Here is a 56368-nt window from a genome sequence, read left to right on the forward strand (position 1 = left end):
GCCTGTGACCGAGATCGCCAAGGCGTTCCAGCTCGTTTCCATGCTGACGCAGCCGGCGATTCAGGGCGCGGCGGTCGGCGCTGCGGTGAAGTGACCACTTACGCGCGAAGCCATTACTGGACCGTCTGAAATTCGGCCCGAGGCGCGGTGATAGCGATTGACGCGAAGGCCCGCCGCGGGCAAGCTGACGGTTGACGATATTGCGATGCAATAAGACGCGCGGCCCCGGGTGAGACTGTGTCACCGGCGCTATGGGCTGCGAGGGCGGGCTTGGTTTTCGAGGGGGTTTCTTGGCGAACCGATTGAACACGAGCCTTTTGGCGAGGGGCGAGCGCCACGTGCTGCAGGCGCTGGCACCGCGACTCCCCGCCTGGACCACGCCGGATCATCTGACGGCGGCCGGGCTGGTCGGCGCGGCGATGACTGCGGCGGGCTTCGCGCTCACCCATTGGTCGGCCGGTTTCCTCATACTGGTGGTGGCCGGCCTGTTCCTGAACTGGTTCGGCGATTCGCTCGACGGCACTCTGGCCCGCTACCGCGGGATCGAGCGTCCGCGCTATGGCTTCCTGCTCGATCATTCGAGCGATCTGATCGCGCAGAGCCTGATCGTGGTCGGCCTTGGCGTCTCACCCTATTTCACGCTTCCGTCGGCGCTGTTCGTGCTCTCGCTCTATCTGCTGATGAGCTCCTACACCTATCTGCGCGTGGCGACGGCCGGCGTGCATCGCCTGTCCTATGGCGGCATGGGCGCGACGGAGTTTCGTATTCTGGTCGCGGCCTGGAGCATCTTCGCCTGCTGGCTCGGCCCGCAGGTGGTGGAGGCGCAGCTGTGGCGCTTCTCCGTCCTCGACGTGACCATCGGAACGATGTCGGCCATCGCTTTTGCGCTCTTCGTCCTGATGGTGCGTCAGGATCTGTCGCGAATGGACCGCGACGACGACCATGAATCGGCGACCATCCACCGCCTGCCGACGCGCCGCTCCGCGGCCGAGCCGGCTGCGGCCGAGCCCGCGCGCGAGCTTCCCAGCGCCTCGGCCGGCTAAAGGCGACGGAACAGGACGGCAGGCTCGGTTTTGACGGCGCATCAGATTTTCCAAGGCGACGACCTTTGCCGGGGTGACGACCTGCGGCGCGAGCGAGAGCTTGCGGCGGGGCTTGCTTTGGCGGACTCGCGCCCCAAATGCGTCGTGAGAGCGGCGCCTCCGGCGCCGGCGCAATGGAGCCTATCGACGTTTTGGCTATGACGAGCGACATGCGTGATATCGCCCTCGTCACCGGCGCGAGCGGTTTCATCGGAGGGGCCGTCGCCGCCCTGCTGCACGAGCAGGGCTTTCGCGTGCGCGCTTTCGTCCGGCCGACCAGCCCGCGCGCCAATCTCCGCCCGCAATATGAGATTTTCGAAGGCGATGTGACCGACCGCGAGAGCCTGCGCGCCGCGCTCACGGGCGTGCGCTATCTCTTCCATGTCGCCGCCGACTATCGCCTCTGGGCGCCCGATCCCCGCGTCGTCATGCGCACCAATCTCGACGGAACGCGCATCGTCATGGAGGAGGCTCTACGCGCCGGCGTCGAGCGAATCGTTCATACGAGCAGCGTCGCGACGCTCGCGCCCGACGCCTCCGGCCTCTGCGACGAGACGCGTCGGCTCGCGGTCTGCGACCGGCTCGGCGCTTATAAGCGCAGCAAGCTCCTATCTGAGCGGCTCGTCGAGGATATGGTGGAGCGGCTGCAGCTGCCGGCCATTATAGTAAATCCCTCCGCGCCGCTCGGCCCAGGCGACGTCCGCCCGACGCCGACCGGCCGCATCGTCCTCGAGGCGATGCGCGGCAATATGCCGGCCTATGTCGACACCGGCCTCGCCGTGGTGCATGTCGCCGATGTCGCCGTCGGCCATCTCGCCGCTCTGCGCCAGGGGCGAATCGGCGAGCGCTATATTCTCGGCGGCGAGAATGTGGAGCTCTCCGAGCTGCTCGCCGAGGTGGCGACTCTCATCGGCGGCCGTCCGCCGCGCATGCGTCTGCCGCGCTGGCCGCTGCTGCCGCTCGCTCACGCCAATGAGGCGTTGGCGCGCCTCACAGGCCGTGAGCCTTTCCTCAATGTCGAGAGCCTGCGCCTTTCGGCGACGACCATGTTCTTCGACGATTCGAAGGCGCGCCGCGAGCTCGGCTATCGTTCGCGTCCCTATCGCCATGCGCTCGCCGATGCGGTCGAATGGTTCGGCGCGCGCGCCGCCGAGACGCGCGAGGCGCCGTCCGGCGCCCGCCGCGCGCCGGGTGGAGCGCCCGGCGAATAGGCGCTTGCGCGCGGCCGCGCGACGGGGCAATTCTCCGCGCGTGGCAGTTTTCATGACGAGCGTCGGATGATCATCGATCGGCGTCCGCCCGCGCGCGGAGCGGGACGGCGCCTGCTGTTCCTCATGCGTCTCGCTGCATCGGCGGCGGCGCTCTTATTTCCCGAGGCGGCTTTCCCGCAGGCGGCTCCTGGCTTCAATCTCTGCGTGCAGCCGGGGTCGCCCCCCTGCGTCTTCATGCCCGGCCAGCCGGCGGAGGCCTGTGGGGCAGAGGTCCAGGCCTATATCGCCTCGGTGTTCCATTATCGCGAATGTCTCGCCAAGGAGAGCGAGCGCGTGATTCGGGAATCCAACGACATCATCGACCATTGGCGATGCCGCGAGCGGGGCGAGCGGTGCCGCAAATGACGCGGCCCGTGATCTATGACGTCACGCGACTCGTCACGCGCGCGCTCAATCCGACGCCCAATGGGATAGATCGGGTCGATTTCGCGCTGGCGCGGCATTTTCTCGCCGCCGGCGACAGCGTTGCGCTGGCCACTGCGGCGCTGGGGCCGCGGCTCGCCTCCGCGAAAGAGGCGCTGCAGACGCTCACCGACATAGAGACCTATTGGAACGAGTTTCTCGATCCGCGCGAGGACGCGGTGTTCGAGCGGCTCGTCGCGGCGCTCGGCGAAGCGCCTTCCGGCCAGCTCAGTGCGGCGCGGATTCGGCGGCGCGGATGGGGCGTCGTCCCGGAAAACTGGCGCGCCATGCGCCGCTGGGCCTTTCGCCTTGGCCGGCCCCCCTCCGAAGCGCCGAGGGACGCCATCTATGTGAACGCCAGCCAGTTCCCGGTCGACAAGAATTGGCATTTGCGCTGGCTCGAGTCCCGGCCGGACGTGAAGCCCGTGTTCTTCGTGCATGATCTGCTGCCGCTCGAGGCGCCGGAGCTTTTTCGCCCGGCGGAGCGCGACAAGCATCGCGTCGCCATGGGCAATATCTCGCGGCTTGCGGCGGGCGTCGTCGTCGGCTCGCAGGCGGTCGGGCGCCGCGTCGCCGATTTCGCACGCGGCCAGGGCAGGGCCGATCTGCCGATCTGCCTCGCCGGACTGCCGGTCGCTCCCGCCTTCGAGACGAAGGCGGCCGTCGATTCGCGCCTCGCTGATAAGACTTATTTCGTGCTCTGCGGGACGATCGAGCCGCGCAAGAATCACATGCTGCTGCTCAATGTCTGGCGCGAGCTCGCCGAGCGCGACGGGGAGGCGACGCCCAAGCTCGTCCTCGTCGGCAAGCGCGGCTGGCACAATGAGAATGTGCTCGACATGCTGGAGCGCTGCACGGCGCTGCGGCCGCATGTGATCGAGGTCTCCGGCCTGTCGACGCCGGCCTTGCGGGCGCTGCTCGCCGGCGCGAGGGCCGCGCTCGCGCCCTCTTTCGCGGAAGGATTCGGCCTGCCCATCGCCGAGGCCGCCGCTTGCGGCGCGCCGATCATCGCCTCTGACATAGAGACGTTTCGCGAGATCGCCGACGATACGCTCGATTATATCGATCCGCTCGACGGTCTCGGCTGGCGCGACGCCATTCTCGACTATAGCGCCCCCGATTCTCCGCGCCGCGCCGCGGCCTCGCGTCGAATCAAGGGATTCCCGCGCCGCGATGCGGCTTCTTTTTTCGAGACGATCGACGAATTCCTCCGCGCTTTGTGAGCGCCGCCGCTCCCGCGGCGCGGCGCGCCTTGCCGGAGCGGCGGCGGTTTCCTATTAAGGTCGAACAAAGGCCCACCAGCGAAAGAGAGGCGTCGATGACGGACCCTTCGAGCCCGCCGAAATGGAAGCGGGTCGTCGTCAAGCTCTCGGGCGAGGCGCTGATGGGCGACGCCCCGCACGGGCTGCATGCGCCGACATTGGAGCGCATCGCCAAGGATCTCGCCGCTTCCGCCGCGCTCGGCGCGCAGATCGCGGTCGTCGTCGGCGGCGGCAATTTCTTTCGCGGCATTCAAGGCGCCGACAAGGGGATAGAGCGCGCCCGCGCCGATTCGATCGGCATGCTGGCGACGGTGATGAACGGGCTCGCGCTCGAGCAGGCGATAGAGGCGCAGGGCCGCCAGGCGCGCGCGCTCTCGGCCGTGCCCATGCCCTCGCTCCTCGAATCCTATTCGCGGCGCGCGGCGCTGCATCATCTCGCCAAGGGCCGCGTCGTCATCGCCGCCGGCGGCACGGGCCTGCCTTTCTTCACCACCGACACCCCCGCCGTGGTGCGCGCCGCAGAGCTCTCGGCTGACGCCGTGCTGAAGGCGACTCAGGTCGATGGCGTCTATACCGCCGATCCCAAGCGCGACCCTTCGGCGCGGCGCTATGAGCAGCTGACCCATGACGAGGCCATCGCCAAAAACCTCGCCGTGATGGACACCGCCGCCTTCGCTCTTGCTCGCGAGAACAAGATTCCCATAATCGTCTTCTCCATCGCCGAGGCGGGCGCGATCCGCGCGGTGCTGGAAGGACGAGGGCGGGCCACCCATGTCGTTCCTTAGAGGACGACGCGCTCGGAATGCGGCCGGTGATTTCCGCCTCGGCGGATTATGTTCTATGAAACGCTCCGACCCCTGAGCCGGCGCGGCCCGCTCGTTCGAACCGACAGAACTTCACGAATAGGCAAAGTTTCCTATGGCTCAGACTTTCGATCTGCCCGAACTGAAACGCCGCATGCAGGGCGCGCTGGCGACCCTCAAGCACGAGCTCGGCGGGCTTCGCACCGGACGCGCTTCGGCGAGCCTGCTGGAGCCGATTCACGTCGAGGCCTATGGCCAGGCGACGCCGCTCAACCAGGTGGCGACGATCAGCGTGCCGGAATCGCGCATGCTGGCCGTGCAGGTGTGGGACAAGGGCCTCGTCGGCGCCGTCGACAAGGCGATTCGCGATTCGAATCTCGGCCTCTCGCCGACGATCGAGGGTCAGGTGCTGCGCATTCGCACGCCCGAGCTCAACGAGCAGCGCCGCAAGGAGCTGGTCAAGATCGCGCATAAATATGCCGAGGATGCGCGCGTCTCCGTCCGGCATGTGCGCCGCGACGGCCTCGACACATTGAAAAAGCTGCTGAAAGACCACGCTCTGCCCGAGGATGACGCCAAGCGTCACGAGGCCGAGGCGCAGAAGGCGACCGACGAGTCGGTGCGCGAGATCGACACCATTCTCGCGCAAAAAGAAAAAGAGATCATGCAAGTTTGATTTGTCTTTTCGATTTTCACGAGACGCCGGCCGGTCCGGCTCGAGCTCTCGAGTATGGCGCGGAACAAAAAAAATGGGAGACGGTGGAATATTGGAGCTGGGAGCGCCGGCCTTGGCGCCGAGATCCGCGCCGCGTCATGTCGCTTTGATCATGGACGGCAACGGTCGCTGGGCGGCCGCGCGAGGCCTGCCGCGATTCGAGGGTCACAGGCGTGGCGTCGACGCCCTGCGCAAGACAGTGCGCGCGGCGATCGAGCTCGGAGTGGATTATCTGACGGTCTATTCCTTTTCTGTGGAAAATTGGTCGCGTCCGCCCGAGGAGGTGCAGAGCCTGCTCGCGCTGCTGCATCGCTTCATCCGCAATGATCTCGCCGAGCTGCAGGGCAATAATGTCCGCGTGAAGGTCATCGGCGCGCGCGAGGATCTCGCGGCCGAGATCGCCGCGCTCTTGCGCGAGGCCGAGCAGACGACCGCCGCCAACACCGGCCTCACCCTCGTCGTCGCCTTCAATTATGGCGCGCGGCAGGAGATCGCCGCGGCGGCGCGCGCGCTCGCCGAGGAGGTCGCGGCCGGCCGGCTGCGCCCGCAGGACATAGACGCCGAGGCAATCGCCCGTCGCCTCGACACGGCGGACATGCCCGATCCAGACCTCATCATCCGCACCAGCGGCGAGCAGCGCCTGTCCAATTTCATGCTGTGGCAGGCCGCCTATGCGGAATTGCTGTTCGTGCCCGTCCATTGGCCGGACTTCAGCCGGGCGGATTTCGAGGCGGCGATCGACGAATATGCGCAGCGCGATCGGCGGTTCGGCGGCCTTGCGCCGGTCGATCGCAGAGCGAAGACCGCTTCATGAGCGAGCCTTCCGAGCCGCCCGCCGCCAAAGCCGGCGCGAAGGGCGGGCAATTCTCCGATCTCGGCCCCCGCATCGGCTCGGCGGCGGCGCTGATCGCGACCGCGGTTGTCGCGCTCTATGTTGGCGGCGACGCCTTCGCGCTGTTCTGGCTGCTCGCCGGCTTCGCCGTCTCCTGGGAGTGGCAGAGCATCGTCGGCGGCAAGATGGCGCTCGCGCGCTTCGCGCTCGGCGGCGCCTCGCTCGCCGGAGCGACGGCCTTCGCCGCCCATGGAGCCGGCCCGGCCGCGTTGGCCTCGCTCGTCTTCTTCTCGGCGATTCTCTCGATGCTGGCGGGGCCAGGGCGCAGGCTGTGGGCTCCGGCCGGGCTGCTCTACGCCGGCTCGCTGATCGTTTCCACCAATGTGCTGCGCCATTCTCCGGATTTCGGCGCCATCTCCATCGCCTGGCTGTTCGCCGTCGTCTGGGGCACCGATGTGATGGCCTATTTCGGCGGAAGGCTGATCGGCGGGCCGAAGCTGTGGCCGCGCGTCTCGCCCGGCAAGACCTGGTCGGGAACGCTGGTCGGCCTCGCCAGCGGCGCGCTCGCCGGAGTCGGCGTCGTCTATCTCAGCCGCTGGAGCGCGGCGGCGACCCTGCCGTTGTTTTTCGTCGGCATTGTCGCGGCGGCGCTGGCGCAGGCGGGGGATCTTTTCGAATCCTGGATCAAGCGCCGTTTCGGCGTGAAGGATTCGAGCCGGCTCATCCCCGGCCATGGCGGCGTGATGGATCGCGTCGACGGCTTCATCTTCGCCAGCGCCTTCGCGGCCATGCTCGGCGGTTTGCGCGGTCAGGAGTCCCTGGCCGCCGGCATTTTCATCTGGTAGGCGGCGTCACATGACGACAGGGACAGGATCGGAGCAGCTCGGGACACGGTCGCGCGGGCGGCCGCCGAAGCGAATCGCGCTGCTCGGCGCGACCGGGTCGATCGGGCGCTCCACCGTCGATCTGCTGATGCGCGACCCGGAAGGCTATTCCGTCGCGGCGATCGCCGGCGGGCGCGACCATGCCGCCCTGGCGCGGACCGCGCTGGCGTTGAAGGCCGAATTCGTCGCCATCCGCGACGAGGACGCCTATGCGGCGCTGAAAGAGGCGCTCTCCGGCACCAATATTCAGGTCGCCGCCGGACGCGAGGCCGTGATCGAGGCCGCGACGCGCGAGGCCGATCTCGTGGTCTCGGCCATCGTCGGCGCCGCCGGCGTCGAGCCGACCCATGCGGCGCTCACGCTCGGCCGCGTCGTCGCCCTCGCCAATAAGGAGTGCCTCGTTTGCGCCGGCGCGCCCTTCATGCGCACGGCGCATGACAAAAAGGCCAGGCTGCTGCCCATCGACAGCGAGCACAACGCCATTTTCCAGGCGCTCGGCGGCGAGGACGTCTCGCGAATCGAGAAAATGACCATCACCGCCTCCGGCGGCCCGTTCCGCACCTGGACCAGGGAAGCGATCGAGGCCGCGACGGTGGAGCAGGCGCTCAATCATCCCAATTGGGCGATGGGGCCGAAGAACACGATCGATTCGGCGAGCCTGATGAACAAAGGCCTCGAGCTGATCGAGGCGCATCATATTTTCGCCGTGCCGGCGGAAAAGCTCGACGTCATCGTGCATCCGCAATCCATCGTGCATGGGCTCGTCAGCTTTTCCGACGGCTCGGTCACGGCCGGGCTCGCCCGCCCGGACATGCGCGTGCCGATCGCTCATTGCCTCGCCTATCCCGAGCGAATCGAGACGCCTGCGCCGCGGCTCGATCTCGTCGCCCTCGGCGCGCTCACTTTCGAGAAGCCCGATCTCGGGCGTTTTCCGGCGCTCGGCCTCGCGCTCGACGCGCTGCGCGAGGGCGGGGGCCTGCCCACGGTGCTCAACGCCGCCAATGAGATAGCGGTCGAGGCTTTCCTTTCCGGCCGCATCGGCTTCGCTGGTATCGCCCGCGAGGTCGAGAAAGCGCTGGAGGCCGCGCTCAAGGACGGCACGGCGCGTGAGCCCTCCACCGTTGAGGACGCCCTCGATATTGACCATATTGTGAGAGAAAGATCGCGCGGCGCCTTGGCGATGAACCAGGCTTCGGGCATGTTAACGCTTCAGTAACCAAGAGGGCGAGGCCGCGTGGCGGACTCTTGGTGAGTAGCGTTTGCCAGGAGTATCGCTTTGCTGGACTTGCTCATGACGATCCTCATCTATGTCGTCCCCTTCGTCTTCGTGCTGACGATGGTGGTCTTCTTCCACGAGCTCGGCCATTTCCTCGTCGGCCGCTGGTGCGGGGTCAAGATCGACGCTTTCTCGATCGGCTTCGGGCCAGAGCTCTGGGCCTTCCACGATCGCTATGGCACGCGCTGGCGCGTGGCGGCGATTCCACTCGGCGGCTATGTGAAGTTCCACGGCGACGCCAATGGCGCCAGCGTGCCCGATCCCGAGCGCATCGAAGCCATGCCGGAGGAGGAGCGCAAAGTCACTTTCTTCGGCCAGCCGGTGTGGAAGCGCGCCGCGATCGTGGTCGCCGGGCCGCTCGCCAATTTCGTGCTGGCGATCGTCATCTTCACGCTTCTCTACGCCTCCTTCGGCCGCAATGTGCTGCTGCCCAAGGTCGCCGCCGTGCAGGCGGGCGGCGCCGCCGAGCAGGCCGGCTTCCAGAAGGGCGATCTCGTCCTCACCATAGACGGCGAGCCGATCGACAGTTTCGGCAAGATGCAGGAGATCGTCTCCGCCTCCACCGGCAAGCCGCTCAGCATCGTCGTCCGCCGCGCCGGCGAGGATGTGTCGCTGCAGGCGACCCCGCAATTGCGGGAGATCGAGACCGCGCTCGGCAAGACCAAGATCGGCATGATCGGCCTGCAGGCGAGCTCGGACCCCGCCGACCAGCGCGAGGAGCGCTTCGACATCGGCCAGTCCTTCGTCCTCGCGGTCAATGAGACCTGGACGATCATCGGGCGGACCGCCTCCTATCTCGGCGGCCTCGTCGTCGGCCGCGAGGCGACCGACCAATTGTCCGGCCCGATCGGCATTGCGCAGGTCTCCGGCCAAATGGCCAAGGCGATCGACAAAGTGGGCGTCGGCCCGCTGTTCAATCTCATCGCGATCCTGTCGATCTCGATCGGCCTGCTCAATCTTGCGCCGGTGCCGCTCCTCGACGGCGGACATCTGCTCTTTTATCTGATCGAGGCCGCGCGCGGCCGCGCGCTCGCGGAACGTACGCAAGAATACGCGTTCCGAGTCGGGCTCGCCATGGTGTGCACCTTGATGGTGTTCTCCACCTATAATGACCTCGCCAGGTTGCTGCGCCGCTTCACCGGCGCAGGGGTCGACTGACCAGCTTCGTGTCTCGTCCTTTTCTCCCCACTGAAATTCGGGGCGAATTGGTCGAGACCGGCGGTTATGACCGCTTTTCGCCATCATTCTGGGGAGGATCGCTCATGGGACTCGCGGCCTGCGCCGCGGGTTCCCGACGTTAACGCGACGCTGACCATAAAAAGTGGCTTCGCGGCAACGGGCCGGGCAAAACGGGGAAACTCGTGGCGTTCGGCATTTGCAGTAAACGGTAAACCTTGTAGAAGGTGAACATCGGATCGGACGGCGTGCGGTAGCGTGCGTGCGTTGTCCCAGTTCGTGAGCCGCGCCGCTTTCGGCGGGCGACGGCGCGACGAGGACTTAGGATTGACAATGCGGTCCATCGAGGCTTTTCGGAATCGTTCCTATCTCTTGGCAGCCGTGGTATCGGCGGTCCTCGGCTTCTCTCTTCCTTCCTTTGCTCAGGATATCGTCGTCGTCGGCAACGCCCGCGGCGATTCCGACGTGATCCGCTCCTATTTCTCCGGCACCAGCCCGGAGGAGGTCGAGAAAGGGCTCGAAGCGCTGCGCAACAGCGGCCGCTTCGCCAATGTGAGCGCCACCCACGAGAAGGGACGCGTGGTCATCCACGTGTCGGAGACCAATCTCATCAATCGCGTCGTCTTCGAGGGCAACAGCAAGGTCAAGACCGACACGCTGACCTCGGAAGTGCGCACGCGCGCGCATGGCTCCTTCAATCAGACCGTCGTGCAGCAGGACATTGCGCGCCTGCTCGAGATCTACAAGCGCTCGGGCCGCGCCGCCGCCAAGATCACCTATCGCACCGTGCAGCTGCCCAATGGCCGCATCGATGTGGTGTTCACGGTGGAGGAGGGCGACAAGACCGGCGTCAAGGACATCAAATTCGTCGGCAACACCGTCTACTCGACCGGGCGGCTCGTCGATCTGATGGAAACGACGGAGATGAACTTCCTGTCGTTCATCAAGACGAGCGACGTCTACGACCCCGACCGCATCGCCTCCGACCTCGAATTGGTGCGCCGCTTCTATCTGAAGAATGGTTACGCCGACTTCCATGTCGTCAGCTCCGACGCCGTGTTCGATCCGGCCCAGGGCGGCTATGTCATCACGGTCGTCGTCGAGGAGGGGCCGCAGTATCGCGTCTCCAATGTCGACGTCGAATCGCATCTGCCCGATATCGATCCGGCTTCTCTGCAGCCCTATCTGCGTCTCTCGCCCGGCGACGTCTATAATGGCGACGCGGTGGAGAAGACGGTCGAATCGCTGACGCGCGAGATCGCCAAGAAGGGCTACGCCTTCTCGCAGGCGCGCCCGCGCGGCGAGCGCAATCCCGCCGCTCAGACGGTGGCGATCCGCTTCGTCGTCGACGAGGGTCCGCGCGTCTATATCGAGCGCATCAATATTCGCGGCAACACGCGCACGCGCGATTACGTCATTCGCCGCGAGTTCGAGATCGGCGAGGGCGACGCGTATAATCGCGTACTGGTCGATCGCGCCGAACGCCGCCTCAACGGCCTCGGCTTCTTCAAGAAGGTCCGCGTCACCAATGAGCCTGGCTCGGCGGCCGATCGCGTGATCGTGAATGTGGACGTCGAGGATCAGGCGACCGGCAATTTCGGCGTGTCGGGCGGCTATTCGACGACGGAAGGCTTCATCGGCGAAGTCTCTGTGTCGGAGAGCAACTTCCTCGGCCGCGGCCAGGCGACGCGCCTCTCGGTGCAGGCCGGCCAGCGCGCGCGCGGCGTATCCTTCAGCTTCACCGAGCCCTACTTCCTCGATCAGCGCTTCTCGGCGGGCTTCGATCTCTTCGCAAAGAAGTCGGACGCTTATAACTACTCCTACTATTCGACCACCTCGATCGGCGGCACGTTGCGATTCGGCATTCCGATCACCGAGGAGATCAGCCTCTCGCCGCGCTATTCGATCTACACCACGACGATCTCCATCCCCAACGACAGCAACCGGCCCTACAACGACTGTCAGACGCCGCTGCCGGGATATACGCCTGGATATGGTTATATCTACGCGCCGACGCAGGCCGATCTCAACGTTCTCTACAATTGCCAATCCAATGGCGAGGCCTCGCTGGCCATCAAGGAATCGGTGGGAACGCGTCTGACCTCGCTCGTCGGCTACACGCTGTCATTTAATTCGCTGGATAACTTCCGTAATCCGAAGAACGGCATTCACTCGCAGCTCTCGCAGGATGTCGCCGGGCTCGGCGGGGACAGCCGCTATGTGCGCACGACCGGCGATTTGCGCTACTTTCACGAGATTCCTTTCGTGGACGATGTGGTCGGCATCGCGCGCGTGCAGGGCGGCAATATGTTCGCACTCGGCGACTATAAGATGCGGGTGATGGACAATTTCAATCTCGGCCCGACGTTGGTGCGCGGCTTCGCGCCCGGCGGCCTCGGCCCGCGCGACATTTCCAACTGGACCAGCTCGCGCGGCAACTCGCTCGGCGGCAGCAATTATATCGGCGGCTCGCTCGAGGTGCAGTTCCCGATCTGGGGGCTGCCGAAGGACATCGGCCTGCGCGGCGCGCTGTTCGCCGACGCCGGCACGCTGTGGGGCTACAAAGGCCAGACCAACTTCAGCGATTCTTTGTATGGCGTCGCCAACCTGCCCTGCGTCTATCCCTACACTGCCCCCACCTATGGCCAGGGCTCTTGCATCGTCGTCTCGGGTGACAAGGCGCAGATCCGCTCCTCGGTCGGCGCCTCGGCGCTGTGGCAATCGCCGCTCGGGCCGATCCGCTTCGACTATGCGGTGGTGCTGTCCAAGGCCTATGGCGACATCACGCAGCGCTTCCGCTTCTCGGGCGGCACCAATTTCTAAAAGCGACGCGCTGGCGCCGCCGCCACACAGCGACTAGAATTTGCGATCCCCGAGCGGCGAGACCCGCCGCTCGGGGATCGTTTTCGTCGAGGGCGCCGCAATGGCTTCGGGCCGGCCGGCGCTCTCCTTGCGTTTTTCGTCCCGGCCGCGGCCGGGCGCGACGGGGAGGAGCGTGGCATGGGCGCCGCTGGGTTTTTCCGCCTCGACCGGCCGCTGACGCCGGTGGAGGTCGCCGAGATCGCCGGCGCGCGCCTTCACGAGGCCGGATCGGGCGTGCAGGAAATCATCGTCGGCGTCGCGCCGCTCGATCTGGCGCGGCCGGGCGAGCTCGCCTTCTATGATCGCAGACGCTATGCGTCGGCGCTGCGTCTCTGCCGCGCCACCGCCTGCCTGTTGCGCGCGCGCGATCTCGACTCGCTGCCGAGCGGCGTCATTCCGCTGGTGACGTCCGAGCCGCACAAAGCCATGGCGAGAGTCATGGCGCGGCTGTTTCCAGATTCGCTGCGGCCGCAGTCGCTATTCTCGGCGAGCGGCGTCTCGCCCGGCGCGATCATCCACCCGACGGCGCGGCTGGAGCCGGGGGTCTCGGTCGACCCCGGCGCCGTCATCGGCCCGCGCGCGGAGATCGGCTCGGGCAGCGTGATCGGCCCGCTGGCGGTGATCGGACCAGATGTGCGCATTGGGCGCGACTGCTCCATCGGCGCCAATGTCAGCGTCATTTGCGCGCTCATCGGCGACCGCGTCATCCTTCATCCGGGGGCGCGGCTCGGCCAGGATGGCTTCGGCTTCGCGCTTTCGCCGGAGGGCCATGTGAAGGCGCCGCAGATCGGCCGCGTCATCGTGCAGGACGATGTGGAGATCGGCGCCAATACGACGATCGACCGCGGCGCGACGCGCGACACAATCATCGGGGAAGGGACGAAGATCGACAATCTGGTCCAGATCGGCCACAACGTGGTGATCGGCCGCGACTGCGTCATCGTCGCGCAATCGGGACTTGCCGGCTCCTGCGAGCTCGGCGACTTCGTCGCCCTGGGCGGCCAATCGGCGATCGGCGGCCATATCACCATCGGCGAGGGCGCGCAGATCGCCGCCAAATCCGGCGTGACCCGCGATGTGCCGGCCGGCGCGCGCTGGAGCGGCGCGCCGGCGCGTCCCGTGCGGCGCCATTTGCGTGGCGAGCTTCTGCTCGATCGTCAATCCCGCCGCGAGGCGAGGTAAACCGGCGCCAGACGCCGGAGGAATGAGAGACGGGCCGGCGGGAGAGAGACGCCCGGACCCGGAGGGGAGAAAAGAAAATGAGTGAAGAAACAACGGCCGACGCGCCGGAAACCCTCGGCGTCCATCAGATTTTGGAGCTGCTGCCGCACCGTTATCCTTTTCTGCTCGTCGATCGCATCATCGATATTCGCGGCGACGAGAGCGGCGTCGGACTGAAGAACGTCACTTTCAACGAGCCTCAGTTTCAGGGCCATTTCCCCGAGAATCCGGTGTTTCCGGGCGTGCTGATGGTGGAGGCCATGGCGCAGACGGCGGGCGCCATCGCTGCTCGCATGCAGCCGAAGGGCTCGACTCGCAAGGTCTTCTTCACGACGATCGACAAAGCGAAATTTCGCCGTCCGGTGACGCCCGGCGACCGTCTCGAGTTCCATGTCGTCAAAAAGGCCCGCAAGCGCAACATTTATTGGTACGCCTGCCGGGCGCTGGTGGATGGCGCGCTGGTCTGCGAGGCGGAGCTGAGCGTGATGATCGGCGCCTGAGCGCCGCCGCATCGCCCGGATGGGCCTCATGACATCGAGCGCGCGCATCCATCCTTCCGCTGTCGTCGAGGCCGGCGCGCGCCTCGGCGAGGGCGTCGTCATCGGGCCATTCTGCCATATCGGCGGCGAGGTCGAGCTCGGCGCCGGGGCGCGCCTCCTCTCGCATGTGGTTTTGGCGGGGCGCACGCGCATCGGACCGGATGCGGAAATCCATCCTTTCGCCGCGCTCGGCGCCGCCGCGCAGGATTTGAAATCCCGCGGCCTGCCGGGGGCGCTCGTCATCGGCCGCGGCTGCCTCGCGCGCGAGGGCGTCACCATCAACGCCGGAACGCCAGCGGGCGGCGGCGAGACGCGCATCGGCGACGATTGCGCCTTTCTCGCCTATTCCCATGTCGGCCATGATTGCGCGATCGGCGATGGCGTCGCGCTCTCCAATAATGTGCTGCTCGGCGGCCATGTCCGCATCGGCGATCATGCGGCGATCGGCGGCGCGACGGTCGTGCATCAGCGCGTGCGCATCGGCGCGCATAGTTTCGTCGCCGGCCTCTCGGGCCTCGAGGGCGATCTTATTCCCTTCGGCCTCGCGGGCGGCAATCGCGCGCATTTGTTCGGCCTCAATCTCGTCGGCCTGCGCCGGCGCGGCTTTTCCGACGCCCGCCTCGCTCTTCTGCGCCAGGCGTTTCGCCGTTTGTTCCCGCAGGAGACGGGCGCGGAGGTGCTGGCCGAGCGCGTCGAAACCGTCGCTCGGGATTTTGCCGGCGCCGAGGATGTCGAGTCGCTGATCGCCTTTCTGCGCGCCGAGCGGGAGCGGCCGCTCTGCGCGCCGCGCCCGGCGCGGGGCTAGGGCGGTGGCAAGGCCCGGCCATGTGTTTCTCATCGCCGGGGAAGCCTCCGGCGATCTCCTCGGCGCGCTGCTGATGCGCGCGCTGCGCGCCCAGCAGCCGGACATTCGCTTTTCCGGCGTCGGCGGCGAGGCGATGGCGCGCGAAGGGCTCGCGAGCCTGTTCCCGCTCGGCGATATCGCCGTCATGGGCCTGGTTCCTGTGCTGCGCCTCCTGCCCAGGCTGCTCGAGCGCATAGACCGAACGGCGCGGGCGGTCGTGGAGGCGCAGCCCGATTGCCTCGTCCTTATCGATGCGCCGGATTTCACGCATCGCGTCGCGCGGCGGGTGCGGCGCGCGCGGCCGGAACTGCCGATCCTCGATTATGTGAGCCCGACCGTCTGGGCCTGGCGGCCGGGACGGGCGCGGGCGATGCGCGCCTATATCGACGAGGTGCTGGCCGTGCTGCCCTTCGAGCCGGCGGCGCATCTGCGGCTCGGCGGCCCGGCCTGCGTCCATGTCGGTCATCCGCTGCTCGATTGTCTCGACGCGCTGACGCCATCCGCCGCCGAGCTGGCGGCGCGGGAGGAGGAGAGGCCGCTGCTGCTCGTCCTGCCGGGCTCGCGCCGCGCCGAGGTCGCGCGGCTCATGCCGGCTTTCGGCGAAACATTGGCGATGCTCGCCGCGCGTTGTGGGCCGCTGGACGTCGGCCTGCCCGTCGTGCCGCATGTCGCGGAAGAAATCGAAGCGCGCCTCGCCGGCTGGCCGCTGCGGCCGCGGCTCCTTTCGCAGGAGGAGAAGCCGGCGGCTTTCCGCCGGGCGCGCGCGGCGCTGGTCGCCTCGGGCGCGGCGACCTTGGAGCTGGCGCTCGCCGGCGTTCCCATGGTCGTCGCCTATAAGGTCGCGCCGATCGAATGGCCGCTGCGCGTGCTCATCAGCGTCGACAGCATCGTGCTGCCCAATCTGGTGCTCGGCGAGCGGCTCATTCCCGAATTTCTGCAGCAAGGCGCGGAGCCCATGGCGCTCGCGGCGGCGCTGGAGCCGCTTCTGCGCGGCGGCGCCGAGCGCGCGGCGCAATCGAGCGGTCTTGCACGCGTGCGCGAGCGTATGCTGGCGGATGGGCGCAGCCCGAGCGCGCGCGCCGCTGAGCGCGTGCTCGCATGGATGGACGGACGGGCGCACGGCTGAGCGGCGCAAATAAAATAGGGGAGGCCGCGCTTCCGGACGCGTGACCTCCCCGCAATATGTAAAACGTATCGACCAGCAACAACGCTCGAGCATTAGCTCCGCTCCGCCGCCGCTGCATCCCCCATTTGGGATAGATCGCGCAAAGTTCGCGAGTAGAGCCTCGTCGTAACCGTCTCGTCCTGCTCTTTCGGGAGCGAATAACGCCGTCTCGAGCTATTCCTGACGCTTGCCGCCGCTGTCGGCCAGCTCATTGGAAAAATACTCTCCCGTCGACGTGAACAAATGACAGGCGCTCTCGTCGAGACGGAAAGTGAAAGCGACGCAGGCGTCTTCTTCGCGGCAGGCGGCCTCGCAGGCCTCGGGACCTTCGACGGACGCCGTCTTATAGCCGGCGCCGGGGAAGGCCTTGGAGGGGTAGCGCTCCATGGCGAGCGCGCCGGAGGGCGCGCGCGGGACGCGGATATCCTCGCGCAAGCTGCTGGTCATGCGCGGATTGAGTGTGAAAGCGATGGCCGCGGATTTGAGGCGACAGATGCGATTCCAGCGATCGAAGGAATAGGCCCGGCAATCGGCGCGGCCGCGGCAGGCGGCGACGCAGGCGGGCTGATCGAGCTTGCGCAAAGTGGCGAGCGTCGGCCCCACGAGGTCGCGATTGTCGAAGCCGCGAAAGGCGGCGGGCCTTTGCAGGCCGATGACGGCGGACGGAAGCCGCTCGGGCTCCTCCTCCGGCGTGAGCGCTGCTGCTTCCGAGACTTCGGCTTGCGGCGCATTTTGCGGCAAAGCGGCGATCGGCTCTTTCGCCGGCGGCTCGGACGGCGCTCGTGCGACAGGCGCCGGGCTGCTCGGCGCTAGAGAACCATCCGAGCCGGCTGGATCGGATGGTTCTCTCGCATTCTTTCGTTGGAGCGAACTCTGATCGATCGAACGATTCCGTTCGATCGGAAAGCGCTCGACCGCGTCGATCTTGGCGCGCGCGAGCTCAGGATCGGCGGCGATCGCGCGCGCGATCAGATAGGACTTGTCCTCGCGCAGCAGCGCCGCGAGCGCCTCCTCGCGCGCCCGGCTCGCTGCGAGATCGCCGAGTGCCGTGCGGCCGCGCGCTTCCAGCTCGCTCGCGGATGCGTCCAGATACGCGAGCGCCGCGCGCAGCTCGGGCGGCGTCGCCGCCGATTGCCGCGCCCATTGCGCCGCGCCGATGATGGCGGCGAAAAGGACGAGCGCCGTGACGAGAAGGGCGCGCCCGCGGCGGCGTGGCGCCGGAGGCGCGGTGGCGAGAGCGGCCGCCGTCTCCGCCGCCCTTTGCGCGGCGCGTCGTTGAGCCTCGGCGAGGCGCTGCTCCAATTCCTGTATATGGCGGGCGCCTTCGTCGAGGCGCTGCTCCAGTTCCTGCGATCGCGCATCGGCTTCGGAGCTTTCGCTCGGCGGGCTGGGCGGCTCCAGCCGCCGCGCGCCGCGCTCTAGCCAGATCTCGAACAGTGTGGAGAGGTTCGGCTTGGGCGTGGAAATTCCGCGCCGCTCGCGATCGAGCCAGGCGTCGAAATCGCGGGCGAAAGCGGCGAGCACATTGTCGATCGTCGTCTGCTCACGCGCGGCGCGCTGCTCGTAATGCCGGCGCGCGTCGCGTAGCATCGTCGCGCATTCCTCGCGATATTGCGCCTCGACCTCGTCCCATGAACGTCGCGCGTCGGGGGCGCTCGCCTCGCGCCGCGCCAAATCGTTCACAGCCCCCATCGTCGTCTCCCGCTTCGTGCTCTCGGCCGCTGCGCGGTCGTTCGATCACGTTCGGTTTCTAATACGGATTTGCAGCGCTCGTCCAAATCATGCGCCGTCGTCGCGGCGGCGACGACGGAGTTCACGGCCGGTCCCTTGGGACACGGGGGATTTTGCCGCGCGCGGGGCGGGGGCGTTTCGCTCATGACGAATGATCCGATCATGGCGAATCGCGCAAGATGCGATTCTGCGATTCGCCGGGGCTGAAATCGATGATTGAAACGCAGCGACGAAAAGCACGCGCAGGGCGAAAAATGATTGCGTGAATCGAGAGGCGAACGTCGCCATTGGCGGCGACGAACATGTCAATTTCGAGTCGCGCGCTCGCTCCCGTGCAACTTACGGAAAAGCCGAGGCTGGCAGCTCGATGATCACGCGCGCAGGACGGCGCGGCCGGAGCGAATGGCGGAGACGATGCGAACGACGATCTCCGAGCCCGCGCGGCTGCGCGCATCGAATTCCGTCGCCGCCTCCGGCGTCAATATGTCGAGATAGGACTCGGCGACGCGCAGCTTCTCGCTCATCGTGGGATCGACATAGCCGAGCGCGAAAGAGAGCGCGGGCGTGCGCCCGGCGACGACGGTCGCATGATCGTCGGTGACGAGATGGCTCGCATAGAGGGAGCCGCCGATCTCGCAGCGGCCGGCGCTCGAGCTGTTGAAGACCGCGCCTTCCACGCGCAGATCGCCGCGCACCACCACCTCGGCGCCGCCGAGCGTGACCGTGCGCGCTCTGAGATTGCCGCGCGCCAGCACGAAGGCCGCCGAGCCGTCGAAGGAATTATCCATGAGATCGCCGTCGATCGTCATATCGCCATCGACGACGAGCCCCGCGATCTTGTCGCACCACATCCATTGATAGAGCTCTATGTCGCCGACATAGGCGAAATCGCCCGCGCAATAGGCGATGCGGAAAGTGGAGAGATCGAAGAGGCCGAGGCTGATCTCGCGATCGAAGCGCAGCTTCTGGCGCGCCTCCTCGAAAGAGAGCAATTCATAAGACCCCGTCTCGATCATTTCCGCCTCCTCGTTTGGTGAGGAGACAATGGCGGGAGCGGAGCCGGAAAGCTGTGCGTGAGCGCACAAGACGTTTCGGCCTTCGCATCCTGGACGCGAAGGCCGCGGAGTAGATGATATCAGCGCTTGGACATGGGCAGATAGTCGCGCTGCTTCTCGCCCGTGTAGAGCTGGCGCGGACGGCCGATCTTGGAGCCCGGATCCTCGATCATCTCTTTCCACTGCGCGATCCAGCCGACCGTGCGCGCCACCGCGAAGAGCACGGTGAACATTGTGGTCGGCAGGCCCATCGCCTTCAGCGTGATGCCGGAATAGAAGTCGATGTTCGGATAGAGCTTCTTCTCGATGAAATATTCGTCGTGCAGAGCGATGCGCTCCAGCTCGATCGCCACATCGAGCAGATCGTCCTTCACGCCGAGCTCGGCCAGCACCTCGCGCGTCGTGCGCTGCATGATCTTGGCGCGCGGATCGTAGTTCTTGTAGACGCGATGGCCGAAGCCCATCAGGCGGAACGGGTCGTTCTTGTCCTTCGCCTTGGCGATATAGATCGGAATGCGGTCCGGCGTGCCGATCTCGGCGAGCATCTTCAGCACCGCCTCGTTGGCGCCGCCATGCGCCGGACCCCACAGCGAGGCGATGCCGGCCGCGACGCAAGCGAAAGGATTGGCGCCGGACGAGCCGGCGAGACGCACGGTGGAGGTGGAGGCGTTCTGCTCGTGATCGGCATGCAGCATGAAGAAGCGGTCGAGCGCCCGCGACATCACCGGATTGACCTTATATTCCTCGCAAGGAACGGCGAAGCACATACGCAGGAAGTTCGACGTATAGTCGAGGTCGTTCTTCGGATAGACGAAAGGCTGGCCGATCGAATATTTATAGGCCATGGCCGCGAGCGTCGGCAGCTTCGCGATCATGCGCGTCGAGGCGACCATGCGCTCGACCGGATCGGCGATATTCGTCGAGTCGTGATAGAACGCCGAGAGCGCGCCCACCGACGCCACCATCACCGCCATCGGATGCGCGTCGCGGCGGAAGCCCTGGAAGAAGCGCGCCATCTGCTCATGCACCATTGTGTGGCGCGTGATGCGATAGTCGAAATCGGCCTTTTGCGTCGCCGTCGGCAGCTCGCCATAGAGCAGCAGATAGCAGGTCTCGAGAAAGTCTCCGTGCTCGGCGAGCTGGTCGATCGGATAGCCGCGATAGAGGAGAACGCCCTCATCGCCGTCGATATAAGTAATCTTCGACTCGCAGCTCGCCGTGGAGGTGAAGCCCGGGTCATAGGTGAACATGCCCGTATCGCCGTAGAGCTTACGAATATCGGCGACGCTGGGGCCGATCGTGCCCTCCATGATCGGCAGGCTCACGGTTTTCTCGCCGGTGTGAAAGGACGCTTCTTTTTTCGTCATGGCCCCACCTTCTCGCGTTATCCGTGTAATTTCGCGGCGCTTCGGCGAAGCGCCGCAGCATTTTTTACGCCACGCCCGAGCCGCGCTTTCCCCCGCGGCTCGACCTCGCCAGCGAAAACGTCCGAGCGCGGACGCTCCTGCGCCCATGGGCCGCCGCGCCCGCTCGATCAAACGTAAATCGCTTTAAATTCAAACCCTCCTGCGAATGGGCGGCGGAATTGCGTCGGTCGCCGCGCCGTTGCGGCGCATGCGCAGCGGGCGGGGAGAGGCAATGCGGCGCATATGGTCGAGCAGAGGAGCTCTTGTGCGTTGCACAAACTATAGCATCCCGCGCCTGCGGTTCAAGCGAGTTACGCCGCCTGGTCGCGCAGTCGGCCGAGGCTCTCCTCCTTGCCGAGGATGGCCAGCACGTCGAAAATGCCGGGCGAGGTGGTGCGCCCGGTGAGCGCGGCGCGAAGCGGCTGCGCCAGATCGCCGAGCTTGACGCCCTGCGCCGCGGCCGTCTCGCGCACGATATTCTCGGTCGCCGCGGCGCTCCACTCCTCCAGCGCGGCGAGCTTTTCCGTCAGCGCGGCGAGATGCGCCTTCGCCGCCGGCGACAGCAGCGCGGCGGCCTTGGCGTCCAGCGTCAGCGGCCGCTCGGCGAAGAGGAAGCCCGATCCGTCGACCAGCTCATTGAGCGTCTTGGCGCGCGCCTTGAGGCCGGGCATGGCCGCGGCGAGCTGCGTCTTGCGCTTGTCGTCGAGCTTGGCGGCGAGCGCCGCGCCGCCCTCGAGATAGGGCAGCGTTGCGATCAGCGCCTCGAGCAGCTCGGAATCCTCGCTGCTGCGCAGATAATGGCCGTTCATATTCTCGAGCTTCACGAAATCGAAGCGCGCCGGCGAGCGATGAATGCTCTCGAGATCGAAAGCCTCGATCATCTCCGGCGTCGTGAAGAACTCGCGGTCGCCCTGGCTCCAGCCGAGGCGCAGGAGATAGTTCCGCAGCGCCGTCGGCAGATAGCCCATGCCGCGATAGGCGTCGACGCCGAGCGCGCCATGGCGCTTCGACAGCTTGGCGCCGTCCGGCCCATGGATGAGCGGAATATGGGCGAGCTTGGGCGCCTCCCACCCCAGCGCCTCATAGATGTGCTTTTGCCGCGCGGCGTTGGTGAGGTGATCGTCGCCGCGGATGATCTGCGTGACGCCCATGTCGTGATCGTCGACGACGACGGCGAGCATATAGGTCGGCGCGCCATCCGAGCGCAGCAGCACGAAATCGTCGATATCCTTGTTCGGAAACACGACGCGGCCCTGCACGGCGTCCTCTATGACCGTCTCGCCGTCCTGCGGAGTCTTCAGCCGAATGACCGGCGCGACGCCCGCCGGCGCCTCGGACGGATCACGATCACGCCAGCGTCCGTCATAGCGCGGCGGACGACCCTCGGCGCGCGCCCTCTCGCGCATCTCCTCCAGCTCCTGCGCGCTGGCGTAGCAGCGATAGGCCTTGCCCTTGGCGAGCAGCTCCTCGGCGATCTCGCGATGGCGCGGCGCGCGCGCGAATTGATAGGTGACGTCGCCGTCCCAATCGAGGCCCAGCCAGCGCATGCCGTCGAGAATGGCGTCTATGGCGCCCTGGGTGGAGCGCTCGCGGTCGGTGTCTTCAATGCGCAGCAGGAAGCGCCCGCCGTGACGCTTGGCGTAGAGCCAATTGAACAGCGCCGTGCGCGCGCCGCCGATATGGAGGAAGCCGGTGGGAGAGGGGGCGAAGCGCGTGACGACCTGAGACATGAGCGCGGCTGACGATTCCTGAGAATTTAGAGTGGAGGCCCGTCTAGCACGGTGCGGGCCAGGGGGGAACTGCGGGGGGACGGAGGCTCCCTGGCCTCGGCGTCCGACTGATGGCGCAATGGGCTCGCAAGATGGCGATGTCGATTTTTATCTTCGGCTATATCAAATATTTGAGAGCGCCTTCACCTGTCGGCGACCTTCAATGCTCCTTGCAACTCTTCCGCCCGCGCCCCACATCTCGCGCCGCATGATCCGCGGCTGCGCCGAAGGCGCGGCGCCGCATGCTCCCGGCGGAATGCGCCTGGGAGAAAAGGCTTTGAACCGCGCATTCCGCTCAACCATGAGCAAATGAGATGTTTCCCCTCGATTATCCTCTGACGCCGTTCTGGCAGACGAGCCTTCTCGTCGCCGGAGCGGTCGGATTTCTGCTGCTTCTCGCGCTCGTCGGCGGCGCCGTTCGCTATATTCCGAACGATCGGCTCGGCGTTTTGGAGAAGCTGTGGAGCTTTCGCGGCTCGGTCAGCGAAGGCTTCATCGCGCTCAAAGGCGAGGCGGGCTTTCAGCCCGATGCGTTGCGCGGCGGCTTTCATTTCTTCGTGCCCTTCCAATATCGCGTGCATCGCGTGCCGCTGGTCTCCATTCCGCAGGGACAGATCGGCTATGTCTATGCGCGCGACGGCGCCGCGCTCGCGCCGGAGCAGACGCTTGCGTCGAATGAAAAAGCCTCCGATTTCGAGGATGTGCGCGGCTTTCTCGTGCAGGGCGGGCAGAAGGGGCCGCAGCGCAAGATTTTGCGCGAGGGCGTCTACGCCATCAATCTCGCGCAATTCGTCGTGCTGACGGCGGCGCGCAATTACGCGGTGGCGCTGTCGCCCAATGACAATGAGCTGTTCGCGCGCACGGCGGCGATCATCGGCGCGCGCCACGGCTTCGAGCCTATCGTCATCAAGGACGAGCAGGACGTGCTCGGCGTCGTCACCGTGCATGACGGTCCGGCGCTGCGCGAGGGCGAGATCATCGCGCCTTCCGTCGGCGGCGAGGCCTCCGATCCGTGCTTTCACAATAATTTCCAGAATCCTGAAGCCTTTTTGCGCGCCGGCGGCTTTCGCGGGCGTCAGCATCAGGTGCTCGTCGACGGCAGCTATTACGTCAATCGCCTGTTCGCGACGGTGGAACTGGTTTCGAAGACGATCGTCGACGTCGGCACGGTCGGCGTCGTCGTGTCCTATACGGGCGCGAGCGGCGTCGATATTTCGGGCGACGATTATCGCCATGGCGAATTGGTCGCGCCAGGCTGTCGTGGCGTGTGGAGCAAGCCGCTGCTGCCCGGCAAATACGCCTTCAACACTTACGCCGGAAAAGTCATCGCCGTGCCGACGACGAATTTCGTCCTGAAATGGACGGCCGAATCGACCGGCCCGCATCGTCTCGACGAAAATCTCTCGGAGATCGCGCTCATCACCAAGGACGCTTTCGAGCCTTTGATGCCGCTCTCCGTCGTCGTCCATATCGACTATATGAAAGCGCCGCTGGTGGTGCAGCGCTTCGGCGACGTCAAGCGGCTCGTCGAGCAGACGCTCGATCCGATGGTCTCGGCCTATTTCAAAAATATAGGCCAGACCAAGACGCTCATCCAATTGCTGCAGGAGCGCAGCGACATTCAGAGCCGCTCCAGCGAGGAGATGCGCGCCAAATTCGCCGCCTATAGTCTCGATCTGCAGGAGGTGCTGATCGGCACGCCGCGCGCCGACAAGGAGCGCGGATCGTCGGCGATCGAGTCGATATTGGCGCAGCTGCGCGAGCGGCAGATCGCGGTCGAGAAGGTGGAGACCTATCGGCTGCAGGAGGCCGCCGCGGCGCAGGAGCGCAGCCTGCGCGAGAAGCAGGCGCTCGCCGAGCAGCAGGCCAATATCACGGCGTCGTCGCTCGCCATTCAATTGCGCGAGAACGAAGGCAAGGCGCGCCTCGCGCAGACGCGGCAGGAGGCGGAGACGATCCAGGTGACGGCGAAAGCCAACGCCGAGCGCGCCCGCGTCGAAGGGCAGGGCGAGGCGGATCGCATTCGCGCCATCGGCTTTGCCGACGCCGAGAAGATCAAGGCCGTCGGCCTCGCCCAAGCGGAGGCGACGGAAAAGCAGGTCGCCGCCTATGGCGGGCCAGAGTATCAGCTCAACTCGACCGTGCTGCTGCGCTTCGCCGAGGCGATCGAGAATGGCAAGCTGCCGCTCGTTCCCGGCATTGTCGTCGGCGGCGGCGACGGCCGGGCCAATGGCGGCGGGCTCGTCGAAATGCTGCTCGCCATGCTGGTCGCCGAGAAGGGAGAGGCGCGAAAGGGGCTTCCCCCGGCGTAACATCGGGGAATGCGCTCGCGTATAGACCGTGAGCGGGCGGCGGCCGTGGCGTCGCCGCCCGTTTCTCCCGGGCCTTCGCGGACCCTGAACAACAGAGGATTTCACCCATGAAACTGCGCTTCGCCGCCGCGTTTTGTTCCGCCGCTTTGCTCGCGACGCCCGTTTTCGCCGCCGAGAAGCACGCCTTCACGCCGCAAGGCTTCGAGGCGGCGCAAACGGCCGGCAAGCCGATCCTCGTCGAGATTCACGCGCCCTGGTGTCCTACCTGCAAGGCGCAGCAGCCGATCCTCGAGAAGCTCGGCAAAGATCCCAAATTCGGAACGCTGCAGGTGTTCGAGGTCGATTTCGACAGCCAGAAGGACGCGCTGCGTGATTTCCACGCGACGACGCAGAGCACGCTCATCGTCTTCAAGGGGAAGAGCGAGACCGGCCGCTCGGTCGGCGACACCAGCGCCTCTTCGATTGGAGCGCTGCTCGACAAGGCGCTGTGATGACGGTCGATCTCGCCGGCGCCGGCCTCGCCTTTCTGGCGGGGCTGTTCTCCACGCTCTCGCCCTGCGTGCTGCCGCTGCTGCCGATCATTCTCGGCGCGGCGGCCTCCGAGCACAAGCTCGGGCCGGCGGCGCTGGCGCTCGGCGTCGCCTCCTCATTCGTCGCCATCGGCCTGTTTCTCGCGCTCATCGGCTTCGGGGCGGGGATAGACGGCGATAGTCTGCGCTTCGGCGCGGCGCTGCTGATGGTGGCGCTGGGCGTGCTGCTGGCGGCGCCGGCGCTGCAAGTCAGGATCGCCGCCGCCGGCGGGCCGGTCGCCGATTGGATCGAGCGGCGCTTCTCCGGCTTCTCGACCCATGGGCTGCGCGGCCAATTGGCGCTCGGCCTGCTGCTCGGCGCGGTGTGGAGTCCCTGCGCCGGGCCGACTCTGGGCGCCGCCTCGCTGCTCGCGGCTCAGGGCCAAAACCTCGGCCAGGTCGGGCTGGTGATGGCGTTCTTCGGGCTCGGCGCCGGCCTGCCTCTGGTCGCGCTCGGCGCCGTCTCGCGGGGGCTGGCCATGCGGCTGCGGCAGTCGCTGCTCGTTGGCGGCAAATGGGGCAAGGGCGCGCTCGGCGCGACGCTCGCCTCCATCGGCCTCATGATCGCCACCGGGCTCGACAAGCCGCTGGAGGCGGCCCTCGTCGCCGCCTCGCCGGAATGGCTGACCGAACTGACGACGCGTTTTTGATCGTCGCGGCGCTCGCGCGCTCGGTGGTTTCGGATATAGCATGAGCTCGACCTTGCTCGAGCTGCGATATCCGGGGCCTTTGGTGAGTTGGAGCGCGAAAGCCGTCGCCGGCGCGGCCGATCGGGCGAGGGGCGTCATACGCCCCGCCTTTTCGGCCGCTTTCGCGTCGCTCGCCGACGCCGCCCGCGCCGCGCTGGAAGAAGAAATCGCGCTGCGGCGGCCGTTTCTGTGGCTGCCGGTGGCGTCCGGCGCCGGCGTCCTTCTCTATTTCGTGGCCGATCGCGAGCCCTCGCTCGCCTTCTCTGCGGCGGGCCTCGCCATTCTGGCGGCGCTCGCCATCCTTCTGCGCGCGCATAGGGCGGGCGCTCTGCTTCTCCTGCTCGCCTGCCTCTCGGGCGGCTTCTTCGCCGCCGTCTGGCGCGCCGCGCGCGTCGATGCGCCAATCGTCTCACGCGCCGGGGTCGGCTTTCTCACCGGCTTCGTCGAGGAGCTGGACCCGCGCCCCAATGGCGCGCGCTTCATTCTGCGCCTCGCCAGCGCGGAAGGATTGCCCAATGACGTCGCGCCGTTTCGCGTGCGGCTGACCACGCGGGGCGAGGCGAAATTTTCGGCCGGCGATTTTATCGCGCTGAAGGCGCGCGTGCTGCCGCCGGCCCATGCCGCTCTGCCGGGCGGCTATGATTTCTCGCGCGACGCTTATTTCGCCGGGCTAGGGGGCGTCGGCAATGCGCTCGGCCGCATCGACGTCATGCCGCCGCCTGATCCCGCGTCAATGTCGCTGCGCTTCTTCGCGGCCGTCGATCGGCTGCGCAATGCGCTGGCGGCGCGGGTCTATCGCGCGCTCGGCGGCGACACCGGCGCCATCGCCGCCGCAATGGTGACGGGCAAGCGCGATTTTCTGAGCGAGGAGGCGAAAGAGCTGATCCGCCGCGCCGGCATATTCCACATCATCACAATATCCGGCGTGCAGATGACGCTCGTCGCCGGCATTTTCTTCGTCGGGCTGCGTCGGCTGCTGGCGCTCTCGCGCACGCTGGCGCTGAATTATCCCATAAAGAAATGGGCGGCCGGCGTCGCCATCGTCGGCGCCGTTCTCTACGACATAGGCACGGGCTCGCGCGTCGGCACGGAGCGCGCGCTCATCATGACGACGATTATGCTGATCGCCGTGCTCTTCGATCGGCCGTCGCTGTCCATGCGCAATCTGGCGCTGGCAGTTTTCTTCATCGTCGCCTTCCAGCCGGAGGCGCTGCTCGGAGCGAGCTTTCAGCTCTCCTTCGCCGCAGTGGCGGCGCTGGTCGCCGTCTATGAGGCGCGCGGCGCGCTCATCGAGCGTCGGCGCGAGCCGCCTGCTTTCGGCCGAACGCCCTCCCGTTTCGCGCGCTGGCGCGAGAATCTGGGCGAGCTATTGCTGCGCGGGCCGGCGGCGCCGATCTTCGCGACGCTCTGCGCCACATCGGCGACAGCCTCCTTCATGGCCGGTGATTTTCACGAATTGAGCCCCTATGTGCTGATCGGCAATCCGCTGACGCTCGCCATCATCGAATTCTTCGCCGTGCCAGGGGCGCTGCTAGGCGCCTTTCTCTATCCTTTTGGCCTTGACGGCCCGGTCTGGCGCTATGTCGGCTTCGGCATCGATCTCGTCACCGCCATAGCGCGGCTCATCGGCGCCGCGCCCGGCGCCAGCCTGCCGGTGAAGAGCTTCGCGCCTTTCGCGATTATTTTCCTGTCGCTCGCGGTTCTGTCGCTCGTGCTGTGGCGGACATGGCTGTTCCGGGCGATGGCTATTCCCTTCGCCATGCTCGGCCTGTTCGGCGCCGCCAGCGGAGAGGGTTTCGATCTCGCCGTGGCGCCCGGCGGCGACGCCGCGGCGCTGCGCCTACCCTCCGGTGAGCTGGCGCTGCTCGGCCGCGGAAAGCTCTCCTTCGTCGGAGAGCAATGGCTGCGCGCCGACGCCGACACAAGAGCGCCGGCCGACGCCCGTGGCGGCGTCTCCTGCGACGATCTCGGCTGCGTGGCCAAGGCGATCGATGGCCGCGCCGTCGCGCTGGTGACGGATCGCAAGGCGCTGATCGAAGATTGCGCCCGCGCGGCGATCGTCATCGCGCCCTTCTACGCGCCCGAAGGCTGCGGCGCGCCTATCCTTCTCGATCGCCGCAAGCTCGCTGAGACCGGCGCGGCGACCCTGCGCTTCGTTGGCGAGCGAGTAGAATGGCGAACTGCCCGCTCGCCGGGCGAGGACCGGCCTTGGTCGCGCGCGCCGAAACAGAAGGCGGCGAGCGCATCGCCTGCCGGCGCCGAGGCGCTCCTCGAGGAGGAGGAGCGGCTGAACTGAGTTAGACTCTCTCGAGCGTCTTGGCGCATTCGGCGATGAAGGGCACGGACTTCCAAGCGTCGTCCATTCTGCCGAGCGATTCGAAGATGATGTCGATCACGCGGGACAGCGACATTTCGCGAGGCGCATATTGGGGCTGCTTGAGCCAGGTGAAGCCGCCCTCGAACCCGAAGCGATGCGCGATTTCGGGATAGACGGGCCATACTTCCGAAATGGCGAGCCTATCGGGTTGCGTGCTGCGCAGCGACTCTGAGCGGGCGAATGCTTCTTCGTCGAGAAAGCGCCCCCTGAGAGCGTTCCGAGTGATGTCGACGAGAACGAAGCTGCGAGGGTGGTGGCAGATATAGAAGAAGTCGCGCTGCGTCTCCCAAAAGTCGAACGCGTCTTCCAGCCGAATGCCATACTTGCCGAATTCTGCGACGACGCGGCTCCGCTCGGACTTGTACAGGTCGAAATAGCCCAGTCTCTCATAGACGTCCTCGCGGAAGAGCGCCTGCGTCTCCTCCGCCGTCTTGCCGATCGCCTTCGCGCCGAGCGCGATCAGAGAGGTCTGTGTGTGCGGCGCGCCCTCGCTGAAAGGACCCCAGAAGCCGTCCAGCATGGCGACGTCTGGATGCAGGCCTCGGAAATTGATTTCGGGAATGATCACGCGCTCGGCGTTCGGATTGAGCACGCTCGCCAGGCGGAGCCCGTCGAGCGGCCAGCCGATATAGAGATCACACTCTTTGAGATATTTCTCGAACTCGGGCTTCTCGCCGGTCTCGAGCCATCGTTCCGCCTCGTTGAACCCAGCGGCCTTGATGGTCCAATCGGGGAACAGCGTCAGGACCACCTCGTAATAGGTGGACGTCGCGCAGTTCGAAACAACGATGACCTTCATCTCAGAACCCTATGTTCGTGCCGTATTTCTCTTCGTCGCAGATGATGCGTCCCGCATAGGACTGGTTCAGCACGCTGCTTTCTGTGGCCGGCTTCGGGGGCGGTGCGACGGGCTCCGGCGTCTGACCGAAATAGGCGGTCTTGAAGACGCGCATGACGTGGGAGACGCCGATTTCGGGCACGGTGCGCTTATTGCTGTCGTAATATTTCCCATCGTTGAAATGGCTGGAAATAATCTCGTAGGACGGGAAATAATAGGCGTTTTCGACAGAGCTCTCGACGCTGCCGCAGACGGCGCGCAGCACTGACTTGCTGTAGACGGTCGCCGACAGCACATGCTCGTCGGTGTAGGTCGCCGTGAGCGGCACGGGCGAGACCGTCAGAATGACGCGCGCGCCCGGATTGATCTTGCGCAGCCCGGCCAGGAACTCTTCGAGATCGGCCTTCACCTCCTCATAGGAATAGCGATGGAAGAGGGCGGCGGCGGCCTGCGGATCATCCGTCGTGACGCCGGGGTGGATGGGCAGAACGAACTGGCCGTCCGGCGTCGTCCAGCCCTCGATGAGTCCCAGCGTGAAGACGAACACGGTGCAATCGGCGAACACACGGCGCACCGCCTCGAGATGCGCGCGCCGCGCGGCGGCGACATCCTCGGGGCTCGCAAAGCCTTCCGTATAGGTCGTCGGACGAAAAGCGTCGACCAAGCGGCCGTCGGGACGCGGCAGGACGAGCGGCGGCAGGCTCAGCTGGCCGGTGGCCTCGAGCAGCAGCTGGCGCAGCTGGGCGACCGTGTAGATATTGCCATAGCGCGCCGAGAACACCGGCTGATCGGCGGGGCTCGCCTCGGTCTGCAGGAAGCGGACGCCCGGCATCGCCTCAATGTAGCGGGACACGTGCTGCGCGAAGCAGCTGCCCGCGGTCGCTATGCGGTCTTCCTCGCCGATGAGGAATTTTTTGTGCGGGATCGGGCTGACATCCTCGGGAGCGAGGTCGGCGACAGCCGTGCGCCAGAATTGGGAAGGCCCCTTCGTCGCATATGGATTGCCCATCGGATCACCTCATGAAAGTCGTGGCGACCCGGTCGTCTCTCGGCGCCGCAATGGCCGACGTTCGAAAGAGATGATAGCAAGGGCCGCCGCTGCGCATCGTCCCGACTTGTGCGGTGCGTTGGGCATATCGACACCGGAGGACGATGGCAAGCCCGCAATCGGGCTCGCCTTTTTTATCCGGATTGTCGCTGGTCGGCCGGGGGAAGGGTCAGTCGCGCGGCTCGCGCCCGCCCGACTGGCTGCGGCGCTCGCTCACCGGCCGCGCAGCGCGGCGCTCGAGGCTCGGCCGGCCTTGCTTGCTGGCGCGCTCCAACGCCGCGAGGCGGCGGCGGATCGGCTCGTCGAGATCGGGGGAGCGGGCGAGGGGGCGGAAGTCGCTCTTCGAATAAGGATAGCGGCTGGCCCCGTGGAAGATTTCGACTCCATGGGTCGTCATCACGGCGTCGCCGCGCCGCAGCGTCGGGTCGAGATAGATCGCCTCGATCGAGCTCTCATTGGTCTGGCCGGCGTGGCAGGAGCATTCCTTGTCCTTCTCGCCCTCGGCCTTGCCCTCGTTCTTGCGCTGCAGGGCGGCCATCAGCCGCGCATAGGTCGCGCCGCCGCGCGCCGCCACCGCGTCCTCCATCTTGTCGGTGCCGCCGCGCATCACATAGAGCGTCGTGCGCGCGCCGGGGCAGAGGCGCCCGCAGGCGCGCTGATGGCTCGCCGTGTCATTGGCGCTCGAATAGAGGCCGACGGGGAAGAAATAGCCGTCGCATTCGCGCACGCAGTAGGAGCGTCCGCCGGCCGCGGTCTCCGTATAGACGGAGCGCTCCGGCTCGCCGCCGCGGGAGGCTCTGGGCTGCTCGCCCCGGCGGTCTCGCGGGACATAGGCGCGGCGCTCCTGCTGGGCGACGCCATGGCGCCGGGCGTGGCCGTGGCGGCGATAGCTCTGATAGCCGCCCGCGCCGCCATAATCCGAATAGCCGCCGCCTCCGCCGCCGAACAATTGCTGGAAGAAATCCTGGGCCAATGCGGAAGAAGGCTCGAGCGTCGCGATCACCAGGCCCAAGACCAAGCCGCCGAGAGCGGCGAGGCGACGTCGGGAGCATCCCCGATCGCCGCTTTTACGCGAAGACATGACGCGGCACCCGTTTTGAGGCAACTCCCCCTTACATGGAGCGTGATCGCAAGAGACAAGCCGTCCGGTCCTCGGTATCTCGCCGTCTCTGCCTCAGGCGTCTTGCGCGGCGCGTCGCGACGCCGCGACCAGGGCCGCGATCAGCGCCTCGGTGCGGAAGGGTTTTTCGACGATCGGGCGCGTGGCGTGGGCCGAGGGCAGAGCCGAGCGGCCATAGCCGGTCGTGAAGACGAAAGGAACGCCCATTGCGGCGAGGCGGTCGGCGACCGGCTCGACGCTCTCGGCGCCGATGCACAGGTCCAGCAGAGCGACGTCGAATTGCGCGCTGGCGATGTTCCGCAATGCGACGGCGACGGTCTGGGCCGAGGCCACGACGCGGAAGCCATGCTCGGCGAGCGTCTCCTCGAGCGCGAGCGCGATCAGCGGCTCATCCTCGACGACGAGCACGCGTCGACCGAGCGCCGCCTCCGCGCTCCATTGTTCCATCTTCCCCATCTCGCCCCCACGCTCGCGAGGGTGAGGTCGATTCCGGCCTCCTGTCCAGAGCGGGAAAGCGCGGGCTGCTACCTCGCCCGCAGCGCGGCGAGCGCCCAGACCGCCAGCGCCAGCCAGCTTCCGATCGTCAGCGAGCCGCCGATGGGCGCCGCATAAGGAAACAGCCGATCGCCGGTGAAGCTGCGGGCGGCGAGGTCGCCGGAAAACAGCGCGACGCCCGCGATGAGGGCGAAGCTCGCGCCGCCGAGCCAGCGCGCGAGCGGCGGCTTTGCCGCCAGCAGCGCGCCGAGGCCGAGCGCCGCCGCCGCATGGATCATCAGGAAGCGGCTCGCCGTCTCGAGATTGGCGGCGTTGGAAATATGCGCGCTCGCGGCCGCGAGCGCGACGCCCGCCGCGCCCGAGAGCGCAGCGAGAAAGACGATGAGAAGGCTCGGGCGCTGCATGAACTTCGCGATCTAAATACAAGCAGAATAACGATAATTCTGCTCATGTTGATGTGATGGATCAGGTTCGGGCGCTCCGGGGAATCGCATCCGCGCGCGTCGGCGAAGGCCAGGATAGGCCTCGCTGGCGCATGGATCAATCGGATGGTTTTCGCGGGGATGAGAGCGAGCCTCGAGGGCTCGCGTTTCGGGGCGGGGAGAAAAGAGCGAAAGCCTCGCGCGGCGAGGCTCCCCTCAATAAGCGTTTTCGGTCTTCAGCAGCGCGATCGGCGTGAGCGCGAGAATGTACATATCCAGCAGGATCGACCAGTTCTCTATGTAATAGAGATCGCATTCGACGCGCTTCTGGATCTTCTCCGGCGTGTCGGTCTCGCCGCGCCAGCCATTGATCTGCGCCCAGCCGGTGAGGCCGGGCTTGACGCGGTGGCGGGCGAAATAGCCGTCGACCACCTCGTCATAGAGATGCTCGGCGGCGCGCGCATGCATGGCGTGGGGGCGGGGGCCGACCAGCGAAAGATTGCCCTGGAACACGACATTGAACAGCTGCGGCAGCTCGTCCAGCGAGGTTTTGCGGATGAAGCGGCCGACGCGGGTCACGCGCGGATCGCCCTTGGTGACGAGCTTGGCTGCGGCGGGATCGAGCTTGTCCGCATACATGGAGCGGAATTTATAGACCTCGATCTTCTCATTGTTGAAGCCGTAGCGCGTCTGACGGAACAGCACCGGGCCGCGCGAGTCGAGCTTGATCGCCAGCGCCACCGCCGCCATCACCGGCGCGAAGAGCAGAAGGCAGAACGCGCCGACGATTTTGTCGAAGGCGGATTTGATCAGCACGTCCCAATCGGCGATCGGCTTGTCGAAGACGTCGAGAACCGGAACATTGCCGATGTAGGAATAGGAGCGCGGGCGAAAGCGCAGCTTATTGGTATGCGCCGCGAGCCGAATGTCGATCGGCAGCACCCAGAGCTTGCGCAGCATTTGCAGAAGGCGCGTCTCGGCCGAGATGGGCAGGGTGAAGATCACGAGATCGAGCCGCGTGTGGCGCGCGAATTCGACGAGATCGTCGATCGTGCCGAGCTTGGGATAGCCGGCGACGACATCCGGCGAGCGATCGTCGCGGCGATCGTCGAACACGCCCAATATGCGCAGATCGCTGTCCTGCTGCGAGGCGGCGAGCGCGCGTAGCACGGGCTCGGCCGCCGGGCCGCCGCCCACGACGACGGTGCGACGGTCGAGCTTGCCCTGCTGCGTCAGCGAGCGCACCACGGCGGCGACGGCGAAGCGCTCCGCCGCCAGCACGCCGAGCCCGCCGGCGTACCAGCCGAGCAGCCAGACGCGCGACAGGGCGTTGTCGAGCTTCAGGAAGAAGATCGCCGCGAGCGCCGCGAGAAAGACCAGAGTCCAGCCGCCGGCCAGCTTGAGCCCATGGCCGATGGGCGTGCGAAAGGCGGCGGGCGTGTAGAGATCGAGCGCCTGCCACGCGACGACCGCGAGCAGCGCCATTCCTGGTATGACGATGAAATATTCGACGCCATAGCCATAGCCGGGCGCGACATGCAGCCGATGCACAGCGAAGCCGGCCGCCGTTATCAGCGCGAATTCGAGGATACGGACGAGGCCCGCCAGCACGACCGGCGAATAGGCGGGAATCGGCCGCGCATCGGCGGAGATTTCCGCCAGCCGCGAGGCGACGCGACTATCATCATTGGCCGGCGCGGCCGCTTTGATGTCGCGTAGGGCGAAAGCACACATGACGTTACTCCACTCATCAGGCTCGCTGCGGCAGAACGGCCTCCGCGGCGCGGCGATGTCCGGCGGCCTCCAGCGCATCGCGATATCCACGCAGCACGGCCTCGACCATTGCAGTCAAAGAGAAATTTTCTGCTACTCGTTCAGCGAGCTGGCCGGCGGCGCGGCGCCGCGCCTCCTCATCCATGCCGCTGGCGGCGATCATCGCGCGCGCGAGCGCCGCCGGATCGTCGCTTTCGACGAGACGATTCGCGTGCTCGCCGAAAATCTCTGGAATGCCGCCGACATTGGTGGCGATGAGCGGCATGCGCGCGGCGATGGCCTCGAGCACGATATACGGAAGTGACTCGGCCCGGCTCGGCACCACCAATATGCGCCCCAGTCGCAGCGCCTCGCGCGCCGGCATGGGCGGCGCGAAAGAGAGACGCTCGCTCATCCCGAGCCTTTCGGCGCAAGCGCGCAGAGCCGCTTCGTCCGGCCCGGAGCCGACGAGCGCGAGCCGCGGCGCTTCGCCGGTCGCGTCGCGAATGAGCGACAGCGCCTCGATCAGCGTGTCCACGCCTTTGAAGCGGCGCCATTCGCCGACATAGAGAAAATCGGCGGCGTCGGGGATCGGCGTGAGCGGCTCGAACTCCTCTGGCCGCAGCCCATTGGGCACGACGCGCGTCACAGAGCCGGAGAAGCCGATCGCTCTGGCGAAGCGCTCTTGCGCATAGGCGCTCTCGAAGGGGATGAAATCGGTCACGCGCTCCAGCGCTTTCTCCACCGAGAGATAGAGACGATTGACGAGCGCGTCCGGATCGTAATGGAGGCTGCCGCCATGCGGCGTGTAGACGCGAACATGCGGATGCGGCAGCGTCGGAAACATCGGCAGCAGCGCCGGCAGGCGCGCATAGAGCCCGCCCTTGGCGCCATGGCCGTGCACGACATCGGGCGAGAGCCGCTTCAGCGCCGTGGCGATGCGAAAGGCGACGATCGGATCGCTCCAGCTCGGCAGTCGGCGCATGCACAAGCGCGTGACGCCGAGCTCCAGCGAAGGCTCGAGCATTCGCAGCGTCGCCTCCGCGCGCTCGCCGCCGGTGGAGGAATCGGCGATGAGGCCGACAGCATGTCCGCGCGCCGCCTGGGCGCAGGCGAGATCGACGACATGACGAAAGAGTCCGCCGATCGGCGCGCGCATCACATGCACGATGCGCAGCCGTCCGGGGCTCTCGTCGTCGCTCGTCTGGCTCTGCCGATTCTCGCGCATCTTTCTTCTTAGAAAATCCGTTCGCGAACGGTGATCGTGTCTCCCGGCCGGACCGCCTGCAGCAAAGGCACGCGGCCGGTGACCGGAACGCCGCCGCCGTAGTCGCGCGTCAGATCGACCTCGCCTTGATAGCCGCGCGGGCTGAAGCCGCCGGCTATGGCGATCGCCTTCTGCACGGTGAGACCCTCGACGAACGGATATTGTCCAGCGCTCATCACTTCTCCGAGCACGAAGAAGGGACGATACGCCTCGACTTCCACCGAGACGCGAGGATCGCGGACGAATCCGTTGCGCAAACGTGCGGCGATTTCATGTTGCAGCGCCTGGGTCGTGAGGCCGGCCGCCGGAACGATGCCGATGAGCGGCATCGAAATATGGCCGGAGCCGTCGACCGTGTAGCTGTTGGAGATCGCGTCCTGGCCGAAGACGATCACGCGCAGCCGATCGCCGGCCGCGAGCGTGTAGGGCTCCTCGGTCGAGGAGGTCAAAAGCTCTGGAATATAGGCGCCCGGCAGGGCGCATCCCGACAATGTCGCGCACATCATCAGCCAGAACAGGAGAAAGCCATATCTCGGCATTTAGAATCTCGGGCTCGAGGAACAGCTTAAGAACGTGTCCCGGCGGAAATTTTTAACGGCTCATGGTTAACAAAGCCTGATCGTCGCGGGTCGCGGCGTCGCCTCTTCTATGGCGCCGTCTCGCCGCGGTTAACCCCGCGGAAACCATAATCTCGGTACAAGGTCCATGCGCCAAATGGAGTTCGCGAGATGAGTTTCGGCCACCCTCACGATGACGCGGGGAGCCCCCGGGGCGAGATGGGACGTGAGATGTCGCGCGAGATTTCGCATGGGGATGTCTCGACCGGCGAGATCGATCTCGGGCAGATCGCCGGCGCCTTGTCACGGCGTCGACGCATCGTCATCGGCGTGACGCTCGCCGCTTTTCTCGGCGCGCTGGCTTTCGTCAATATCGTCAAGCCGCGCTACACGGCCGAGGCGCGCGTGCTGCTCGAGAATCAAGAGAGCTATCTGACGCGCGCCGATAAGGAGCGCGCCGACCCCGCCGCAGCGCCCGACGCCGAGGCCGTGCAGAGCCAGATTCAAATGCTCACCTCGCGCGATCTCGCGCGGCGCGTGCTGAAATCGCTCGATCTGCAGGGCAATTCCGAATTCGATCCGATCGCCAATGGCCTCGGGCTCGGCACGAAGATCGGCGTGATGCTGGGGCTGACGCGCGATCCCTCCAAGCTCGCGCCGGAAGAGCGCATGCTGGACGCCTATTTCGACAAGCTGCTCGTGCTCTCGCCGACGAAAACGCGCGTGCTGCAGATCGAATTCTCCGCGCGCGATCCCGATCTCGCGGCGCGCGCCGCCAACGCCATCGCCTCCTTCTATATCGACATTCAGCGCGAGGCGAAGCGCGAGAACGCCCGCGACGCCGCGCAATCGCTGAGTCCGTTGGTCGCCGATCTGCGCGAGCGGCTCGCCAGGGCCGAGGCCAAGGTGGAGGCGTTCCGCTCGCGCTCCGGCCTCTTCGCCGGCACGAATAATATGACGATCGCCACGCAGCAGCTCGGCGATCTCGCCAATCAGCTCTCCATCTCGCGCACCGCGCAGGCCGACGCCGAGGCAAAAGCCCGGCTGGTGCGCGACATGCTGCGGCAAAATCGCGTCGGCGAGATTCCCGACGTCGCCAATAATGAGATGATCCGCCGAATCGGCGAGCAGCGCGTGTCGCTGCGCGCTCAGCTCGCGCTCGAATCGCGCACGCTGCTGCCCGGCCATCCGCGCATAAAGGAGCTGCAGGCGCAGCTCGCCGATCTCGAAGCCGATTGGCGCCGCGCCGCCGAGCGCACGGCGCGCACATTGGAGAATGAGGCGCATATCGCCTCCGCCCGCGTCGAAAATCTCGCGCGTGCGATGGATGAGCAGAAGCGCGTCGCCGGCGCCGCGGGCGCGGATGAGGTGCAGCTGCGCGAGCTCGAGCGCGCCGCGCGCGTGCTCAAGGATCAGCTCGAGGCGGATTCGGCCAAATATCAGGAGGCGCTGGCGCGCGACGGGCCGAAGGCCTCGCCAGCCGATGCCCGCGTCATTCAGCGCGCCGTCGCTCCGCCCATTCCGTCCTTCCCGAAGAAGGTTCCGATCACCGCCTTTGCGACGATCGCCGCTTTCGTTCTCTCCGCCGGATCGATCATCGCGATCGAGCTGCTGAGCGGCCGCGCGCGCGTGCGCGGCACGGCGCCGCTTCCGGCTCCGCGCCTCGAGGAACGCGAGGAAGAGGAGCTGGAGACGCCGCCGAAGGCTCGCATCGCCGCCGCCAATCGGCGCGAGCCGATCTTCGTGGAGCCTGAAGACGAAGAGGAGGAGGCGCCGCCTCCGCCGATGGCGAGCCTCGCCGCCGAGTCGCGGACGCGTCTGTCGCCGGCGCGCACGCCCAAGCTCGAGAGCAGATCGACGACGCGCGCCTATCGATCCAGCGTTGTCGGAAAGATCGATGCGGCGCGCATGGCGACGCTCTCGGTAAAGGTTCTGATGGTCGGCTGCGCCGACGCCGAGCATAGTTTCGACAGCGCGGTGACATTGTCGCGCGCGCTCGCGCGGCGTGGTCTCGCCATCATTGTCGCTGCCGATGCGCAGGAGCGCGGCGAGCTCTATGATCGCCTGATCCCCGATGTGGATCGCGCCCGGCCGCTCGGCCTCGCGGATCTCTCGAGCGGCGCCGCGACCTTCGCCGAGGCCATTCATCGCGACGCGGATTCGCGTCTGCATGTGATGCCGGGCGGCCGCGCCGCGGCGGAATATGATCAGGACGCCGAGCCTGTGTTGGAAGCGTTGGCGCAGACCTATGATTTCATCGTCTTCGCCACGCGCGATTATGATCGCGCCATGTTCCTCGCGCCATCCTTCGATATCGTTCTGGTGAGCGGCTCCGAGCGCGCGGCCGAGGCGGTCATAGACGAGCTGGCGCAGGCCGGCGTGCGTGACGCCTTCCTGCTCGAGGATGAGACGGCTCCCGCCGACGCTTCCGCCGCGTAAAATCAGCGCGCGAGGCGGCGCAGCTCGGTGAGCGTGGCGAGGAGACGCGGGTTCTGCTTCACCGCGCGCTTGGCGCGCGTGAGCGCGGAAAGCACGGGCGCCGCGAGCGCGCCGAGCGGCGTCGCCGGAACGAGCGTGTCGACGAGCGCGATCGTCTCGTCGCAGACAGCGTTCTTATAGCGCGCCTCGCCGACGCCGAGATCGAAGCGTGCGACGCCGCGCGCGAGCAGATCGCGCAGCAGCGAATGCAGCAGCAGATCGCCGGGCGAGGAGCGCGCGATCTCTTCCTCCGCCACAAAGGAGTTGAGCATCGCCGAAAAGCGTCCACGATGGATGAAGCCCGCATAGGTCGCGATGATGCGTCCATCCAGCGTCAGCGCATGGACATCGAGCGCGCCGCCACACAGGCCGAGCACGAAATCGCGCATGGCGCCGCTCGCAAAGGAGGGATCTTGCAAGCGTTCGGCCTTTTGCGCGAGCAGCGCCTCGAGAATTTCTCTCGCCCGCGCGCCCGTCGCGCAATGCTCGAAGACGAGCGCGCCCATCTTCTCGAGCCGCGCCTGCTTCTTGCGCAGCTTCTTGCGCGCGTCGGCGGAGAAGCGCGCATCGAGCTCGCTCGCCGTCGCGGGAAGGCTCGTTCCATAGGCGAAGCTCGGGCTCGCGCTCGAGCCGGGCAGGGCGAGCGGATTGGCGACGCCTTCGAAAGCCTGCGGCTGATTGCCGAGACGATAGAGATCGACGCCGCCCGCGCGCGCGGCGCGGCGCAGCAGCGTGCGAAGCGCGGCGGCGTCGAGACGCGCATCCGCGGCGAAGAGGCCGAGATTGAAATTGCTCTCCTTGCCACCGAGAAATTGCGCGATCCGCAAAGGGCCGAGACGCGACGTCGCCAGCGCGAGCAGCGCGAGAGGGCGTGCGCCCTCGCCATGACGCACGCCCTCGCTATGTCGCGCGACCACGATCATAGGCGTGAGGCCGCGCGTGCGTCCGAATGTCTCGAACCAATCGAGCGCGAAGCCGAAAGATTGATAGGCGCTCGCCGGCGCATTGGCGAACAGAACCTCCCAATCCGCGCGCGCCGCCTCGAAGGAGGAGAAGACGTCGAGCGAGATTTCATCCACGGAGGTCTCCGGTCGCGACAGCTCCATGAGGCTTTCTTCTCTGAAATTCTCTGTTCTTGCGTTAACCATATCGTCGCCGCATTGCTGATGTTTTCGCTTCTTCGCGACACTAGCAAGGAAAGGTCAACGAGACCTCGAGATGGTGCGGCAGAAAAAGAAATGCGCGGGGAGGCGCGGCGGCTGTGACGAAATGGCGTCGAATGGCCATAGAGGCGGGCATGGAGTTCTTCCGCGCGAGCGGCGCGCACCGCCTCGCCGAGCCCTACACGCGCGGGCTGGGCGCGATATTGATGTTCCATCGCGTGCGGCCACGGCTCGAGCAGGCTTTCGAGCCCAATCAGCCGCTGGAGATCACGCCGGAATTTTTGAACGCGCTGATCGCGCGGCTGCGTCAGCGCGGCGTCGAGATCGTCTCGCTGGAGACGGCGCTCGCGCGGCTGCGCGCCGGCGAGGCGGGAGCGCCCTTCGCCGTTCTCACCTTCGACGACGGCTATCGCGATTTCGTCGAGCATGCGCTGCCGGTGCTGGAGCGCCATAACGCGCCATTCACGCTCTATCTCACCGCGGGCTATGCCGACGCTTCCGCGCGGCTGTGGTGGGTTGAGCTGGAGGAGGCGATCCGACGCCTCGATCGTCTCGACGTCATCGCCGGCGGCAAGCGTATCTGTTGCGCGGCGGCGACGGCGGCGCAGAAGCGCCTCGCCTTCGCCGAGGTCTATGCGCAGCTGCGCGCCGGCGACGAGGCGGAGCTGCTGCGCGTCGTCACCGCTCTCTCCGCCGAGGCGCGGATCGAGCCTCACGCGCTCACGCGGCGTCTGTGCCTCGGATGGAACGAGCTGCGCGCGCTGTCCGCTCATGCGCTGGCGACGATCGGCGCGCATTCGGTGACGCATGCGCGATTGGCCAAGGTGGATTGCGCGGCCGCGATCTATGAGATGGCGGAGAGCCGGCTGCGGATAGAGTCCGAGCTGCAACGGCCGGTCCCGCATTTCTGCTATCCGGTCGGCGATCCGACCTCGGCGGCGCGACGAGAATTCGAGCTGGCGGCGCGGCTCGGCTTCGCCAGCGCTGTGACGACGCGTCCGGGCATGATTTTTCCGGAGCATCGCGAGCATCTCATGGCGTTGCCGCGGCTCTCGGTGAATGGGCGGCATCAGTCGCTCGCCGCGCTGGACATTCTCCTGTCCGGCGCGCCATTCGTTTTGATGAACGCAGGCCGCCGCGTGACGGCGGCCTGATCTGCGCTTACCTACGCTGTCCCTCGTCAGGCCAGGCCGAGACGCTGCGTGAAGCTGCGCCACAACTCGCCGAGCGATTTCTTCTCCGCGACGGAACGTGCGCGAGCGGCGACGGCGCCGGGCGTGATCGCGCCGGAATAATTGCAATCGCAGAAAATGTGATGCGCCTCGCGCATGGAGAGCTGGAAAAAGTCGATCGCATCGCCGAGCTTGTCGCCTTTCAAGCCGTCCTCGCGAAAGGCGGCGTCGCGAAAGGCGATCGACAAGGGCGACTCGTCCTGGCGAAGCTTCACGCGCTCCTTCACGGGCACATATTCCATCATCGAGAAGAGGCGGATGCGTCCGACATGCGCTTCGATGAGAGTGGCGAGCCGCTCCAAGCGCGCGCGACGCAGCGACGCCTGCTCACGCTTCGCCTCGACAGGCTCGACGCCTGCAAGTTTCGTTATTTCTTCGAGAGTTCTGTATTTCATCACGCCCTCCGTCGCCAATGGGGTCTTTCGCCCGACAAAACAAATCCCCGACTCGACTGAACACATTCGACGAAGATTGGTTCCTGCGGCTTTCCGCTGTCGGCGCCGATATGGCGACGCTCGCGTCGACGGGCGCGATCGTCGCTCTTGCCGGCTCGGACAGCGCGACTAGATGCTTCGCGGGGTTGCAGGACGGGCTGCAGGAACGGAGATCCTCATGTCCATGACCTTCCGAGAGGCGACAGCGCAAGAAAACGCCGCAGTCTATGGCGGCCTCGTCGATGCGGTGGGAGGCATCGCAACGATTGTCCTCGCCGTGTGTGGGCTCGCCGGAGTCAATCCGCCGCTCATGGCCGGCATAGCGACGATCGTGTTCGGCGTCGCTCTGCTCATTCAAGGCGGCGCGATGCTGTCGGAATATGCGCAGATCATTTTCCCAGCGGGCGCGAAGACTGCGAATTTCGAGCATTTCGGAGGCGGCAGCCTCTCGGCCGTCTTCCTCGTGGGAGCGGCGGGAATTGTGCTCGGCGTTCTCTCATTGCTCGGCATCAATTCCGGCGTGCTGACTCCGATCGCGACGATTGCTTTCGGCACGGCGCTCGTGCTCAGCAGCAACGCCGTGTGGCATCTCTACACGCTGCGTCATGCGCAGGCGAAGAGCGAGGCCGTGCAGTCGCAGAATGTCGGCGGTGAGTTTCTGGCGAGCGAGATGGCCTCTGGCTCGGCGGGCATTCAGGCGCTGGCCGGTTTGGCCGCGATCGTGCTGGGCGTTCTCGCGGTCGCGGGAAACACCAATGATCTCGTGCTCAATCTCGTGGCTCTGCTGGCGCTCGGCGCGACGGTCGTGCTCACCGGCAGCACGCTGAGCGCGACGGTGCTGAGCTTCATGCGTCCGTGGTCGTCGTCGCAGTCCTGATCCGGCCGCTCGTCTCTCGGAGCCGTGACGAAGCACGGCTCCGGGGGTCGTCGTGGGCATGACGAAGCGCGCTGCGTCAGCGCGTCGGTGGATCCTGCGACAGGCTGTCCGCCTGCGTGTCGAAGAGATGCAGAAAGGCGTTCTTGTCGGCGCGCAGCTTGCGCAAATGCACGAAAGCGAGCTGCGCCAGCCGGCGGTCGCCGAGCATTGTCAGCACGATGAGCGAGCGGCGCCGATCGAGAGGATCGCTCTTACGCTTGACGAGCTTGGCTTGCTCGAGACGCGAGACCAGCTCCGCGGCGCTGTGATCGCGGATCAGCAATTGCTCGGCGAGCTCGCCGACGCTGATATGCGCCCCCTCGCGAAACGTCTTGATGGCGAGCAGCGCCTGATAGCGCTGCATGGTGAGGCCGACATCCGCGGCCGCCTGCTCGCTGAAGGCGAGAAATTGCCGTAGCGCATAGCGGAAATCGGCGAGCGCGCGAAGCTCCTCCTCGGAGGGGCGGCCGTCGTCATCGGCTTCCTGAGGGCGGCTCTCGAGCGCCGTCGACATTTTTCTCATTCTCCTCGGATTCGCTGCCCGCGATCTTCGGCCAAGCGCCCATGATGGCCTTCGCCCCGCGCGGGGTCAAGGCGTTCCGCCCGGGACCGTCGCGGCCAGGCGGCGCAGCGGGCGCGCGCGCTTGCATTTATATCGCTATACGATCTATATTCATCGTGTCACGATGAGCAGCCGATGCGGCGGCGGCGCTCGGGGAAAAGCGCGCCCCTTTAAAGACGCGCGATCGGGAGAGAGACATGATCGTTCGATTTTTTGCCGCCGCGATTTTCGTCGGCATGGCGACGCAGGCGCAGGCGCATGGCGGCGTCAGCATCGACGAAGGCCAATGCAAGATGAAGATCGGACCCGATCAGATGAATTTCACTGGCTATCAGCCGCTGAAATCGCGCGAGCAATTCTGCGACGACATTCCCGATGTCGGCCCGACCATCATCGTGCTCGACGCTGTGCAGGATGAGCTGCGCGACATGAATTTGGAGATCCGCATTCTGCGCGACGTCGGTCAGGCGAGCGACGACGAGAACCTCGAGAAGAACACAGAGACCTATGTGCCGGCGAAGAAATATCGCACCGGCACGCTCAACTTCGAATACGACTTCAAGAACAAGGGAAAGTTCATCGGCCTGGTGAAGGCGAAGACCGACGACGGGACGAAAGAATATGTCTCGCGCTTTCCCTTCTCCGTCGGCGAGACCGAGAGCCGCAACATCACCATCGCGACATTTTTTGCGGCGCTGGGACTGGTCGGATTCGGACTCTGGTACAAAAACTCTTTCAAGGCGAAGCCGCCGCGAGCGTGATCGCGGCGGCTTCTTTCGTCATTGTGCGCGACGCCGCGATCCTGCGGCGCGCCGAAAGGGAGGCGGGCATGTCTATCGATCGACGGCGCGTTCTGTTTTTGACCGGAGGCGCTGCGCTGGCTGCGAGCGGCCTCTCTCGCGCGAGCGCGCATGAATATGAAAAAGGCGGCATCAAGGTCGAGCATCCTTGGCTGCGCGCGCCACGCGACGGCGAGAGCGACGCCAATCTGTTCATGGTCGTCTATAATCGCGGCGACGCCGCCGATCGTCTCATCGGGGTGAAATCTTCCGAGATCGGCGGCTTCGATCTGCATGTCGCTCCACAATTCGCGGTCGCGGCAGATGCGATCTTCTTTCCCAATGGTTCGAAGGTGACGCTCGCACCCGGCGGCTCCTTCGTCCATCTCTCGGGCATAAAGAAAATCAACCCCGTCGGCTGGGGCTTCGAGCTCACTCTGGTGTTCGAGAAGGCCGGTGATTTGCTCATCGACGCGGCGATCGACGCGCCGGACGCCGCGCATGCGCATGATGCGGAAGCAATGGAGAGATGGGAGAAGGCGCATGAGACGCCACAGGCCGGCGAAGCGCCGGCCGAGGACCATCGTTCGGGCCATGAGGAGCCCAAGGGCCGGGGTGAGGCGCAGCCGGGCGTCGGCGAGCCGCAGCCGGCGCAGCAGTAAGCCCTTTTCCCGACGCTGCTCGAAAAATTAACTTGCGCGCGACGCAATATGTCGCCATTCGATAGGTCAAGCTGCGACCCCTGACGCCTCTGCACGCAGCCAATTCGAAACAACGAGCGGCGGCGTACCAATGGAGAAGAAAATGGCTCTGCAGACCTCTGGGAAGGACATCGTCAAGTCTCTGGCGTGGTTCATCGGCGCGATCGCGCTGATCATCACCTTGGTTCATTTCGCCCCCATCATTTCCCACGGGGGCTGAGCGGGACACTCTCGCTGGCGCTACGCCGGTCGCGATCCGTCAGCGATCACGGCCGGCGTCCTCGCATTCGGCGGCCCACGCGCGCCGAATGCGCATTTGGATTAGCTCGATCGTGCCGCTATTGTCCGCGACCATCACAGGCGAGGTCGCGAGCATATGGTCGAAAGAACGTCGGGCGATGGCCGTATAGAGGCCTTTCTTCTGCACGAGATGAAGGCGGAGATCGACGAGCTCGCGCGCAGCGAGGTCGACGACGTCACCAAGTTCGTCTATGCACGCGCCCGCGAGTTTTATTGGACGGTGACGCGCCTGTTCGGCCTCGGCCGCCTGCATGACGGCGTATGGCGAAAGCCGAGCGACGATAAGGCGAGCGCGTGGCGCACAGCGCTCGTCGGTGATATTCCGCCGCCTGCGATGCAGGCGCGGCTGCTCGTCGATATGACGGCGACACATCGCACCATAGGCCGCACCGGCATTCAGCGTGTCGTTCGCGAGATCGCGCGCGCGATGGTCGAGAGCGGCGCCGGAATTCCCGTCTTCATGGAGGATGGGCGGCTCTTTTCCCATTTCACACATGACAATCTTCCAGACGAGGTGACGCCGGCCGCCGGCGATAAATTTCTGCTGCTCGACGCCGGCTGGCATCTCACGGCGGAATATTCGCGAATGATCGAAATTGTCGCGCAGGCCGGCGGCGAGACGATCGGCTGCCTCTACGATCTCATTCCGATCCTCTATCCCTCCGTGGTGACGAATTCCGCGCATCGGGCCTTTGTGGAATGGTTCGATCTCCTCATTCGCGAGAGTGACGCGATCGTCGGCATCTCCAAGGCGGTCATCGATGATTTCCAGGCCTATGCGCGGGAGCGTGGGCTGCCATGCAAGCGCGGCTTGCGGCTCGGCTGGTGGCCGCTCGGCGCGGATTTTCGCGCGCCCGGCGACGAGACGCCGTCACCGCACGCCGTCGAGGCGGCGGCGGGAGGACAGCCGCTTTTTCTCAGCGTCGGCACGCTGGAGCCGCGCAAAGGCCATGCGGTCGCGCTCGGCGCCTTCGATCGCTGGTGGGAGCAGGGCGCCGATGTCCGCTATGTCATCGTCGGCTCGAAAGGCTGGAATGTGCGCGCGCTCGAGCGGCGTATTCTGGAGCATCCTGAATTCGGCCGTCGCCTGTTCTGGCTGCGCGGCGCGAGCGACTCCGATCTGCGCTATCTCTACGAGCGCACGCATGCGCTCGTGTTTCCCTCCATCGCCGAAGGCTTCGGCCTGCCGCTCGTCGAGGCGGCGCATTTCGGCGCGCGCGCCATAGCGAGCGATATTCCCGTGTTTCGCGAGGTCGGCGGCGACTGGGCGTCCTATTTCGATCCGGGCGACAGCGACGCTCTGCTCGCCCGGTTGAAGGAGGCGCTCACCTCTCCGCCCGCTGCGCCTGCCTGCGACATATTGTCCTGGCGCCGCTCCGCGGAGGCGCTGGCGCGCATTCTGCGCGAGGGGGACTATCCCGCGCGGCTCGCGGAAAACGTCGCCGTGGAGGCGCGCTGAGGCCCTCAGAACGGGTGATATTGGAAGAGCCAGTTCTCCGATAGCACTTCGTTCTTATGCGTGAGGAAGAGCCGCATCTCGACGGGATCATGTCCATCGACGGTGAGATCGAATTGCGCGCGCCAATGTCCCGGCACGCCGTCGAACACAGCTTCCGTGTAGATGTAGGAGAAGCTTCCGCGCGAGGACCAGAGCACCGGCTCCGGCTTCACGCCGAAGGGTAGGCGCGCGAGCGGTCCGCCGAGAAACTCCACCATGAATTTGCGCACGCCTTTGGGGCGCGGCTTGCCGGGCTGGCCGCCATTGCCGAGCCGCGTCGCCACGCAGCGCGCGAGCGGCGTCGGATCGGGCTCGTCGGCGAGCCAATGCAGGCGATATGAGAAGTCGAAAGACGAGCCGGGAACGGCGGGCTTCGCAGGAACCCACATGGCGACGATATTGTCGTGGATCTCGTCGTCGGTCGGAATCTCGACGAGCTGAATCGTTCCCTTGCCCCAATCGCCTTTGGGCTCGATCCACACGCTCGGGCGGCGGTCATAGAAAACGCCGTCGAGATAATGATCGAAATTGCGGTCGCGCTGCAGCAGGCCGAAGCCTTTCGGATTTTCGTCGCCGAAGGCCGAAGCCATCACGCGATCGGGATTGTTGAGCGGGCGCCACAGACGCTCGCCGCGGCCGGTCCACATTGCGAGGCCGTCGGAATCATGCACCTCCGGCCGCCAGTCGACGGCGGTGGGCTTTTTGGTCTCGGAGAACCAATACATGGAGGTGAGCGGCGCTATGCCGAAACGCTCGAAGGAGCCGCGCAAATGCAGCGAGCAATCGACGTCCATCGTAACGCCCTTGCCGCGCTTCGCCAGGATGCGAAACGCGCCGACGATGGAGGGGCCTTCGAGCAGGAGATGCAGCGGCAGCCCGTCTTCTGTCTCCGTGCCGATATAGACATTGGTGAAATCGGGAAACTCCTCCGGCCGGCCGGAGACCCAAGTGTCGAGCGCGACGCCGCGCGCCGACAACCCGTATTGGCGCAATTCGCCGATGGCGCGGAAATAGGACGCGCCGAGAAAAGCGACCCAATCATTCTTGCGCCAGTCGAGCGGGCCGTCCTTGGGCTCTTGAATGCGAAAGCCCGCAAAGCCCGCGCCCGGCGGCAGACGACGGGCGATCGAATCCTCCGGCATGTCGAAATATTTGGGGTTGTAGAGCACCTCGCGCGCTTCGCCGCCTTCCACCGCATAGAAGCGCACGGCCTTTTTGAAGAACATGCCGAGGTGGAAGAATTCGACCGGGAAGCGGCCGGCGCCCGTGGTGAGCGCGTAATTCGTGTCGTAGCTGATCTTGCCCCAGGCCTCGTAGTCGATCTTGGAGGTGATCTCCGGATCGGGCTGGCTCGGCGGCCGGAAGGGCTCCGCTACGCGGCGGCGCGCGGTCTCCTTCAGACGCTCGAAGGAGAAGGGTTCCGCCGGCCCGAGATCGAGACGGCCGGGAATGGGCTGGGCTTCGGCCTCGTCGGCGCCCAATGCGCCGAGCGCGCCTGTAGCCGCCGCAGCCTTGAGAAAGGAGCGGCGATCGGTGTCGTCGATCATGCGGGGAACCTCGCTGGGCGGGGAAGCGCTTGTCGTCGGCCTAGGGTCGAAAAATCAGCGGATAGGCTCGTGGCGGACGGCGGTGCGCATGAAGAAATACAGGCCGACCAAGCCGGCCAGCGCGAAGACGATCTCGAAAATGCGGCTGACGGCCGGATCGAGCTGAAACAGGCCGCCGAGCGCCCAGCCGGCCGCCCAGGAGGTCGCGACCAGCTCCGTGCCGACCAGGATCGCGACTGCGACCAGCGTCGACAAATGCACCAGGTTCAACGGTTTCTTGCTCATCGGGCGAGGGACTCCGGGCTCATCGTCCAGCGGAACCTGCTATACGATCGGCCCGCCCGGCGCAAGTCGGCGCTCGAGCGGCGGCCGAACGCCCCTTGCGATGCGCCGTGCGCCGCTGGTATCCTGTAAATGGGGGCGACGCAGGCGCTTTTTTTGTTTTTTTCGCGCGCTGAAGCAAAGTCGCTGTTATTTCAGGGGCGGTACTATGGGCGGAGTCGTCGAGCGCGTCGTCATTCGACATTTGTCGGGGTCGAAGGCCAATCAGATCGAGCAGCTTCCGATCGGCGATCTGAAAGAGATCACCATCGGCCGCGATCCGACATCGAAAATCGCTTTCGACCCCACCATAGACGGCGTCGTCAGCCGGCAGCACGCCGTCATCCGCATCGAGGGCGAAGGCGACGATCTGAAGTTCGAGCTGATCGACCTCAATTCCAGCAATGGCACTTTCCTCAACGGCCAGCGCATCTCGCAGAACGCGGAGCTGCTGCCCGAGGACAAGATCGAGCTCGGCGGCGCCAAGGGGCCGAAATTCACCTTCGATCTGCAGCCGCGGCCGGCCAGCTTCGCGGCGCGCACGCGCGTCATCGGCATAGATGATTCCGCCGCGACCCGGCTGATCGAGACGGCGCAGACGGCGGCCTCCACCGCCGTCGCCCAGATAAGCTCGACATCGACCCAGGCGCACCCGCACAAGGCCGGCGTCGGCCAGGAGACGGTGCAGCGGCTGATCGTCGAGGAGCGTCGCTCGGTGAGCCGCACCTGGGGCGCCGTGGCGGCGGGACTGCTCGCCTTCATCGCGCTCGGCGGCGGCGCCGTCTATTGGAAGCAGATCAAGGACGACGAGCGCCATCAGGCCGATCTCGCCGATGTGAAGGCCGACGCCAAGCACGCCGATCAGCGTAGCGCCGCGCTGCAGGGCGAGGTGAAGACCAATCTCATCGGCATGACGCCGCTCGACATCTACAACAAATATTCCAACGCCACCGCGCGCGTCGATCTGCGCTGGCGCCTCTTCGACACACAGACGGGCAAGCCGATCTTCCATCAGACCTTCCGGTTCGGAAAGGACACGCTGCCCGCCTATGTGCGCTTGCCCAATGGCAAGGTCGTGCGCTGGCTGACGCTCGAGGACGATCAGCGCTCCAATCTGCAGATCGCCGGCGCCGGGCGGGGCTCCGGCTTCGTCATCAGCGAGCAGGGCTATCTGCTCACCAATAAGCATGTCGCCGCCGGCTGGAAGGTGACCTACGATTCGCCGCGCCTCGGCTATGTGTTCGATCTCGGCGGCGGTCCGGGCGCCAAGAACGCGAAGCTGCGGAAGCCTATCGGGGTCATCGATCTCGAATCCGAGGATTACGCCGATCTCAACATGTGGGTGCCGGAAGCGGGAGGAGTCATTTTCCCGTCGAGCGTCGCCATTCCGATCGGCCGCAACAATATTCCGGACATGACGCGCAATGAGCAGCGCACTTTCGAGGGCCGCAATGAGCAGCTCGAGGTGCGTTTCCCCGGCGCGCGGCTCGGCGTCAACGCCGCGCTGGTGCGCGCTTCGGCGGATTCCGACGCGGCGCTCATCAAGATCGACTCGCCGCAGCTCCTCGAGAAGGTCGAGCTCGCCGACGACGATCAGGTGACGATCGGCGAGAAGGTCATCGTGCTCGGCTATCCCGGCATTTCGGTGGAGAATGTCCAGCGTCAGGTGACGGTGGAGAACGGCCTGACGCGCGTTCAGAACGAGGTCATTCCCGAGGCGACGGTGACGGATGGCATCGTCTCCAAGCTCTCCACCGGCTATAAGGAGAAGGATGGCGTCACGCTGACCAGCGCCGGCGAGCGCATTCAGCTCAGCGTGCTGGCCACGGGCTCCGGCAATAGCGGCGGGCCGGTGTTCAACGCCAATGGCAAGGTCATCGGCCTGTTCACCTACAGCCGCAGCCGCGGCGACGCGCGCGTGACGCTCGCCGTGCCGATCAAATTCGGGCGCGACCTGCTGCGCGCGCAGCGCAACTGATCGAAGGTCGAGAAAATGGCGACGGGGCGCGAGGCTCCATTGGGCGCTTTCCGCGTCGTCGGCGCGATGCGGACGGACGTCGGCCGCGTGCGCTCCTCGAATGAGGATAGCGTCGCCTTTGTCGCGCCCGCGGACGCGCCGGAGGCGAGACAGGGCTATCTCGCCATCGTCGCCGATGGAATGGGCGGACACGCCGCCGGCGAAGTGGCGAGCGCGCTCGCGACGGAAGTCGTGCGCCGCGTGTTCTACTCGCTCGACGTCGAGCCGCCGCGCGCGTTGAAGGCGGCTTTCGAGGCCGCCAATCGCGCCATCTTCGAGCAGAGCGCGCGCGAGCCCGAATGCAAGGGCATGGGCACGACCTGCACCGCCGTCGTCATTCGCGACGGAAGACTGTGGCTCGCCCATGTCGGCGACAGCCGCGCCTATATGCTGCGCGGCGGCGAGGTGACGCAGCTCTCCGACGATCAGACGCTCCACGCGCAATTGGTGCGCGAGGGCGTGATGACGCAGGAGGAGGCCGAGCGCAGCCCCGGCGGCAATGTCATTCTGCAGGCGGTGGGAACGCGCAAGGAGGTCGCGCCGACCATATGGTCCGAGGGTCTGCCGCTCGCGATCGGCGACGCGATCATTCTGTGCTCGGACGGCCTCTCCAATCTCGTTTCCGAGGCGGAGCTCGCCGCCGTCGTTCCCGATCGCGCGCCGCAGGACTCCTGCCATTTGCTGGTGGAGGCCGCCCTCGCGGCGGGCGGGCACGACAATATTTCCGTCGGCGTGTTTCAGATCGTCGCGCCGCCGCCGGGGGCGCGCGATCAGGCTGCGACGCAGAAGATTCCCGTCGTCGCGGACGGCGCGCCGCCGACGCGCGTCATCGTCGTTCGATAGAGGCACAGCGTCATGAGCGACCAGAGAATGATCGGCCATTACCGGATCGTCGAGCTGCTCGGAACCGGCGCGATGGGCAAGGTGCATGTCGCCTTCGACACTTTCATCGAGCGCGAGGTGGCGATCAAATCGCTGCGCCCCGAGCTGACGCAGGATCCCGAATTCGTCGGGCGCTTCAAGGCGGAGGCGCAGAGCCTCGCGCGCCTCAACCATCCCAATATCACCACGCTCTATTCGCTGCTGCCCGAGGGCAGCGAGCTCTATATGGTGATGGAGCTGGTGCGCGGCCGCGCGCTGGACGATGTGTTGCGCGAGCGCGGCGGACCGCTCGGCGTGAAGGAATGTCTCGCCATCATCGCGCAGGCCGCCGATGGCGTCGCCTATGCGCATCAGATGGGCGTGATCCATCGCGACATAAAGCCGTCCAATCTGATGATCGGCAATGACGGCCGCGTGAAGATCATGGATTTCGGCATCGCCCGCGTGCAGGGCAGCGTGCGCATGACGCGCGCCGGTACGGCGATCGGCACGCCGCTCTACATGGCTCCCGAGCAGCGTCGCGGCAGCGAGGGCGATGAGCGCAGCGATCTCTATGCGCTCGCCGTCGTTCTCTATGAGATTCTCTCCGGCGCGGCGCCCTTTGCGGGGCTCGACGAGGTGGAGCTGCTGCAAGCGCAGATCGGCAGAGATCCGCCGCCGCTGGTGCCGCGCATTCCTGGCGTGACGCCGGAGCTGGAAGCCGCGCTCATGAAGGCGCTCGCGAAACGGCCGGAGCAGCGCTATCCGTCGATCCGCGCCTTCAGCGACGCCATAGGCGCGACCGTCTTGCGCGTCGACGCCACATCCATTGTGCAGAGCCCGGCTCATCTTCTCGATAGGGCGACGCAGACGAGCGCGAGCGCCGGCTCCGCCGCCTCTCTGCCGTCCGTCGCTCTGGCCGTCGCCAAGAGCCGTTCGAGCTCGCTGGTGCGACGCTTCAAATCGCTGCATCCGGCGCTGCAGGGCGTGTCCGTGGCGGTTCTTGCGTTCGCGGCCGTCGCGCCTCTGCTGTTCAGCGGCGACGGCGGCGAGGGCCTCAACAGGAGGCGCGAGTTCGAGAAGGCCGAGCACGAGCGCCGCACGACCGCGGAGCTCGAGAGCGAGCGTCGCCAGACGGCAAAGACTCTGGATTTCGGCCAGACCGGCGAGATCAAGCCGGTACGAAACGAGATCGAGCGTCTGGCCGCGCCGACGAATGATGCGCCGCCAGCCAAGCCCAAATGCAATGAAGGCTTCAGCATCGCCGATTGCCAGCCCTCGACAGTGCCCGGCCAGAAGACCGCGGCCGTCGAGCAGGCGTCCCTGGGCGCGTCTTCGACGATCGCCGATCTACGCAGAGCGGTGAAGGAGAAAGAGTTCGACCGCGCTTCGTCGATCGGCGAGTCTCTCGCCGCTTCAGGCGAGCGCGAGGCGCAATTCATCATCGGCATGATTGCGCTGAAAGGGCAGGGGCGGCCGCAACATCTTCCGACAGCCTTCAAATGGATCAAGAAAGCCGCCGACAAAGACTTCCCCGAGGCGCAGGCGGTGCTCGGCAATATGTATCAGAACGGCGACGCCGACGGCGGCGAGAATGTCGAGGAGGCCCTGCGCTGGTATAAGAAAGCGGCGGACCAGAATAATCCGCGCGGCCAATTCTGGCTGGGCAAGGCCTTTGAGAAGGGCGTGCCCAATGTGCTGAAGAAAGACGCGAAAAAGGCGGGCGATCTGTTTCGCCTCGCCAAGACCCAGGATTTTCCGGGCGCTGCGGAGGCGCTCGAGGCGCTCCGCAAATCTGGCAAATATTGACGCTGCGCTTGGCGGATCAGTAATCCGCCTTGCCGAGCCCGGTCGCGCCTTTGGTGGATGTTCCGCCGCCATTATCGCCGCCGCCTCCGCCTCCGCCGCCATGACGGCCGCGCCGTGAGGCGTGACGCGCGTCGCCGCCGCCGCTTTGATGGTGCCCGACATGGCGCGCGGGTCTGCGCGGGCGATAGCTGCCTCCGCCTCCGCCGCCATAACCGCCGCCTGTCGGCCCGAGATGCAGCCGGAAGGGGCCGAAGCCGATATATTGCGCATTGGCGGAACCGGCGTCGAGCGCGGCGATGGGCAGCGCGAGGAGCCCCGTCAGCAGCCCACGGCGGGAGAGTTTCGGCAAATCCTTCGATGAGGATTCGGCATGCAATTCGCCACAATGTTCGTCGATCATCTTCGCCAGCCTGAAAAATTCCCCGCGTGAACTATCAGGTGCGGCCTCGACATTGTCAAACGCGCTCTGCCTCGCTCGCGGCGCGACAATTCGGGTCGCGCCGCGGCTCAGCCAAATCTACCAGCCCCAGCCCCAGCCGCCGAAGCTCGCGCCGACGAGGCCATAGCCGGCGCCGTAGCCTCCTCCGTAGCCGCTATAGCCGTACGGGTAGCTATAGCCGTAGGAGTAGGCAGGATAGGCGATCACCGGCGTCGCCACCACCTCGGGCTGGGCCACATAGACCGTCCGGCGCTCGACGATGCGGCGCACATAGCTCGTCCTGTGCTCGCAAGTCGGCTGCTCATATTTCGGCGGCTCGTACTCGGTTCTGTCCTCGCAAACTTGCCGACAGCGCTTCTCCTTGGCGACGGCGGCGTCGGCGCCGAGCGCGCCGATGACGAGCGCCGAGGCGCAGATCAACGACAATCTGACGACTGTGCTCATGATGCGGTTCTCCTTCGTCTGCGCTTGGAACGAATGTGCGCGAACGCGGTTGAACCTATGTCGCCGATCCGCAGCGGCGAGTGCGTTTCTTTCGATGCGACGCAGCGATGAGTCTTTTGACGAAAATCAAATTCGTGGCGTTTTGTCTGAGATTTTCGTGATTGCGGTCGATTGACGCTGCGGCCTCGCGCGCGCTCGTCGCGCGCCGCTGCGAAGGCCTAATCTCTCACGCAAGCCTGGCGTCTCGAAATATCGCACAGGCGACTGGAGGAATCGGCAATGTCCACTTACGGAGCCAATGATCCGATCGTTTTCACCTTGCTCGCGGAAGCCGTGGTGATCGCTGTCGCCGCCGTGTCGATCGTCGGCTATCTGCTGTTCAAAGCCGGCGCTAGCGCCTTGAGCAAGCCGCACGCGCATTGAGCGCCGAAAGCTGAGCGAGCCGACCCCGCCCTTCGGCGGGATCGGCGCTGCCGTTTCGACTAGAAGTGATAGTTGAGGCCGCCGCGGATCGTCGATGTGTCGATATTCGTCTGCAGCGAATTGGCCGAGAAATCGAAATAGCGATCGCCGCCGACCGAGGTGAAGAGATATTCAGCCTTGGCGGAGAGATTGGGCGCGAGGCCGAATTCTATGCCGGCGCCGAGCGCCCAGCCGGCGAGGAATTTCGACTGCTGGCCGTAGAAGCCCTGGAAGGCGTTGTTCACGCTCGCCGTCGTGTTGCTGCCGGCGAAGCCGCCGGTGACGAACAGCAGTGCGCGATCGACAGTGACGCCGGCGCGCGCGCGAATGGTGAGCGTGTTGTCGACGGAGCCATTGCCGGAGACGCCGGCGAAAGGCGAGCGCCCGTCCTTCGAGCTGTTGAAATCGAAGTCGCCTTCGACGCCGACGAGGAAGTTGGGCGCGAAGGTGAGATTATAGCCGGCCGTGCCGCCGACGACCCACCCGTTCGGCTGGCCGAGCAGATTGCTGCTGCCGTTCTGGAACGAGCCCAGCGCATAGCCGCCGTTGATGCCGATGTAGAAGCCCTGCCAGGAGAAGGCGGGCGGCGGGCTGTAATAATCGGTGGCGGGCGCCGAGCGCCGCGGCAGATCGGCGGCGAGGGCGGAGGCGCCGGCGCAGAGCAGGGCGGGCGCCAGCAGCGCGGGAAGCAGCATAGGTCTCATCGAACTCGACTCCACATTCGCGCGCCTTTAAGGGCCTTCGGCTCGCGGTCACAAAACTCGGCGCGGGCGAGGGGCAAGGCCCAGCCAGAGCTCAGTCGAATTAAAATCGTTCACGTTAACGGAACCTTTCCTCGCCCGAGCCCGCGCTCGCGGCGAAGCAAAACCACAGCGCGCTGTAAGGTATTGATTGTGTCGAAACCATGTTATATTTAGAATTAACCGAGCCATTCTGGCCATTATCCATTTTCTCTCGATCATCACGTCGCATAGTGCCGTTGAGATTGCCTAATAATTCGTAAAATCGTCCGCGGTTACGTCTCGGCGGCGCATTGACCGCGCCGGCGCGGCGTGAGAATTGCCTTGCACGGCGGCAAGATGGGGATTCGGGCGATGAGCGCTGGCGGCGCAGGCGGTTCGGGGCCGGTTCTGGTGACGGGCGCGGCGCGGCGGATCGGCTTGGCGATCGCCGCGCGGCTGGCGCATTGCGGGCGCCCGGTGGTGCTGCACGCCTCGCATCGCTCCATAGAGGAGGCGGAGCTCGCCGCCGCGGCGATCCGCGCCAAGGGCGGCCGCGCGGCGGTGGTCGGCGCCGATCTCTCCGACGCGCGCGAGACAGAGGCGCTGATGGGGCTCGCCGCGCGCGCTTTCGGGCCGGTGACGCTGCTCGTCAACAACGCCTCGGTGTTCGAGCTCGACGCGGCGCAGGATTTCTCGGTCGAAGTGTTCGATCGGCAATTCGCCGTCGATCTGCGCGCGCCGCTGCTGCTGGCGCGCGACATGGCTGCGCAATTGCCCGAGGAGGCGGAAGGGGCGATCGTCAATATCGTCGATCAGCGCGTGTTTCGGCTAACGCCGCGCTACTTCACCTATACGCTGGCGAAATCCGCTCTGTGGACGGCGACGCGCACCATGGCGCAGGCTTTCGCGCCGCGCATTCGCGTCAACGCCGTGGGGCCGGGGCCGGTGTTTCCCAACGCAGTGCATGGGCAAAAAGGTTTCGAGACGGAGGCGCGCGGCGTGCCGCTGCGCCGGCCGGCGGACGTGTCCAGCGTCGTCGACGCGGTGGTGTTTCTCGCTGAGGCGCGCAGCGTCACCGGGCAGATGATCGCCGTGGACGGCGGCCAGCATCTCGCCTGGGAAACGCCCGACGTGCTGCCAGATTAGCGCGTCGCCGGGCAATTAGCGTCACCGGGCATGACAAAGCCTTCGCGATAGGGGAAAAGGCGCGAATGCGTCCCTCGATCCTCGATCCGCTGTTCGGCCGCGCCGCCGCCCTTCCGGGCATAGGCCCCAAGACGGCCAAGCATTTCGACCGGCTGCTCGCCCGGCCGGGCAAGGAGACGCGTCTTATCGACGTGCTGTTTCATCTGCCGATCAATCTCGTCGACCGCAGCCTGCGCCCCACCATCGCCGAAGCGCCGACGGATCGCGTCGTCGTGCTGAAAGTGCGCGTCACCGAGCATCGTAAGCCACAGGGGCGCTACGCCAAGGCGCCGTTCAAAGTTCATGTCGAGGACGACACCGGCGACGCGGAGCTGGTCTTCTTCCTCTCCAACGCCGAATGGATCGAGCGCAGCCTGCCCATAGGCGCGACGCGCTGGGTCTCCGGCAAGATCGAGCTCTATGACGGGCGCCGGCAGATCGTGCATCCGGATCGCGTGCTGGACGAGGCGGGCCTCGCCAAGCTGCCGCCGGCGGAGGCGGTGCACGGCCTCACCGAAGGGCTGCAAGAGCGTTTCGTGCAGCGCGCCGTCGCGGGAGCGCTGGAGCGGCTGCCCAAGCTGCCGGAGTGGCAGGACGCCTCCGTGCTGGCGGCCAATGGACTTCCCGATTTCGCGACAGCGCTCGCCGCGGCGCAAAACCCCAAATCGCCGGCCGATATCGAGCCCGCCGGCAAGGCGCGCCAACGCCTCGCGCTGGACGAATTGCTGTCGCAGCAATTGGCGCTCCGCCTCATCCG

51 protein-coding genes (1 of these 51 cut by a window edge) are annotated in these 56368 nt (G+C 66.1%); 31 read left to right on the top strand and 20 right to left on the bottom strand.

What is annotated here, in order from left to right:
* Positions 1-290 precede the first annotated feature (290 nt).
* From EDE12_RS08595 to lpxB, 15 genes are all read left to right on the top strand, one after another.
* Entirely contained in the window at positions 291-1043 is a 753-nt protein-coding gene (locus EDE12_RS08595) for a CDP-alcohol phosphatidyltransferase family protein (protein WP_036290830.1), read from the top strand.
* Between the two features lie 209 nt (positions 1044-1252).
* Positions 1253-2293 carry a hopanoid-associated sugar epimerase gene (gene hpnA / locus EDE12_RS08600; protein WP_348625816.1) on the top strand — a complete coding sequence of 347 codons (1041 nt, stop codon included), beginning with the start codon at positions 1253-1255 and terminating at the stop codon, positions 2291-2293.
* Between the two features lie 66 nt (positions 2294-2359).
* A complete protein-coding gene (locus EDE12_RS08605) occupies positions 2360-2698 on the top strand; it encodes a hypothetical protein (RefSeq protein WP_026598527.1) in 339 nt (112 codons plus the stop codon).
* Positions 2695-3978, top strand: a complete 1284-nt coding sequence (locus EDE12_RS08610) for a glycosyltransferase (protein WP_036290832.1) — start codon at positions 2695-2697, stop codon at positions 3976-3978. The genes EDE12_RS08605 and EDE12_RS08610 overlap by 4 nt, the downstream gene beginning before the upstream one ends.
* 95 nt (positions 3979-4073) lie before the next feature.
* On the top strand, positions 4074-4802 hold the full coding sequence (gene pyrH, locus EDE12_RS08615; RefSeq protein WP_024879816.1) for a UMP kinase: 729 nt from the start codon (positions 4074-4076) through the stop codon (positions 4800-4802).
* A gap of 133 nt (positions 4803-4935) precedes the next feature.
* Entirely contained in the window at positions 4936-5496 is a 561-nt protein-coding gene (frr, locus tag EDE12_RS08620; protein WP_024879817.1) for a ribosome recycling factor, read from the top strand.
* A gap of 73 nt (positions 5497-5569) precedes the next feature.
* Positions 5570-6349: an isoprenyl transferase gene (locus EDE12_RS08625; RefSeq protein ID WP_026598529.1), complete on the top strand. Its 780-nt coding sequence runs from the start codon at positions 5570-5572 to the stop codon at positions 6347-6349.
* Entirely contained in the window at positions 6346-7212 is an 867-nt protein-coding gene (locus tag EDE12_RS08630) for a CDP-archaeol synthase (RefSeq protein WP_024879819.1), read from the top strand. The genes EDE12_RS08625 and EDE12_RS08630 overlap by 4 nt, the downstream gene beginning before the upstream one ends.
* A gap of 10 nt (positions 7213-7222) precedes the next feature.
* Positions 7223-8467, top strand: coding sequence for a 1-deoxy-D-xylulose-5-phosphate reductoisomerase (gene dxr / locus EDE12_RS08635; RefSeq protein ID WP_026598530.1), 1245 nt, complete (start codon positions 7223-7225; stop codon positions 8465-8467).
* 75 nt (positions 8468-8542) lie between these two features.
* A complete protein-coding gene (gene rseP / locus EDE12_RS08640; protein WP_026598531.1) occupies positions 8543-9685 on the top strand; it encodes an RIP metalloprotease RseP in 1143 nt (380 codons plus the stop codon).
* A gap of 351 nt (positions 9686-10036) precedes the next feature.
* Positions 10037-12526, top strand: a complete 2490-nt coding sequence (gene bamA / locus EDE12_RS08645; protein ID WP_026598532.1) for an outer membrane protein assembly factor BamA — start codon at positions 10037-10039, stop codon at positions 12524-12526.
* Between the two features lie 177 nt (positions 12527-12703).
* A complete protein-coding gene (lpxD, locus tag EDE12_RS08650) occupies positions 12704-13747 on the top strand; it encodes a UDP-3-O-(3-hydroxymyristoyl)glucosamine N-acyltransferase (protein WP_026598533.1) in 1044 nt (347 codons plus the stop codon).
* A gap of 77 nt (positions 13748-13824) precedes the next feature.
* Positions 13825-14286 (top strand): 3-hydroxyacyl-ACP dehydratase FabZ, encoded by a 462-nt coding sequence (gene fabZ, locus EDE12_RS08655; protein WP_024879824.1) that lies wholly within the window; start codon positions 13825-13827, stop codon positions 14284-14286.
* Between the two features lie 28 nt (positions 14287-14314).
* A complete protein-coding gene (gene lpxA / locus EDE12_RS08660; RefSeq protein ID WP_024879825.1) occupies positions 14315-15130 on the top strand; it encodes an acyl-ACP--UDP-N-acetylglucosamine O-acyltransferase in 816 nt (271 codons plus the stop codon).
* Positions 15131-15152: 22 nt separating this feature from the next.
* Complete coding sequence (gene lpxB, locus EDE12_RS08665) at positions 15153-16295, top strand: lipid-A-disaccharide synthase (RefSeq protein WP_084768498.1); 1143 nt, start codon at positions 15153-15155, stop codon at positions 16293-16295.
* A gap of 213 nt (positions 16296-16508) precedes the next feature.
* On the opposite strand, the gene EDE12_RS08670 is transcribed toward lpxB, so the two are convergent.
* From EDE12_RS08670 to gltX, 4 genes are all read right to left on the bottom strand, one after another.
* Positions 16509-18026 (bottom strand): PAN domain-containing protein, encoded by a 1518-nt coding sequence (locus tag EDE12_RS08670; protein ID WP_036290837.1) that lies wholly within the window; start codon positions 18024-18026, stop codon positions 16509-16511.
* Positions 18027-18436: 410 nt separating this feature from the next.
* Positions 18437-19081: a hypothetical protein gene (locus tag EDE12_RS08675; protein ID WP_026598535.1), complete on the bottom strand. Its 645-nt coding sequence runs from the start codon at positions 19079-19081 to the stop codon at positions 18437-18439.
* A gap of 119 nt (positions 19082-19200) precedes the next feature.
* Positions 19201-20487: a citrate synthase gene (gltA, locus tag EDE12_RS08680; protein ID WP_024879829.1), complete on the bottom strand. Its 1287-nt coding sequence runs from the start codon at positions 20485-20487 to the stop codon at positions 19201-19203.
* 350 nt (positions 20488-20837) lie between these two features.
* Positions 20838-22256, bottom strand: a complete 1419-nt coding sequence (gene gltX / locus EDE12_RS08685) for a glutamate--tRNA ligase (RefSeq protein ID WP_026598536.1) — start codon at positions 22254-22256, stop codon at positions 20838-20840.
* 353 nt (positions 22257-22609) lie between these two features.
* On the opposite strand from gltX, the gene EDE12_RS08690 reads away from it, so the two are divergent.
* From EDE12_RS08690 to EDE12_RS08705, 4 genes are all read left to right on the top strand, one after another.
* A complete protein-coding gene (locus EDE12_RS08690) occupies positions 22610-24607 on the top strand; it encodes an SPFH domain-containing protein (protein WP_024879832.1) in 1998 nt (665 codons plus the stop codon).
* Positions 24608-24714: 107 nt separating this feature from the next.
* Entirely contained in the window at positions 24715-25098 is a 384-nt protein-coding gene (locus EDE12_RS08695; protein ID WP_026598537.1) for a thioredoxin family protein, read from the top strand.
* On the top strand, positions 25098-25826 hold the full coding sequence (locus EDE12_RS08700) for a cytochrome c biogenesis protein CcdA (RefSeq protein WP_026598538.1): 729 nt from the start codon (positions 25098-25100) through the stop codon (positions 25824-25826). Before EDE12_RS08695 ends, EDE12_RS08700 begins: the two co-directional genes overlap by 1 nt.
* A gap of 40 nt (positions 25827-25866) precedes the next feature.
* Positions 25867-28161, top strand: a complete 2295-nt coding sequence (locus EDE12_RS08705; RefSeq protein ID WP_245275754.1) for a ComEC/Rec2 family competence protein — start codon at positions 25867-25869, stop codon at positions 28159-28161.
* A gap of 1 nt (position 28162) precedes the next feature.
* On the opposite strand, the gene EDE12_RS08710 is transcribed toward EDE12_RS08705, so the two are convergent.
* The 8 genes from EDE12_RS08710 to EDE12_RS08745 form a co-directional block, all read right to left on the bottom strand.
* Positions 28163-29041, bottom strand: a complete 879-nt coding sequence (locus EDE12_RS08710) for a WcbI family polysaccharide biosynthesis putative acetyltransferase (RefSeq protein ID WP_026598540.1) — start codon at positions 29039-29041, stop codon at positions 28163-28165.
* Position 29042: 1 nt separating this feature from the next.
* Positions 29043-30089, bottom strand: coding sequence for a GSCFA domain-containing protein (locus EDE12_RS08715; protein WP_026598541.1), 1047 nt, complete (start codon positions 30087-30089; stop codon positions 29043-29045).
* A gap of 208 nt (positions 30090-30297) precedes the next feature.
* Complete coding sequence (locus EDE12_RS08720) at positions 30298-31131, bottom strand: DUF2865 domain-containing protein (protein ID WP_245275856.1); 834 nt, start codon at positions 31129-31131, stop codon at positions 30298-30300.
* A 171-nt stretch (positions 31132-31302) separates the two neighbouring features.
* On the bottom strand, positions 31303-31695 hold the full coding sequence (locus tag EDE12_RS08725) for a response regulator (protein ID WP_245267285.1): 393 nt from the start codon (positions 31693-31695) through the stop codon (positions 31303-31305).
* 77 nt (positions 31696-31772) lie between these two features.
* Complete coding sequence (locus tag EDE12_RS08730; protein WP_026598543.1) at positions 31773-32147, bottom strand: DUF423 domain-containing protein; 375 nt, start codon at positions 32145-32147, stop codon at positions 31773-31775.
* Between the two features lie 234 nt (positions 32148-32381).
* Positions 32382-33899 (bottom strand): undecaprenyl-phosphate glucose phosphotransferase, encoded by a 1518-nt coding sequence (locus EDE12_RS08735; RefSeq protein ID WP_026598544.1) that lies wholly within the window; start codon positions 33897-33899, stop codon positions 32382-32384.
* 16 nt (positions 33900-33915) lie between these two features.
* Positions 33916-35145 (bottom strand): glycosyltransferase family 4 protein, encoded by a 1230-nt coding sequence (locus EDE12_RS08740; protein ID WP_024879842.1) that lies wholly within the window; start codon positions 35143-35145, stop codon positions 33916-33918.
* Between the two features lie 8 nt (positions 35146-35153).
* Complete coding sequence (locus EDE12_RS08745; RefSeq protein WP_024879843.1) at positions 35154-35723, bottom strand: polysaccharide biosynthesis/export family protein; 570 nt, start codon at positions 35721-35723, stop codon at positions 35154-35156.
* Between the two features lie 249 nt (positions 35724-35972).
* Here EDE12_RS08745 and EDE12_RS08750 point away from each other — a divergent pair, with 249 nt between their 5' ends.
* Positions 35973-38180, top strand: coding sequence for an exopolysaccharide transport family protein (locus tag EDE12_RS08750; protein WP_024879844.1), 2208 nt, complete (start codon positions 35973-35975; stop codon positions 38178-38180).
* Between the two features lie 2 nt (positions 38181-38182).
* Here the strand turns inward: EDE12_RS08750 and EDE12_RS08755 are convergent, their stop codons facing one another.
* Positions 38183-39325, bottom strand: a complete 1143-nt coding sequence (locus EDE12_RS08755) for a GNAT family N-acetyltransferase (RefSeq protein ID WP_026598546.1) — start codon at positions 39323-39325, stop codon at positions 38183-38185.
* A 173-nt stretch (positions 39326-39498) separates the two neighbouring features.
* Here EDE12_RS08755 and EDE12_RS08760 point away from each other — a divergent pair, with 173 nt between their 5' ends.
* Positions 39499-40536: a polysaccharide deacetylase family protein gene (locus EDE12_RS08760; protein ID WP_026598547.1), complete on the top strand. Its 1038-nt coding sequence runs from the start codon at positions 39499-39501 to the stop codon at positions 40534-40536.
* Positions 40537-40562: 26 nt separating this feature from the next.
* Here EDE12_RS08760 and EDE12_RS08765 read toward each other — a convergent pair whose 3' ends face one another.
* On the bottom strand, positions 40563-41009 hold the full coding sequence (locus EDE12_RS08765) for a hypothetical protein (RefSeq protein ID WP_245267295.1): 447 nt from the start codon (positions 41007-41009) through the stop codon (positions 40563-40565).
* A 217-nt stretch (positions 41010-41226) separates the two neighbouring features.
* On the opposite strand from EDE12_RS08765, the gene EDE12_RS08770 reads away from it, so the two are divergent.
* Positions 41227-41925, top strand: a complete 699-nt coding sequence (locus EDE12_RS08770) for a hypothetical protein (protein ID WP_024879849.1) — start codon at positions 41227-41229, stop codon at positions 41923-41925.
* 76 nt (positions 41926-42001) lie between these two features.
* Here EDE12_RS08770 and EDE12_RS08775 read toward each other — a convergent pair whose 3' ends face one another.
* Positions 42002-42478, bottom strand: a complete 477-nt coding sequence (locus EDE12_RS08775; protein ID WP_024879850.1) for a helix-turn-helix domain-containing protein — start codon at positions 42476-42478, stop codon at positions 42002-42004.
* Positions 42479-42723: 245 nt separating this feature from the next.
* Between EDE12_RS08775 and EDE12_RS08780 the strand changes: the two genes are divergently transcribed.
* The 3 genes from EDE12_RS08780 to EDE12_RS08790 all read left to right on the top strand — a co-directional run bounded on the left by EDE12_RS08780 (position 42724) and on the right by EDE12_RS08790 (position 45765).
* Complete coding sequence (locus tag EDE12_RS08780) at positions 42724-43287, top strand: hypothetical protein (protein WP_024879851.1); 564 nt, start codon at positions 42724-42726, stop codon at positions 43285-43287.
* Positions 43288-43355: 68 nt separating this feature from the next.
* Positions 43356-43967 (top strand): copper chaperone PCu(A)C, encoded by a 612-nt coding sequence (locus EDE12_RS08785; RefSeq protein WP_024879852.1) that lies wholly within the window; start codon positions 43356-43358, stop codon positions 43965-43967.
* Between the two features lie 415 nt (positions 43968-44382).
* Positions 44383-45765 carry a glycosyltransferase family 1 protein gene (locus tag EDE12_RS08790; RefSeq protein ID WP_026598549.1) on the top strand — a complete coding sequence of 461 codons (1383 nt, stop codon included), beginning with the start codon at positions 44383-44385 and terminating at the stop codon, positions 45763-45765.
* 5 nt (positions 45766-45770) lie between these two features.
* Here EDE12_RS08790 and EDE12_RS08795 read toward each other — a convergent pair whose 3' ends face one another.
* Together EDE12_RS08795 and EDE12_RS08800 are read right to left on the bottom strand one after the other, a co-directional pair.
* Positions 45771-47351, bottom strand: coding sequence for a glucan biosynthesis protein D (locus tag EDE12_RS08795; RefSeq protein ID WP_024879854.1), 1581 nt, complete (start codon positions 47349-47351; stop codon positions 45771-45773).
* A 54-nt stretch (positions 47352-47405) separates the two neighbouring features.
* Entirely contained in the window at positions 47406-47636 is a 231-nt protein-coding gene (locus tag EDE12_RS08800) for a hypothetical protein (RefSeq protein WP_024879855.1), read from the bottom strand.
* Between the two features lie 205 nt (positions 47637-47841).
* Here EDE12_RS08800 and EDE12_RS08805 point away from each other — a divergent pair, with 205 nt between their 5' ends.
* The 3 genes from EDE12_RS08805 to EDE12_RS08815 are packed head-to-tail and all read left to right on the top strand — an operon-like array spanning position 47842 to position 52359.
* Positions 47842-49650 (top strand): trypsin-like peptidase domain-containing protein, encoded by a 1809-nt coding sequence (locus tag EDE12_RS08805; RefSeq protein WP_024879856.1) that lies wholly within the window; start codon positions 47842-47844, stop codon positions 49648-49650.
* A 15-nt stretch (positions 49651-49665) separates the two neighbouring features.
* A complete protein-coding gene (locus tag EDE12_RS08810; RefSeq protein ID WP_026598550.1) occupies positions 49666-50532 on the top strand; it encodes a PP2C family serine/threonine-protein phosphatase in 867 nt (288 codons plus the stop codon).
* 12 nt (positions 50533-50544) lie between these two features.
* A complete protein-coding gene (locus EDE12_RS08815; protein ID WP_036290841.1) occupies positions 50545-52359 on the top strand; it encodes a serine/threonine-protein kinase in 1815 nt (604 codons plus the stop codon).
* Positions 52360-52375: 16 nt separating this feature from the next.
* Here EDE12_RS08815 and EDE12_RS08820 read toward each other — a convergent pair whose 3' ends face one another.
* Both EDE12_RS08820 and EDE12_RS08825 read right to left on the bottom strand, forming a co-directional pair.
* Positions 52376-52759: a hypothetical protein gene (locus tag EDE12_RS08820; protein WP_026598551.1), complete on the bottom strand. Its 384-nt coding sequence runs from the start codon at positions 52757-52759 to the stop codon at positions 52376-52378.
* 117 nt (positions 52760-52876) lie between these two features.
* Positions 52877-53242, bottom strand: coding sequence for a hypothetical protein (locus tag EDE12_RS08825; RefSeq protein ID WP_134188052.1), 366 nt, complete (start codon positions 53240-53242; stop codon positions 52877-52879).
* Between the two features lie 279 nt (positions 53243-53521).
* On the opposite strand from EDE12_RS08825, the gene EDE12_RS21820 reads away from it, so the two are divergent.
* Positions 53522-53665 (top strand): hypothetical protein, encoded by a 144-nt coding sequence (locus EDE12_RS21820; RefSeq protein WP_166671843.1) that lies wholly within the window; start codon positions 53522-53524, stop codon positions 53663-53665.
* Positions 53666-53724: 59 nt separating this feature from the next.
* On the opposite strand, the gene EDE12_RS08830 is transcribed toward EDE12_RS21820, so the two are convergent.
* Positions 53725-54408 carry an outer membrane beta-barrel protein gene (locus EDE12_RS08830; RefSeq protein WP_026598553.1) on the bottom strand — a complete coding sequence of 228 codons (684 nt, stop codon included), beginning with the start codon at positions 54406-54408 and terminating at the stop codon, positions 53725-53727.
* Between the two features lie 390 nt (positions 54409-54798).
* Between EDE12_RS08830 and EDE12_RS08835 the strand changes: the two genes are divergently transcribed.
* Together EDE12_RS08835 and recG are read left to right on the top strand one after the other, a co-directional pair.
* The gene (locus tag EDE12_RS08835) at positions 54799-55572 is read left to right on the top strand and encodes an SDR family oxidoreductase (protein WP_026598554.1); all 774 of its coding nucleotides are present in this window, start codon (positions 54799-54801) and stop codon (positions 55570-55572) included.
* Positions 55573-55637: 65 nt separating this feature from the next.
* Positions 55638-56368: the beginning of an ATP-dependent DNA helicase RecG gene (gene recG / locus EDE12_RS08840; RefSeq protein ID WP_026598555.1), read on the top strand. Its footprint extends 1372 nt past the window's final position; only the first 731 of its 2103 coding nucleotides appear in the window; it begins with the start codon at positions 55638-55640; its stop codon lies beyond the right edge, outside the window.

The organism is Methylosinus sp. sav-2 (genome assembly GCF_004366495.1).
In the GTDB taxonomy this organism is placed as follows: Bacteria; Pseudomonadota; Alphaproteobacteria; order Rhizobiales; family Beijerinckiaceae; genus Methylosinus.

Excerpts from the sequence above, each read along its gene's own strand:
- EDE12_RS21820 (WP_166671843.1), top strand. The coding sequence starts at position 53,522 with ATGTCCACTTACGGAGCCAATGATCCGATCGTTTTCACCTTGCTCGCG.
- EDE12_RS08755 (WP_026598546.1), bottom strand. The coding sequence starts at position 39,325 with ATGGAGCTGTCGCGACCGGAGACCTCCGTGGATGAAATCTCGCTCGAC.
- EDE12_RS08745 (WP_024879843.1), bottom strand. The coding sequence starts at position 35,723 with ATGCCGAGATATGGCTTTCTCCTGTTCTGGCTGATGATGTGCGCGACA.
- EDE12_RS08610 (WP_036290832.1), top strand. The coding sequence starts at position 2,695 with ATGACGCGGCCCGTGATCTATGACGTCACGCGACTCGTCACGCGCGCG.
- gltX (WP_026598536.1), bottom strand. The coding sequence starts at position 22,256 with ATGTCTCAGGTCGTCACGCGCTTCGCCCCCTCTCCCACCGGCTTCCTC.
- EDE12_RS08715 (WP_026598541.1), bottom strand. The coding sequence starts at position 30,089 with ATGGGCAATCCATATGCGACGAAGGGGCCTTCCCAATTCTGGCGCACG.
- EDE12_RS08670 (WP_036290837.1), bottom strand. The coding sequence starts at position 18,026 with ATGGGGGCTGTGAACGATTTGGCGCGGCGCGAGGCGAGCGCCCCCGAC.
- EDE12_RS08820 (WP_026598551.1), bottom strand. The coding sequence starts at position 52,759 with ATGATCGACGAACATTGTGGCGAATTGCATGCCGAATCCTCATCGAAG.
- EDE12_RS08630 (WP_024879819.1), top strand. The coding sequence starts at position 6,346 with ATGAGCGAGCCTTCCGAGCCGCCCGCCGCCAAAGCCGGCGCGAAGGGC.
- pyrH (WP_024879816.1), top strand. The coding sequence starts at position 4,074 with ATGACGGACCCTTCGAGCCCGCCGAAATGGAAGCGGGTCGTCGTCAAG.
- EDE12_RS08710 (WP_026598540.1), bottom strand. The coding sequence starts at position 29,041 with ATGAAGGTCATCGTTGTTTCGAACTGCGCGACGTCCACCTATTACGAG.
- EDE12_RS08735 (WP_026598544.1), bottom strand. The coding sequence starts at position 33,899 with ATGTGTGCTTTCGCCCTACGCGACATCAAAGCGGCCGCGCCGGCCAAT.
- EDE12_RS08815 (WP_036290841.1), top strand. The coding sequence starts at position 50,545 with ATGAGCGACCAGAGAATGATCGGCCATTACCGGATCGTCGAGCTGCTC.
- EDE12_RS08705 (WP_245275754.1), top strand. The coding sequence starts at position 25,867 with ATGAGCTCGACCTTGCTCGAGCTGCGATATCCGGGGCCTTTGGTGAGT.
- lpxD (WP_026598533.1), top strand. The coding sequence starts at position 12,704 with ATGGGCGCCGCTGGGTTTTTCCGCCTCGACCGGCCGCTGACGCCGGTG.
- EDE12_RS08790 (WP_026598549.1), top strand. The coding sequence starts at position 44,383 with ATGGTCGAAAGAACGTCGGGCGATGGCCGTATAGAGGCCTTTCTTCTG.
- EDE12_RS08750 (WP_024879844.1), top strand. The coding sequence starts at position 35,973 with ATGTCGCGCGAGATTTCGCATGGGGATGTCTCGACCGGCGAGATCGAT.
- EDE12_RS08780 (WP_024879851.1), top strand. The coding sequence starts at position 42,724 with ATGATCGTTCGATTTTTTGCCGCCGCGATTTTCGTCGGCATGGCGACG.
- EDE12_RS08800 (WP_024879855.1), bottom strand. The coding sequence starts at position 47,636 with ATGAGCAAGAAACCGTTGAACCTGGTGCATTTGTCGACGCTGGTCGCA.
- lpxA (WP_024879825.1), top strand. The coding sequence starts at position 14,315 with ATGACATCGAGCGCGCGCATCCATCCTTCCGCTGTCGTCGAGGCCGGC.
- EDE12_RS08810 (WP_026598550.1), top strand. The coding sequence starts at position 49,666 with ATGGCGACGGGGCGCGAGGCTCCATTGGGCGCTTTCCGCGTCGTCGGC.
- EDE12_RS08775 (WP_024879850.1), bottom strand. The coding sequence starts at position 42,478 with ATGTCGACGGCGCTCGAGAGCCGCCCTCAGGAAGCCGATGACGACGGC.
- EDE12_RS08730 (WP_026598543.1), bottom strand. The coding sequence starts at position 32,147 with ATGCAGCGCCCGAGCCTTCTCATCGTCTTTCTCGCTGCGCTCTCGGGC.
- EDE12_RS08770 (WP_024879849.1), top strand. The coding sequence starts at position 41,227 with ATGTCCATGACCTTCCGAGAGGCGACAGCGCAAGAAAACGCCGCAGTC.
- EDE12_RS08805 (WP_024879856.1), top strand. The coding sequence starts at position 47,842 with ATGGGCGGAGTCGTCGAGCGCGTCGTCATTCGACATTTGTCGGGGTCG.
- EDE12_RS08725 (WP_245267285.1), bottom strand. The coding sequence starts at position 31,695 with ATGGAACAATGGAGCGCGGAGGCGGCGCTCGGTCGACGCGTGCTCGTC.
- EDE12_RS08690 (WP_024879832.1), top strand. The coding sequence starts at position 22,610 with ATGTTTCCCCTCGATTATCCTCTGACGCCGTTCTGGCAGACGAGCCTT.
- frr (WP_024879817.1), top strand. The coding sequence starts at position 4,936 with ATGGCTCAGACTTTCGATCTGCCCGAACTGAAACGCCGCATGCAGGGC.
- EDE12_RS08700 (WP_026598538.1), top strand. The coding sequence starts at position 25,098 with ATGACGGTCGATCTCGCCGGCGCCGGCCTCGCCTTTCTGGCGGGGCTG.
- bamA (WP_026598532.1), top strand. The coding sequence starts at position 10,037 with ATGCGGTCCATCGAGGCTTTTCGGAATCGTTCCTATCTCTTGGCAGCC.
- EDE12_RS08760 (WP_026598547.1), top strand. The coding sequence starts at position 39,499 with ATGGCCATAGAGGCGGGCATGGAGTTCTTCCGCGCGAGCGGCGCGCAC.
- dxr (WP_026598530.1), top strand. The coding sequence starts at position 7,223 with ATGACGACAGGGACAGGATCGGAGCAGCTCGGGACACGGTCGCGCGGG.
- EDE12_RS08740 (WP_024879842.1), bottom strand. The coding sequence starts at position 35,145 with ATGCGCGAGAATCGGCAGAGCCAGACGAGCGACGACGAGAGCCCCGGA.
- EDE12_RS08795 (WP_024879854.1), bottom strand. The coding sequence starts at position 47,351 with ATGATCGACGACACCGATCGCCGCTCCTTTCTCAAGGCTGCGGCGGCT.
- fabZ (WP_024879824.1), top strand. The coding sequence starts at position 13,825 with ATGAGTGAAGAAACAACGGCCGACGCGCCGGAAACCCTCGGCGTCCAT.
- gltA (WP_024879829.1), bottom strand. The coding sequence starts at position 20,487 with ATGACGAAAAAAGAAGCGTCCTTTCACACCGGCGAGAAAACCGTGAGC.
- EDE12_RS08830 (WP_026598553.1), bottom strand. The coding sequence starts at position 54,408 with ATGAGACCTATGCTGCTTCCCGCGCTGCTGGCGCCCGCCCTGCTCTGC.
- rseP (WP_026598531.1), top strand. The coding sequence starts at position 8,543 with ATGACGATCCTCATCTATGTCGTCCCCTTCGTCTTCGTGCTGACGATG.
- EDE12_RS08695 (WP_026598537.1), top strand. The coding sequence starts at position 24,715 with ATGAAACTGCGCTTCGCCGCCGCGTTTTGTTCCGCCGCTTTGCTCGCG.
- EDE12_RS08605 (WP_026598527.1), top strand. The coding sequence starts at position 2,360 with ATGATCATCGATCGGCGTCCGCCCGCGCGCGGAGCGGGACGGCGCCTG.
- hpnA (WP_348625816.1), top strand. The coding sequence starts at position 1,253 with ATGCGTGATATCGCCCTCGTCACCGGCGCGAGCGGTTTCATCGGAGGG.
- EDE12_RS08765 (WP_245267295.1), bottom strand. The coding sequence starts at position 41,009 with ATGAAATACAGAACTCTCGAAGAAATAACGAAACTTGCAGGCGTCGAG.
- EDE12_RS08785 (WP_024879852.1), top strand. The coding sequence starts at position 43,356 with ATGTCTATCGATCGACGGCGCGTTCTGTTTTTGACCGGAGGCGCTGCG.
- EDE12_RS08835 (WP_026598554.1), top strand. The coding sequence starts at position 54,799 with ATGAGCGCTGGCGGCGCAGGCGGTTCGGGGCCGGTTCTGGTGACGGGC.
- EDE12_RS08625 (WP_026598529.1), top strand. The coding sequence starts at position 5,570 with ATGGGAGACGGTGGAATATTGGAGCTGGGAGCGCCGGCCTTGGCGCCG.
- EDE12_RS08825 (WP_134188052.1), bottom strand. The coding sequence starts at position 53,242 with ATGAGCACAGTCGTCAGATTGTCGTTGATCTGCGCCTCGGCGCTCGTC.
- EDE12_RS08675 (WP_026598535.1), bottom strand. The coding sequence starts at position 19,081 with ATGATCGAGACGGGGTCTTATGAATTGCTCTCTTTCGAGGAGGCGCGC.